41 protein-coding genes, 3 tRNA genes and 3 rRNA genes are annotated in these 51,646 nt (G+C 38.9%); 39 read left to right on the top strand and 8 right to left on the bottom strand.

The genetic code is table 11. The features are described from left to right. Nucleotides 1–10: 10 nt before the first annotated feature. The 10 genes from CAO17_RS17690 to CAO17_RS21160 all read left to right on the top strand — a co-directional run bounded on the left by CAO17_RS17690 (nt 11) and on the right by CAO17_RS21160 (nt 10,412). Nucleotides 11–1,575: ribosomal RNA gene (locus CAO17_RS17690) — 16S ribosomal RNA — on the top strand. A 285-nt stretch (nt 1,576–1,860) separates the two neighbouring features. After that, nucleotides 1,861–4,756, top strand: a 23S ribosomal RNA gene (locus tag CAO17_RS21465). The 16S and 23S rRNA genes sit together here, the layout of an rRNA operon. A gap of 2,353 nt (nt 4,757–7,109) precedes the next feature. Further along, nucleotides 7,110–7,224, top strand: a 5S ribosomal RNA gene (rrf, locus tag CAO17_RS17700). A 104-nt stretch (nt 7,225–7,328) separates the two neighbouring features. Continuing rightward, nucleotides 7,329–7,403, top strand: a tRNA-Glu gene (locus tag CAO17_RS17705). A gap of 9 nt (nt 7,404–7,412) precedes the next feature. After that, a tRNA-Val gene (locus CAO17_RS17710) sits at nt 7,413–7,488 on the top strand. A 22-nt stretch (nt 7,489–7,510) separates the two neighbouring features. Further along, a tRNA-Asp gene (locus tag CAO17_RS17715) sits at nt 7,511–7,587 on the top strand. 453 nt (nt 7,588–8,040) lie between these two features. Next, the gene (locus tag CAO17_RS17720; protein WP_085993889.1) at nt 8,041–8,385 is read left to right on the top strand and encodes an ArsR/SmtB family transcription factor; all 345 of its coding nucleotides are present in this window, start codon (nt 8,041–8,043) and stop codon (nt 8,383–8,385) included. A gap of 22 nt (nt 8,386–8,407) precedes the next feature. Beyond that, nucleotides 8,408–9,706 carry an arsenic transporter gene (locus tag CAO17_RS17725; RefSeq protein ID WP_085993890.1) on the top strand — a complete coding sequence of 433 codons (1,299 nt, stop codon included), beginning with the start codon at nt 8,408–8,410 and terminating at the stop codon, nt 9,704–9,706. A gap of 26 nt (nt 9,707–9,732) precedes the next feature. Further along, nucleotides 9,733–10,152, top strand: coding sequence for an arsenate reductase (thioredoxin) (gene arsC / locus CAO17_RS17730; RefSeq protein ID WP_085993891.1), 420 nt, complete (start codon nt 9,733–9,735; stop codon nt 10,150–10,152). A gap of 107 nt (nt 10,153–10,259) precedes the next feature. Further along, nucleotides 10,260–10,412: a hypothetical protein gene (locus tag CAO17_RS21160; protein ID WP_179151981.1), complete on the top strand. Its 153-nt coding sequence runs from the start codon at nt 10,260–10,262 to the stop codon at nt 10,410–10,412. 127 nt (nt 10,413–10,539) lie between these two features. On the opposite strand, the gene CAO17_RS17735 is transcribed toward CAO17_RS21160, so the two are convergent. Continuing rightward, nucleotides 10,540–11,217: an adenine nucleotide alpha hydrolase family protein gene (locus CAO17_RS17735; protein WP_085993892.1), complete on the bottom strand. Its 678-nt coding sequence runs from the start codon at nt 11,215–11,217 to the stop codon at nt 10,540–10,542. A 556-nt stretch (nt 11,218–11,773) separates the two neighbouring features. Between CAO17_RS17735 and CAO17_RS17740 the strand changes: the two genes are divergently transcribed. Genes CAO17_RS17740 through CAO17_RS17770 form a run of 7 tightly spaced genes read left to right on the top strand, consistent with a single transcriptional unit; the run spans nt 11,774 to nt 17,582 of the window. Next, entirely contained in the window at nt 11,774–14,176 is a 2,403-nt protein-coding gene (locus CAO17_RS17740; RefSeq protein ID WP_179151982.1) for a Na+/H+ antiporter subunit A, read from the top strand. Continuing rightward, nucleotides 14,163–14,585 carry a Na(+)/H(+) antiporter subunit B gene (locus tag CAO17_RS17745; protein ID WP_085993894.1) on the top strand — a complete coding sequence of 141 codons (423 nt, stop codon included), beginning with the start codon at nt 14,163–14,165 and terminating at the stop codon, nt 14,583–14,585. Before CAO17_RS17740 ends, CAO17_RS17745 begins: the two co-directional genes overlap by 14 nt. A 3-nt stretch (nt 14,586–14,588) precedes the next feature. Further along, a complete protein-coding gene (locus tag CAO17_RS17750) occupies nt 14,589–14,930 on the top strand; it encodes a Na(+)/H(+) antiporter subunit C (RefSeq protein WP_085993895.1) in 342 nt (113 codons plus the stop codon). Continuing rightward, on the top strand, nt 14,923–16,401 hold the full coding sequence (locus tag CAO17_RS17755) for a Na+/H+ antiporter subunit D (RefSeq protein ID WP_085993896.1): 1,479 nt from the start codon (nt 14,923–14,925) through the stop codon (nt 16,399–16,401). Before CAO17_RS17750 ends, CAO17_RS17755 begins: the two co-directional genes overlap by 8 nt. Nucleotides 16,402–16,448: 47 nt before the next feature. Beyond that, nucleotides 16,449–16,931 (top strand): Na+/H+ antiporter subunit E, encoded by a 483-nt coding sequence (locus CAO17_RS17760; RefSeq protein ID WP_085993897.1) that lies wholly within the window; start codon nt 16,449–16,451, stop codon nt 16,929–16,931. Further along, nucleotides 16,931–17,215, top strand: a complete 285-nt coding sequence (locus CAO17_RS17765) for a Na(+)/H(+) antiporter subunit F1 (RefSeq protein WP_085993898.1) — start codon at nt 16,931–16,933, stop codon at nt 17,213–17,215. Before CAO17_RS17760 ends, CAO17_RS17765 begins: the two co-directional genes overlap by 1 nt. Then, a complete protein-coding gene (locus CAO17_RS17770; RefSeq protein WP_085993899.1) occupies nt 17,193–17,582 on the top strand; it encodes a Na+/H+ antiporter subunit G in 390 nt (129 codons plus the stop codon). Before CAO17_RS17765 ends, CAO17_RS17770 begins: the two co-directional genes overlap by 23 nt. A gap of 21 nt (nt 17,583–17,603) precedes the next feature. On the opposite strand, the gene CAO17_RS17775 is transcribed toward CAO17_RS17770, so the two are convergent. Together CAO17_RS17775 and CAO17_RS17780 are read right to left on the bottom strand one after the other, a co-directional pair. Further along, entirely contained in the window at nt 17,604–18,296 is a 693-nt protein-coding gene (locus CAO17_RS17775) for an LrgB family protein (RefSeq protein WP_342744217.1), read from the bottom strand. Further along, entirely contained in the window at nt 18,283–18,660 is a 378-nt protein-coding gene (locus CAO17_RS17780; protein WP_085993900.1) for a CidA/LrgA family protein, read from the bottom strand. The genes CAO17_RS17775 and CAO17_RS17780 overlap by 14 nt, the downstream gene beginning before the upstream one ends. Nucleotides 18,661–19,014: 354 nt before the next feature. On the opposite strand from CAO17_RS17780, the gene CAO17_RS17785 reads away from it, so the two are divergent. From CAO17_RS17785 to pstB, 4 genes are all read left to right on the top strand, one after another. After that, nucleotides 19,015–20,016 carry a PstS family phosphate ABC transporter substrate-binding protein gene (locus CAO17_RS17785; protein WP_085993901.1) on the top strand — a complete coding sequence of 334 codons (1,002 nt, stop codon included), beginning with the start codon at nt 19,015–19,017 and terminating at the stop codon, nt 20,014–20,016. A gap of 98 nt (nt 20,017–20,114) precedes the next feature. Beyond that, nucleotides 20,115–21,071, top strand: a complete 957-nt coding sequence (gene pstC / locus CAO17_RS17790) for a phosphate ABC transporter permease subunit PstC (protein ID WP_085993902.1) — start codon at nt 20,115–20,117, stop codon at nt 21,069–21,071. Then, nucleotides 21,071–21,958, top strand: a complete 888-nt coding sequence (pstA, locus tag CAO17_RS17795) for a phosphate ABC transporter permease PstA (RefSeq protein WP_085993903.1) — start codon at nt 21,071–21,073, stop codon at nt 21,956–21,958. The genes pstC and pstA overlap by 1 nt, the downstream gene beginning before the upstream one ends. Nucleotides 21,959–21,998: 40 nt before the next feature. Continuing rightward, complete coding sequence (gene pstB, locus CAO17_RS17800; protein ID WP_245831866.1) at nt 21,999–22,841, top strand: phosphate ABC transporter ATP-binding protein PstB; 843 nt, start codon at nt 21,999–22,001, stop codon at nt 22,839–22,841. 146 nt (nt 22,842–22,987) lie between these two features. Here the strand turns inward: pstB and CAO17_RS17805 are convergent, their stop codons facing one another. Continuing rightward, nucleotides 22,988–23,512 (bottom strand): GtrA family protein, encoded by a 525-nt coding sequence (locus CAO17_RS17805; protein ID WP_085993904.1) that lies wholly within the window; start codon nt 23,510–23,512, stop codon nt 22,988–22,990. Nucleotides 23,513–24,017: 505 nt separating this feature from the next. On the opposite strand from CAO17_RS17805, the gene CAO17_RS17810 reads away from it, so the two are divergent. From CAO17_RS17810 to argH, 3 genes are all read left to right on the top strand, one after another. Continuing rightward, nucleotides 24,018–24,665 carry an SDR family oxidoreductase gene (locus CAO17_RS17810; protein ID WP_085993905.1) on the top strand — a complete coding sequence of 216 codons (648 nt, stop codon included), beginning with the start codon at nt 24,018–24,020 and terminating at the stop codon, nt 24,663–24,665. 270 nt (nt 24,666–24,935) lie between these two features. Further along, nucleotides 24,936–26,192, top strand: a complete 1,257-nt coding sequence (locus tag CAO17_RS17815; RefSeq protein WP_085993906.1) for an argininosuccinate synthase — start codon at nt 24,936–24,938, stop codon at nt 26,190–26,192. Continuing rightward, entirely contained in the window at nt 26,189–27,616 is a 1,428-nt protein-coding gene (argH, locus tag CAO17_RS17820) for an argininosuccinate lyase (protein WP_085993907.1), read from the top strand. The genes CAO17_RS17815 and argH overlap by 4 nt, the downstream gene beginning before the upstream one ends. A gap of 415 nt (nt 27,617–28,031) precedes the next feature. On the opposite strand, the gene CAO17_RS17825 is transcribed toward argH, so the two are convergent. Continuing rightward, nucleotides 28,032–29,093, bottom strand: a complete 1,062-nt coding sequence (locus CAO17_RS17825) for an NAD(P)/FAD-dependent oxidoreductase (protein WP_085993908.1) — start codon at nt 29,091–29,093, stop codon at nt 28,032–28,034. A 248-nt stretch (nt 29,094–29,341) separates the two neighbouring features. On the opposite strand from CAO17_RS17825, the gene CAO17_RS17830 reads away from it, so the two are divergent. Both CAO17_RS17830 and scpC read left to right on the top strand, forming a co-directional pair. After that, entirely contained in the window at nt 29,342–29,986 is a 645-nt protein-coding gene (locus CAO17_RS17830) for a LytTR family DNA-binding domain-containing protein (protein ID WP_085993909.1), read from the top strand. Nucleotides 29,987–30,143: 157 nt separating this feature from the next. After that, entirely contained in the window at nt 30,144–31,655 is a 1,512-nt protein-coding gene (gene scpC / locus CAO17_RS17835; protein WP_085993910.1) for a succinyl-CoA:acetate CoA-transferase ScpC, read from the top strand. A 462-nt stretch (nt 31,656–32,117) separates the two neighbouring features. Here scpC and CAO17_RS17840 read toward each other — a convergent pair whose 3' ends face one another. Further along, nucleotides 32,118–33,344 (bottom strand): MFS transporter, encoded by a 1,227-nt coding sequence (locus CAO17_RS17840; RefSeq protein WP_085993911.1) that lies wholly within the window; start codon nt 33,342–33,344, stop codon nt 32,118–32,120. A gap of 369 nt (nt 33,345–33,713) precedes the next feature. Here CAO17_RS17840 and CAO17_RS17845 point away from each other — a divergent pair, with 369 nt between their 5' ends. After that, the gene (locus tag CAO17_RS17845; protein WP_085993912.1) at nt 33,714–35,639 is read left to right on the top strand and encodes an ATP-dependent DNA helicase; all 1,926 of its coding nucleotides are present in this window, start codon (nt 33,714–33,716) and stop codon (nt 35,637–35,639) included. 90 nt (nt 35,640–35,729) lie between these two features. On the opposite strand, the gene CAO17_RS17850 is transcribed toward CAO17_RS17845, so the two are convergent. After that, on the bottom strand, nt 35,730–36,344 hold the full coding sequence (locus CAO17_RS17850; protein WP_085993913.1) for an NUDIX hydrolase: 615 nt from the start codon (nt 36,342–36,344) through the stop codon (nt 35,730–35,732). Between the two features lie 248 nt (nt 36,345–36,592). On the opposite strand from CAO17_RS17850, the gene CAO17_RS17855 reads away from it, so the two are divergent. The 5 genes from CAO17_RS17855 (at nt 36,593) to CAO17_RS17875 (ending at nt 41,215) form a co-directional block, all read left to right on the top strand. Continuing rightward, entirely contained in the window at nt 36,593–37,273 is a 681-nt protein-coding gene (locus CAO17_RS17855; protein ID WP_085993914.1) for a phosphoribosylaminoimidazolesuccinocarboxamide synthase, read from the top strand. A 218-nt stretch (nt 37,274–37,491) separates the two neighbouring features. Continuing rightward, nucleotides 37,492–38,544: a Delta(5) desaturase DesA gene (gene desA / locus CAO17_RS17860; protein WP_085993915.1), complete on the top strand. Its 1,053-nt coding sequence runs from the start codon at nt 37,492–37,494 to the stop codon at nt 38,542–38,544. A 117-nt stretch (nt 38,545–38,661) separates the two neighbouring features. Next, nucleotides 38,662–39,795, top strand: coding sequence for a sensor histidine kinase (locus CAO17_RS17865; protein WP_085993916.1), 1,134 nt, complete (start codon nt 38,662–38,664; stop codon nt 39,793–39,795). Then, complete coding sequence (locus CAO17_RS17870) at nt 39,792–40,391, top strand: response regulator transcription factor (protein WP_085993917.1); 600 nt, start codon at nt 39,792–39,794, stop codon at nt 40,389–40,391. Before CAO17_RS17865 ends, CAO17_RS17870 begins: the two co-directional genes overlap by 4 nt. A gap of 35 nt (nt 40,392–40,426) precedes the next feature. Further along, nucleotides 40,427–41,215 (top strand): carbon-nitrogen family hydrolase, encoded by a 789-nt coding sequence (locus tag CAO17_RS17875; protein ID WP_085993918.1) that lies wholly within the window; start codon nt 40,427–40,429, stop codon nt 41,213–41,215. A 62-nt stretch (nt 41,216–41,277) separates the two neighbouring features. On the opposite strand, the gene CAO17_RS17880 is transcribed toward CAO17_RS17875, so the two are convergent. Further along, on the bottom strand, nt 41,278–42,303 hold the full coding sequence (locus CAO17_RS17880; protein ID WP_085993919.1) for an LLM class flavin-dependent oxidoreductase: 1,026 nt from the start codon (nt 42,301–42,303) through the stop codon (nt 41,278–41,280). A 241-nt stretch (nt 42,304–42,544) separates the two neighbouring features. Between CAO17_RS17880 and rlmN the strand changes: the two genes are divergently transcribed. The 7 genes from rlmN (at nt 42,545) to CAO17_RS17915 (ending at nt 51,577) form a co-directional block, all read left to right on the top strand. After that, on the top strand, nt 42,545–43,612 hold the full coding sequence (gene rlmN / locus CAO17_RS17885; RefSeq protein ID WP_085993920.1) for a dual-specificity RNA methyltransferase RlmN: 1,068 nt from the start codon (nt 42,545–42,547) through the stop codon (nt 43,610–43,612). Nucleotides 43,613–43,821: 209 nt separating this feature from the next. Beyond that, nucleotides 43,822–45,867, top strand: coding sequence for a catalase (locus CAO17_RS17890; RefSeq protein WP_085994558.1), 2,046 nt, complete (start codon nt 43,822–43,824; stop codon nt 45,865–45,867). A 1,683-nt stretch (nt 45,868–47,550) separates the two neighbouring features. Next, complete coding sequence (locus CAO17_RS17895) at nt 47,551–48,726, top strand: ParM/StbA family protein (protein WP_085993921.1); 1,176 nt, start codon at nt 47,551–47,553, stop codon at nt 48,724–48,726. A gap of 11 nt (nt 48,727–48,737) precedes the next feature. Next, a complete protein-coding gene (locus tag CAO17_RS17900; protein ID WP_085993922.1) occupies nt 48,738–49,322 on the top strand; it encodes a hypothetical protein in 585 nt (194 codons plus the stop codon). 189 nt (nt 49,323–49,511) lie between these two features. Continuing rightward, nucleotides 49,512–50,048: an RNA polymerase sigma factor gene (locus CAO17_RS17905; protein WP_085993923.1), complete on the top strand. Its 537-nt coding sequence runs from the start codon at nt 49,512–49,514 to the stop codon at nt 50,046–50,048. Further along, nucleotides 50,032–50,805: a hypothetical protein gene (locus CAO17_RS17910; RefSeq protein ID WP_245831867.1), complete on the top strand. Its 774-nt coding sequence runs from the start codon at nt 50,032–50,034 to the stop codon at nt 50,803–50,805. The genes CAO17_RS17905 and CAO17_RS17910 overlap by 17 nt, the downstream gene beginning before the upstream one ends. Nucleotides 50,806–50,935: 130 nt before the next feature. After that, the gene (locus tag CAO17_RS17915) at nt 50,936–51,577 is read left to right on the top strand and encodes a DUF421 domain-containing protein (protein ID WP_085993925.1); all 642 of its coding nucleotides are present in this window, start codon (nt 50,936–50,938) and stop codon (nt 51,575–51,577) included. Nucleotides 51,578–51,646: the final 69 nt, after the last annotated feature.

A 51,646-nucleotide genomic window follows, 5' to 3' on the forward strand; every position in this document is an offset into this window, starting at 1 on the left:
TATACAAACTTTTTTGGAGAGTTTGATCTTGGCTCAGGACGAACGCTGGCGGCGTGCCTAATACATGCAAGTCGAGCGCGGGAAGCTAACTGATCCCCTTCGGGGGTGACGTTAGTGGAACGAGCGGCGGACGGGTGAGTAACACGTGGGCAACCTGCCTGTAAGATTGGGATAACTTGCGGAAACGTGAGCTAATACCGGATAATACTTTTCATCGCATGATGGAGAGTTTGAAAGACGGCTTCGGCTGTCACTTACAGATGGGCCCGCGGCGCATTAGTTAGTTGGTGAGGTAAAGGCTCACCAAGGCGACGATGCGTAGCCGACCTGAGAGGGTGATCGGCCACACTGGGACTGAGACACGGCCCAGACTCCTACGGGAGGCAGCAGTAGGGAATCTTCCGCAATGGACGAAAGTCTGACGGAGCAACGCCGCGTGAGTGAAGAAGGTTTTCGGATCGTAAAACTCTGTTGTTAGGGAAGAACAAGTATGATAGTAACTGATCATACCTTGACGGTACCTAACCAGAAAGCCACGGCTAACTACGTGCCAGCAGCCGCGGTAATACGTAGGTGGCAAGCGTTGTCCGGATTTATTGGGCGTAAAGCGCTCGCAGGCGGTCTTTTAAGTCTGATGTGAAATCTTGCGGCTTAACCGTGAGCGGTCATTGGAAACTGGAGGACTTGAGTACAGAAGAGGAGAGTGGAATTCCACGTGTAGCGGTGAAATGCGTAGAGATGTGGAGGAACACCAGTGGCGAAGGCGACTCTCTGGTCTGTAACTGACGCTGAGGAGCGAAAGCGTGGGTAGCGAACAGGATTAGATACCCTGGTAGTCCACGCCGTAAACGATGAGTGCTAGGTGTTAGAGGGTTTCCGCCCTTTAGTGCTGAAGTTAACGCATTAAGCACTCCGCCTGGGGAGTACGGCCGCAAGGCTGAAACTCAAAAGAATTGACGGGGACCCGCACAAGCGGTGGAGCATGTGGTTTAATTCGAAGCAACGCGAAGAACCTTACCAGGTCTTGACATCCTCTGACACTCCTAGAGATAGGATTTTCCCTTCGGGGACAGAGTGACAGGTGGTGCATGGTTGTCGTCAGCTCGTGTCGTGAGATGTTGGGTTAAGTCCCGCAACGAGCGCAACCCTTGATCTTAGTTGCCAGCATTCAGTTGGGCACTCTAAGGTGACTGCCGGTGACAAACCGGAGGAAGGTGGGGATGACGTCAAATCATCATGCCCCTTATGACCTGGGCTACACACGTGCTACAATGGATGGTACAAAGGGAAGCGAAACCGTGAGGTCAAGCAAATCCCATAAAACCATTCTCAGTTCGGATTGTAGGCTGCAACTCGCCTACATGAAGCCGGAATCGCTAGTAATCGCGGATCAGCATGCCGCGGTGAATACGTTCCCGGGTCTTGTACACACCGCCCGTCACACCACGAGAGTTGGTAACACCCGAAGTCGGTGAGGTAACCTTTTGGAGCCAGCCGCCGAAGGTGGGACCAATGATTGGGGTGAAGTCGTAACAAGGTAGCCGTATCGGAAGGTGCGGCTGGATCACCTCCTTTCTAAGGAAATGAAAAGCGTAAGCGACTGATTGCAGGAGCTGAAGCTGAATTATTACGGAACACCTTTCACAAGGTGAATATAAGGCATAATGGATTGTTTGGTTCAGTTTTGAGGGATCAATTCCTTCGTTTATATATGTACCTTGAAAACTAGATAAGAATGACAAGACATCAATCAAAAGGCTGAAGCAACTGATTATAGGAGCTGAAGCTAGATTATTTTTAGTAAAGCAAGGCTAATTTTATTAGCACGCTTATTCATTGTAACTTTAGTTAAGTGAATAAGGGCGCACGGTGGATGCCTTGGCACTAGGAGCTGATGAAGGACGGGACTAACACCGATATGCTTCGGGGAGCTGTAAGTAAGCATTGATCCGGAGATTTCCGAATGGGGAAACCCACTGTTCGTAATGGAACAGGACTTGTGTCTGAATACATAGGGCACAAGAGGCATACCTGGGGAACTGAAACATCTCAGTACCCAGAGGAAGAGAAAGCAAATGCGATTTCCCAAGTAGCGGCGAGCGAAACGGAAACAGCCCAAACCAGAGAGCTTGCTCTCTGGGGTTGTAGGACACTCCACATGGAGTTACAAAGGAATTCTTTAGACGAATCCATCTGGAAAGATGAGCCAAAGAGGGTAACAGCCCTGTAGTCAAAAAGAGAATTCTCTCCGGAGTGTATCCTGAGTACGGCGGAACACGTGGAATTCCGTCGGAATCCGGGAGGACCATCTCCCAAGGCTAAATACTCCCTAGTGACCGATAGTGAACCAGTACCGTGAGGGAAAGGTGAAAAGTACCCCGGAAGGGGAGTGAAAGAGTACCTGAAACCGTGTGCCTACAAGTAGTCGAAGCGCATTTACGCGTGACGGCGTACCTTTTGTAGAATGGACCGGCGAGTTACGATCGTATGCAAGGTTAAGTGGAAGACACGAAGCCGCAGCGAAAGCGAGTCTAAACAGGGCGAATGAGTATGCGGTCGTAGACCCGAAACCGTGTGATCTACCCATGTCCAGGGTGAAGGTCAGGTAACACTGACAGGAGGCCCGAACCCACGTATGTTGAAAAATGCGGGGATGAGGTGTGGGTAGGGGTGAAATGCCAATCGAACACGGAGATAGCTGGTTCTCTCCGAAATAGCTTTAGGGCTAGCCTCAAAGATTTGAGTACTGGAGGTAGAGCACTGATTGGACTAGGGGCCCTCATCGGGTTACCGAATTCAGTCAAACTCCGAATGCCAGCTACTTAGACTTGGGAGTCAGACTATGGGTGATAAGGTTCATAGTCGAAAGGGAAACAGCCCAGACCACCAGCTAAGGTCCCAAAGTATACGTTAAGTGGAAAAGGATGTGGAGTTGCTTAGACAACCAGGATGTTGGCTTAGAAGCAGCCATCATTTAAAGAGTGCGTAATAGCTCACTGGTCGAGTGACTCTGCGCCGAAAATGTACCGGGGCTAAACGTATCACCGAAGCTGTGGATTGTCTTTTAGACAATGGTAGGAGAGCGTTCTAAGTGCTGTGAAGTCAGACCGTGAGGACTGGTGGAGCGCTTAGAAGTGAGAATGCCGGTATGAGTAGCGAAAAAAGAGTGAGAATCTCTTTCACCGAATGCCTAAGGTTTCCTGAGGAAGGCTCGTCCTCTCAGGGTTAGTCGGGACCTAAGCCGAGGCCGAAAGGCGTAGGCGATGGACAACAGGCAGATATTCCTGTACCACCTCGTGATCGTTATGAGTGATGGGGGGACGCAGTAGGATAAGGAATGCGCACCGATGGACGTGTGCGCCCAAGCAGTGAGAAAGTCAGATAGGCAAATCCGTCTGGCCATTTCAAGCTGTGATGGGGAGGCAACTATAGCCGAAGTTCCGGATTTCACACTGCCGAGAAAAGCCTCTAGCCAGATCACAGGTGCCCGTACCGCAAACCGACACAGGTAGGCGAGGAGAGAATCCTAAGGTGAGCGGGAGAACTCTCGTTAAGGAACTCGGCAAAATGACCCCGTAACTTAGGGAGAAGGGGTGCTCTATAGAGATAGAGCCGCAGTGAATAGGCCCAAGCGACTGTTTAGCAAAAACACAGGTCTCTGCGAAGCCGAAAGGCGAAGTATAGGGGCTGACACCTGCCCGGTGCTGGAAGGTTAAGGGGAAGAGTTAGGACCTTTGGTCCGAAGCTTAGAACCGAAGCCCCAGTAAACGGCGGCCGTAACTATAACGGTCCTAAGGTAGCGAAATTCCTTGTCGGGTAAGTTCCGACCCGCACGAAAGGTGCAACGACTTGGGCACTGTCTCAACGAGAGACCCGGTGAAATTATACTATGCGTGAAGATGCGCATTACCCGCGACAGGACGGAAAGACCCCGTGGAGCTTTACTGTAGCCTGATATTGAATGTCTGTGCAGCTTGTACAGGATAGGTGGGAGCCTCAGAAGCGTGAGCGCCAGCTTACGTGGAGGCATCCGTGGGATACCACCCTGGCTGTATGGACCTTCTAACCCAGGACCGTGATCCGGTTCGGAGACAGTGTCAGGCGGGCAGTTTGACTGGGGCGGTCGCCTCCCAAAAGGTAACGGAGGCGCCCAAAGGTTCCCTCAGAATGGTTGGAAATCATTCGCAGAGTGTAAAGGCAGAAGGGAGCTTGACTGCGAGACCTACAAGTCGAGCAGGGACGAAAGTCGGGCTTAGTGATCCGGTGGTTCCGCATGGAAGGGCCATCGCTCAACGGATAAAAGCTACCCCGGGGATAACAGGCTTATCTCCCCCAAGAGTTCACATCGACGGGGAGGTTTGGCACCTCGATGTCGGCTCATCGCATCCTGGGGCTGTAGTCGGTCCCAAGGGTTGGGCTGTTCGCCCATTAAAGCGGTACGCGAGCTGGGTTCAGAACGTCGTGAGACAGTTCGGTCCCTATCCGTCGTGGGCGCCGGAAGTTTGAGAGGAGCTGTCCTTAGTACGAGAGGACCGGGATGGACATACCGCTGGTGTACCAGTTGTTCCGCCAGGAGCATAGCTGGGTAGCTACGTATGGTAAGGATAAGTGCTGAAAGCATCTAAGCATGAAGCCCCCCTCAAGATGAGACTTCCCATCACTTCTAAGTGAGTAAGATCCCTCAGGGACTATGAGGTAGATAGGTTCGAGGTGGAAGCGTGGTGACACGTGGAGCTGACGAATACTAATCGATCGAGGACTTAACTAANGGAAGACACGAAGCCGCAGCGAAAGCGAGTCTAAACAGGGCGAATGAGTATGCGGTCGTAGACCCGAAACCGTGTGATCTACCCATGTCCAGGGTGAAGGTCAGGTAACACTGACAGGAGGCCCGAACCCACGTATGTTGAAAAATGCGGGGATGAGGTGTGGGTAGGGGTGAAATGCCAATCGAACACGGAGATAGCTGGTTCTCTCCGAAATAGCTTTAGGGCTAGCCTCAAGGAAAGAGTACTGGAGGTAGAGCACTGATTGGACTAGGGGCCCTCATCGGGTTACCGAATTCAGTCAAACTCCGAATGCCAGCTACTTAGACTTGGGAGTCAGACTATGGGTGATAAGGTTCATAGTCGAAAGGGAAACAGCCCAGACCACCAGCTAAGGTCCCAAAGTATACGTTAAGTGGAAAAGGATGTGGAGTTGCTTAGACAACCAGGATGTTGGCTTAGAAGCAGCCATCATTTAAAGAGTGCGTAATAGCTCACTGGTCGAGTGACTCTGCGCCGAAAATGTACCGGGGCTAAACGTATCACCGAAGCTGTGGATTGTCTTTTAGACAATGGTAGGAGAGCGTTCTAAGTGCTGTGAAGTCAGACCGTGAGGACTGGTGGAGCGCTTAGAAGTGAGAATGCCGGTATGAGTAGCGAAAAAAGAGTGAGAATCTCTTTCACCGAATGCCTAAGGTTTCCTGAGGAAGGCTCGTCCTCTCAGGGTTAGTCGGGACCTAAGCCGAGGCCGAAAGGCGTAGGCGATGGACAACAGGCAGATATTCCTGTACCACCTCGTGATCGTTATGAGTGATGGGGGGACGCAGTAGGATAAGGAATGCGCACCGATGGACGTGTGCGCCCAAGCAGTGAGAAAGTCAGATAGGCAAATCCGTCTGGCCATTTCAAGCTGTGATGGGGAGGCAACTATAGCCGAAGTTCCGGATTTCACACTGCCGAGAAAAGCCTCTAGCCAGATCACAGGTGCCCGTACCGCAAACCGACACAGGTAGGCGAGGAGAGAATCCTAAGGTGAGCGGGAGAACTCTCGTTAAGGAACTCGGCAAAATGACCCCGTAACTTAGGGAGAAGGGGTGCTCTATAGAGATAGAGCCGCAGTGAATAGGCCCAAGCGACTGTTTAGCAAAAACACAGGTCTCTGCGAAGCCGAAAGGCGAAGTATAGGGGCTGACACCTGCCCGGTGCTGGAAGGTTAAGGGGAAGAGTTAGGACCTTTGGTCCGAAGCTTAGAACCGAAGCCCCAGTAAACGGCGGCCGTAACTATAACGGTCCTAAGGTAGCGAAATTCCTTGTCGGGTAAGTTCCGACCCGCACGAAAGGTGCAACGACTTGGGCACTGTCTCAACGAGAGACCCGGTGAAATTATACTATGCGTGAAGATGCGCATTACCCGCGACAGGACGGAAAGACCCCGTGGAGCTTTACTGTAGCCTGATATTGAATGTCTGTGCAGCTTGTACAGGATAGGTGGGAGCCTCAGAAGCGTGAGCGCCAGCTTACGTGGAGGCATCCGTGGGATACCACCCTGGCTGTATGGACCTTCTAACCCAGGACCGTGATCCGGTTCGGAGACAGTGTCAGGCGGGCAGTTTGACTGGGGCGGTCGCCTCCCAAAAGGTAACGGAGGCGCCCAAAGGTTCCCTCAGAATGGTTGGAAATCATTCGCAGAGTGTAAAGGCAGAAGGGAGCTTGACTGCGAGACCTACAAGTCGAGCAGGGACGAAAGTCGGGCTTAGTGATCCGGTGGTTCCGCATGGAAGGGCCATCGCTCAACGGATAAAAGCTACCCCGGGGATAACAGGCTTATCTCCCCCAAGAGTTCACATCGACGGGGAGGTTTGGCACCTCGATGTCGGCTCATCGCATCCTGGGGCTGTAGTCGGTCCCAAGGGTTGGGCTGTTCGCCCATTAAAGCGGTACGCGAGCTGGGTTCAGAACGTCGTGAGACAGTTCGGTCCCTATCCGTCGTGGGCGCTGGAAGTTTGAGAGGAGCTGTCCTTAGTACGAGAGGACCGGGATGGACATACCGCTGGTGTACCAGTTGTTCCGCCAGGAGCATAGCTGGGTAGCTACGTATGGTAAGGATAAGTGCTGAAAGCATCTAAGCATGAAGCCCCCCTCAAGATGAGACTTCCCATCACTTCTAAGTGAGTAAGATCCCTCAGGGACTATGAGGTAGATAGGTTCGAGGTGGAAGCGTGGTGACACGTGAAGCTGACGAATACTAATCGATCGAGGACTTAACTAAATTTTATATATGTCTTAAGTAATTCTTATCTAGTTTTGAAGGTACATAGCCTTATTTAAAAATTATTTAATTTGTCTAGTGGTAATAGCAGAGAGGTCACACCTGTTCCCATGCCGAACACAGTAGTTAAGCTCTCTAGCGCCGATGGTAGTTGGGGCTAACTCCCGCAAGAGTAGGACACTGCTAGACAATATATTTATATTTGGATTACTCCACATTAGCTTAACGGTTATGGTATAGACTGTTAATCGGTAGTAGCCTATTGTGGGGTTATTTTTTTGTGGAAAATAATTGGCCCGTTGGTCAAGTGGTTAAGACACCGCCCTTTCACGGCGGTAACACGGGTTCGAATCCCGTACGGGTCACCACTATTATATGGAGGATTAGCTCAGCTGGGAGAGCACCTGCCTTACAAGCAGGGGGTCACAGGTTCAAGTCCTGTATCCTCCACCATAGACTACTTTAACGAAATAATGGTCCGGTAGTTCAGTTGGTTAGAATGCCTGCCTGTCACGCAGGAGGTCGCGGGTTCGAGTCCCGTCCGGACCGCCATTAGTAAATAATTTAAATTAGCATTTACATATAATTTCTACTACCGGCTTATTGCTAAGCTAAGAGAGCACTTTTGTTGTAGTTTAGTAGAGTCTATATTTTGTAAAAAGATTACAGTTAGGGAGGATACGAACTGTAATCTTTTTTATTACGGAAAATATAATATTTATCGTAGTTTCAGGGGCATTAATACATACCGATGGAAGATACACTTTATGGTTGTGGGTTAATTTTTAACTAGAAACAGATAAATGGTATTGGTTTCTATTGAATATATAAGCAAATAGTTATATGATTATCGAGTGATTAACTGGCTGTAAGGCCCCTTAACGAGAAGAATTCGAGATACGCCAAGAAGTATAAACGGGAATCGGGCAGCTGGTAAACTCATGATTCGGTCATCTAAAATCAGTGAAATTTGACTTTATAAATTGGTAAGGAAGGGGGCATTCAATGCTAGAAACAATCGTTGACATAGAAAAGGCAGGAGCTATCTTAAAATTACTCGGAGATAAGACAAGGCTAACAATGATGAAGATATTAGATAGTCAGTCCTGTTGTGTTTGTGAGTTTGTTGAAATTTTTGAAATGAGTCAGCCATCTATTAGCCAACATTTGAGAAAACTGAGGGACATTAGACTGGTTCAAGAAGAACGAAAAGGACAATGGATTTTTTATCATATTAATAAAGAGCATGAATATTATCCGTTAGTTCAGAGGATTTTAGAACTATTACCAGATCAACGTGCAAAGTTAAAGGAATTAGAAGCAAAAGGCACACGTATTACCTGTAAGTAGTTCAGATTTGGAGGTATTGATTTTGACCGTTACATCACTTTTAGCATTCATTATTTTCTTAGCTACACTGATACTTGTCATTTGGCAACCAAGAGGATTGTCTATTGGCTGGTCAGCTATAGGTGGAGCTATTTTGGCATTACTAGTTGGAGTTGTTGATTTTGGTGATGTTATGGAAGTCACTCAAATCGTTTGGAATGCAACTCTCGCATTCGTTGCTATCATTATTATTTCATTAATCTTAGATGAAATTGGTTTATTTGAGTGGGCTGCACTACATATGGCTCGTGTTGCAAAAGGTAATGGGGTCAGGATGTTTGTCTATATTAGTATTTTAGGTTCCATTGTTGCAGCATTTTTTGCAAATGATGGGGCAGCACTTATTTTGACGCCTATTGTCCTAGCCATGGTAAGGAATTTGAATTTTTCAGAAAAGACGATTTTCCCTTTTATTATGGCAAGTGGATTTATTGCTGATACCACTTCATTGCCACTAGTTGTTAGTAACTTAGTTAATATCGTATCAGCTGACTTTTTTGGAATAGGCTTTGTTGAATATGCATCGATAATGATTATTCCAAATATATTCTCTCTTATCGCAACTATTACGGTATTATTGATTTACTTTAGAAAAAGTATACCGAAAAACTACGATATGTCTAAATTAGATAAACCAGAACAAGCCATAAAGGATTATAAGATGTTTCGAATATCTTGGTTCGTGTTAGTTATACTATTGATTGGCTATTTAGGAAGTGAGTTCATTAAAGTTCCGGTATCCTTTGTTGCAGGGGCAGTTGCTATTTTCCTTTTAGTGATTGCAAGGAAAAGTAAAGCAGTCAACACGAAAGCCGTTGTTAAGGGCGCGCCATGGAATATTGTGTTTTTCTCCATTGGGATGTATGTTGTCGTTTATGGATTGGGGAATGCAGGTTTAACATCATTATTAGCAACTTTAATTGAGACAGCTGCTGAGCAAGGATTGTTTGTTGCTACCATTTCAATGGGATTCATTGCAGCTATTCTGTCTTCTGTGATGAACAACATGCCAACCGTTATGATTGACGCACTGGCAATCTTAGAAACTAATACTTCAGGAATCCTAAGGGAAGCACTTGTGTATGCCAATGTGATTGGTTCAGACCTAGGACCGAAAATTACACCGATAGGTTCTCTTGCTACATTAGTGTGGCTTCATGTTCTATCACAAAAGGGAGTTAGGATTTCCTGGGGAACTTATTTTAAAACAGGGATAGTTCTTACCATCCCTATATTGTTTATCACACTTTTAGGTCTGTATATTACATTAAGGATGTATTAACTATACCTATGAAAGGAATTATAATTATGGCTAAAAAATCAATTTACTTTTTATGTACGGGGAACTCTTGTAGGAGCCAAATGGCAGAAGGATGGGCGAAGAAATATTTGGGAGACGAATGGGAAGTTCGTAGTGCAGGGATTGAGGCGCATGGACTGAACCCCAATGCAGTAAAGGCGATGAATGAAGTTGGCATTGATATTTCTAAGCAATCATCAGAAAAAATAGATACTGATTTTCTGAATAAAGCCGATTTGGCAGTTACGCTATGTGGAGATGCTAAAGATCGTTGTCCAATGACACCCCCACAGGTGAAACGGGAACATTGGGGATTTGATGATCCTGCAAAGGCGGAAGGAACAGAAGAAGAGGTATGGACTGTGTTCCAACGGGTACGTGATGAAATCGGGGAAAGAATGAAGCGATTTGCCGAGACTGGAGAGTAATGATCAAAGGGCTGACTTTTCATAAAGTTGGTCTTTTTTACGTGTTAAATAAGGTATAAAAAAGCCTCATCTTCAAAAACTAATTCTAAAGGAATAGGAGGTAAACAATGGCCAATAGAAATCAGTCGAAAAAGAATAATCAATTTAAAGAAAACAGGAACCATGGAGAAACGAGAAATGGAAGAAAGAGCCAGTATAAAAATTCAAATCCACATGGAAATGCAACACCAAATGAATACCTAAACAGTGAGGATTTATAAAGAGGGTTTTTCATCATATCTAAAAAGTCAGTGTAGCCCATGTTAAGGGATTGCACTGACTTTTTAGTCCGTATTACCTAATAAAGCATAATCTACTCCCATTCTTCACCTTGGGAATAGCCTTTGGTTACTTCTTAACATTTGGTGGTTCTTTCATTTTTCCAGTTACTTTATCGTCTGTGACATGCACTTGACATGTTTTTCCACGGTTATTGACAAACTTAAAAATCCCATTGTTAAAATCTGTTCCAATTTCTTTATAAAATATACCTTCATAAAGATTATCTTTTGATCGTGTAAAACGTAATCGATAGGTGTCACCGTCTTTTTGTAAAAATCCACGGACTCCCTTTTCATATGAAGTATCATCTTCACCTTTCAGTGTACGGTCAATGGATACAATATGAATATCGATGAACGTCAATTCTCGTAATAATACATTTACAAAAGAGCCCTTCGTAATTTCTTCCCACCTGTTTTGAGGGCTTTGGCCAATGATAATTTGAGTAATATTAAGGTTATGGGCGACTTCCTTAATAGCTTTGACGGAGGAACGACTTTCATTATCGCGAATGAGAAACTCATCTACATCTAAATCATCACATAATTCCTTCCACCGCTCAATATATCCCGATTTCTCAGCATCAAATTCATCATAAGGTTTTTGATCAACCGTTAATACATATAATGGGCAATCCATTATTTGGGCAAGTTTATGACCACGTTTAATTAATCGTTCACCATTAGGACCATAGTAAACACACACAAGAATACTTTCGTCCATACGACCTTTTATTTTTTTCATGACGGCAATTTCACCTCTTAAATTTCAATCCATGAATAATAGTATTTTATCAATTAAAACTGTATTAGTTTAACACGTTATTTAACTTCCGTGAACCCTCAAATTTTAACAAAAGTGTAAGTCCGTTTCTGTTAATGGATTATGTGTAATATTTTTTATCTTTTTACCTTTAAATAGTATTTGTTAATTATATGTTTCTATAATCATAAGTGATTTATAAAATAAATACAATATTTGTGGTTTTGAATAATGCTACAAATGTGCATTGTTAAAAATACTGCGTTATAATTAGGAGTGTTGATAAAAAATATAGTTTGTCTTTTCAATAAATCCTTTAAAACTTTTTATCATTATCTCCGTGTAACTGCAAGGATAGATTCTGCGGTTAGTTTTTTGAAAAACCCCTTCAAATTTTACATTCATAAAAGTGAATTTTTTAACCATAATAATACTTAATTACTATATATGCAATACATTCTTAGATGTTATAGCGTAGGAAGTTATTGGCATTTTTATCATAATAGAATCAGACGGTTTTGAAATGGAGGATCCGATTTTGATCACTGTGAATTTAGCAATCATTATTCCCTTTTTAGCTGCTATATTAGTCCCCTTTTTACATAAAACAATAAAAAGGATTCATATTGGGTGGTTTGTATTCATTATTTCATCAGCACTGTTTATCTTTCTTATCCGATACATTCCCAATATAGCTAATGGGGATACATACCTTTACACGATTCGATGGATTCCATCGTACAACATTAATTTCACCACTTACTTAGATGGCTTGAGTTTAATCTTTGCCCTATTAATTACCGGTATAGGTGCACTTGTGACCATTTACTCCATCAATTATTTGTCCAGTGATGAAAACCTCAGCCATTTTTACTCATACTTATTATTGTTTATGGGTGCAATGCTTGGTGTTGTATTTTCAGACAATATCATGATTTTATATGTGTTTTGGGAATTAACAAGTATTTCCTCCTTCTTATTAATTGCTTTTTGGTATCATCGGAAAAGATCAAGAGAAGGTGCGCAAAAATCTTTGTTAATTACGGTTAGTGGTGGCTTTGCAATGCTTGTTGGTTTTATTATGCTTTTTGTAATGACGGAAACGATGAGTGTTCGGGAAATTATTGCAACAGTGCCAAACTTTAACGAGCATCCACTCTTCATTCCAGCTTTGATATTGATTTTACTTGGTGCATTTACCAAATCCGTACAATTTCCTTTCCATATTTGGCTACCAACTGCAATGGAGGCACCGACTCCTGTTAGTGCTTATTTACACTCAGCTACAATGGTGAAAGCAGGGATTTATTTAGTTGCTAGGTTTACTCCTGTTTTTGGTGGAGAACTAACATGGTTTTGGCTCGTTACTGGAATAGGTTTATTGACAATGTTTTGGGGGTCATTTAATGCCATTAGGCAAACGGATCTTAAAGCACTTTTGGCCTATTCAACAATTAGTCAGCTTGGCATGATCATGAGTATGTTTGGTATGAGTTCAGCTGCATTGCAAAATGGTTATTCCCTTGATTCTGTCGTTTATACACAAGCAGCATTCGCTGCATTATTCCATTTAATGAATCATTCCACATTTAAAGGTGCATTATTTATGGTTGTAGGTATTGTTGACCATGAATTAGGAACACGTGACATACGAAGACTAGGTGGATTAGCCACGTTGATGCCTATCACCTTTACCATAGCTATAATAGGAAGTTTTTCTATGGCGGGCCTCCCACCGTTTAATGGTTTCTTGAGTAAGGAGATGTTTTTTACAGCAGCATTAAATATAAGTAATCTCCAATTTTCTTCAGAAACATGGATGAATTTGATTCCAATCGTTGCTTGGGTAGCTAGTATATTTACGTTTGTTTATTGCATGATTTTTGTTTTCAAAACGTTTCTTGGTAACTATCAGGAAGAAAAATTGGAGCATCCTGCATATGAAGCACCTTTTGGTATGCTTATATCTCCTGCAATTCTAGGGGCGCTCGTTATATTGATTTTCTTCTTTCCAAATGTACTTGGCGAATATGTACTTACACCTGCTATGTATAGTATTTTTCCATATATGAATGGGGAACTTGGTCTACATATAAACCAATGGCATGGATTTAATACTGAATTAATGCTAACAATAGGAGTTATTATTTTAGGTACACTCTTATATATTTCCCTCCGTCACTGGAAAAAAATATACCGGCTCCTACCAGAAAAATGGTCGTTTAACACGTTGTATGGAAATGTTTTAGAGAAGACAGAAAGTATATCAAACGCAGTTACTAATTCCTATATGACTGGGTATCTTCGGGACTATATGGTTTATATTTATCTTTTCTTTATCATTGCAGTAGGTGGAACATTATTCCGTACTCAGTCGTTTTTATTTAATATCGAGGGCAACTCTGAAATTACGGGATTTGAATTGCTAATTACATTAGCAATGATGATTGCTGCTGTTGCTATTCTATTAGCGAAGTCACGCTTAACAGCTATAATATTGAATAGTGTAATAGGATACGGTATTGCTATTCTATTTGTAATATTTCGTGCTCCAGATTTAGCATTAACTCAAACCATTATAGAGACTGTTACTACGGTCTTATTTTTGGCTGCTTATTATTTTCTACCAGAGTGGAAAAAGGAAGAAAGTAAAAAGCGTTCCAAAGGGGTAAATGCTATTATTTCTGTTGCTGTCGGAGTGATCTTCACAACGATTGCATTAGCTGTTCAAAACGGAAAGTTATTTGAAAGTATCTCTTATTTCTATGAGAATTCCTATGAACTTGCTGGTGGTAATAATATTGTGAATGCAATTCTTGGAGATTTTAGAGCGTTTGATACAATGCTCGAGGTTGTTGTGCTACTCATTGCAGGTCTCGGTGTTTATACTTTTATCAAATTGAAGGCAAGAAAGGGGGATAAACCCCTTGAAGACAAATAATGTAATTTTAAGAGCAGTTGTAAAAGTAGTTGTATTTATTATCCTAACATTGGCTGTATATTTATTCCTTACTGGGCACCACAGTCCTGGTGGTGGGTTCAGTGGTGGCCTAGTTTTGGCATCGGCTTTTGTTTTATTATTTATCTCCTTTGATATTGAAACAATTCGACAGGCAATACCCTTCGATTTTAAAAGGGTCGCAGCATTAGGAGCATTTATTTCCGTTTTAACAGGTTTTGGGTCGTTTATATTTGGTGAGCCATTTTTATCGCAATCCTTTGCTTACTTTGACCTTCCCTTTTTTGGAGAAACGGAACTTACTACTGTGACTATATTTGAAGCGGGAATTGCTCTTGTTGTCGTAGGTGTAGTTGTAACAATCATTTTAAGTATAGTTGAGGATGTGTAATCTATGGAAACTATCATCACCATCCTGACAGGTGTTTTGGTAACGGTGGCCACATATTTAATACTCTCTAGGAGTGTGCTTCGGGTTATATTAGGAACGGCTGTTCTTTCACATGCAGCCCACTTACTAATTATGACGATGGGAAGAGGGCTTAAGAATGGTACGGTCCCAGTTTTAGGAGAAAAAGGGACCACATTTGTCGATGCACTTCCTCAAGCACTTATTTTAACTTCTATTGTCATCAGTTTTGCTGTGACAGCCATATTATTAGTTCTGGCTTATCGTACATACCGTGAAACAGGAACAGATAATCTATTTGAATTGAGAGGTTTTAAAGATGAATAATATGATTGTCTTACCAATGGCTATTCCTGTTTTAGCAGGTATCCTTTTCATTTTCTTTCGTAACAACATTTATTTACAAAGATGGATTAGCCTATTCGTGATGGTCGCTAACATAGGAATCGTTGCTTACTTATTAAATCGAGTCCAAACAGAAGGTGTTTTGAGATTGGACTTTGGGGGCTGGGAGCCTCCATTTGGCATATTATTTGTTGCAGATTCCTTCTCACTTATTCTTGTGATGACAACTAGTATCGTTGCAGCGATTTGCTTATTATATTCCTTTTCGTCCATTGGAAAAGCCCGTGAAAATATGTTCTTTTATTCCTTTGTGAACTTTTTAGTTGCGGGTGTGAATGGATCATTCTTAACAGGAGACTTGTTTAATCTATATGTTTGTTTTGAGATTATGTTGCTTGCATCTTATGTTCTTATTGCACTAGGAGGCAAAAAAGCGCAATTAAGAGAATCCATCAAATATGTGATAATTAATGTATTATCATCTTGGTTTTTCCTTGTTGCAATTGCTTTTCTATACGGTTCAGTTGGAACACTAAATATGGCACATATTTCAGAGCGGATTTCTGAGTCGGGACAAACCCCGCTGTTAACAGTTATTAGCATTGTATTTCTAACCGTTTTTGCCCTAAAAGCAGGACTATTACTTTACTTTTGGCTTCCAGGTTCATATAGTGTTGCTCCAACGGCAGTTGCAGCTCTGTTTGGAGGACTTTTAACAAAGGTTGGAATCTATGCTATGTTTCGTGTATTTACGTTATTCTTTTATCATGAACCGTCCATCACGCATACATTTATTGGGGTATTGGCAGCATTAACCTTGATAGGCGGAAGTATTGGAGCAGTTGCCTACAAAGATATAAGGTTAATTGTGACGTATAATGTAGTGATTGCTGTTGGCTTTATTCTAGTAGGGCTAGCTGTTGCAACGCCGGAAGCAATGGAAGGGTCTATCTACTACCTTATACATGACATGATTGTAAAATCACTATTGTTCTTATTGGCCGGTACGATGATTACAGTGACTGGTACCACTAAAATCGACGAGATGAGTGGTTTGATACGAAATTATCCTCTAATGGGCTGGATGTTCTTTATTGTAATGTTATCTTTAGCAGGTATTCCACCATTAAGCGGCTTCATTGGAAAAGTATTGGTAGGCGAAGGAGCAGTAAATGCAGGATCTTATATTTTACTAGCATTGGCTTTCCTATCAAGTATCTTTGTTCTCTATTCTCTTCTTCGTGTTTTTCTTCAATGCTTTTGGGGAGAAACCATCATTAGTACAGAAGATGAAGTACCGGTGAAAAAAGGCTGGATGATTCCGTGCGCTATACTGACTATAGCTACGATTGGAATAGGTTTAGGCGCAGAATCACTTTATTTATATGTTAGTGATGCAGCTAATACATTATTAAACCCGCAAATTTATATTGATGCTGTTCTATATGAGTAATTCGAGATATGCTAATCCTTAAAGTACATTTTTAGGAGGTACTTATCATGCCCGCCCAGTTTATCATGAATTTAGCCATCGCATTCTTGTGGACCTTTTTCCAAGATGAAGACCAGTTTTATGTTACAACATTTGTTACTGGTTACCTTGTTGGACTAGGTATTATTTATTTAATGCATCGTTTTTTTGGGGAACGTTTTTATTTAGGACGATTGTTTGCTTTCATCAAATTGATTTTCATATTTATTTCAGAGCTAATGCAATCTAGTGTTCAAGTTCTAGCGAAGATAGTAAGCCCTAAAATGAATATTAATCCAGGAATAATAAGATATGAAACAGAGTTAAGAGGAGAATGGGAGGTTCCCCTACTAGCCCTTCTTTTGATTTTAACACCTGGATCTGTTGTTATTGAGGTTACACCTGAAGGAGATGCATTTTATATTCACGCCATTGATGTTAAGGAATCACGAGAGAATTTAATTAAATCATTAGGTAAATTTGAAAGAGCGATTATGGAGGTGACTAGGTAATGATAGATGCCATGCTATATGCAGCACTTACATTATTTGGTGTTGCCATCGTCATAACATTATATCGTATTGTTGTCGGACCAAGTTTACCCGACAGGATTATTGCCTTGGACATGATAGGAGTAAATCTTATCACAGCCATTGCTATTATCTCGGTTATCTTGGGTACAAAGGCCTTCCTTGATGTTATCCTTATTTTGGGAATTTTGGCGTTTATTAGTACGATCGCTTTCTCTAAATATATTGAGAGGGGCGTTATTATTGATCGTAAACGAGATGATTGAATTTATAGCAGCGTTATTTATTTTAATCGGTTCTATATTGGCTGTTATTAGTGCGATAGGAGTAATCCGTTTTCCTGATGTATATTCACGCTCACATGCCGCAACCAAATCTTCAACACTGGCTGTATTAATAACCTTATCTGGAGTCTTTGTATACTTCTGGATAACAGAATCTTTCTTTAGTGTTCGGATCATTTTAGGAATTCTTTTTGTGTTTTTAACTTCCCCTGTATCGGGACACTTAATATCACGAGCGGCATATAGAGGAAAGGTGAAAATGACAAAACAAACGTATGAAGATGAATTGATGGTTGCCATACGGAAGAGAAATGCGGATAAAGATTATGAAGGCGGAAATCATTCCTGATTTCCGCCTTCATTTGCTTCACTATAATAGGTTAATTAATATAGGGGTAATAATGGAAACGACTACTGCACTAATAATCATGGCAATGGAGCTAATGGAACCTTCAATATCGCTATTTTCTAGGGCGGTTGCGGTTCCGATAGCGTGAGAAGCACTACCTAATCCTATGCCTTTGCCAACATAATGATTGATTTTGGATAGCCTAAAAATATATTCACTTAATACACCACCAAAAATACCTGCAATCATAACAAATACGGCGGCTAGAGATGTGATTCCTCCAACTGACTCGGTTATGGCCATCGAAACAGGGGTAGTAACGGATTTGGAGCTGATTGTATAAATAACCTCCGATTCAAAACCTGCCCATTTAGCAAGTAATATACCTGAGGTAACCCCAACAAATGCCCCGATTAATGTTCCGCTAATGATGGGAATAACCAGTTTTTTTAATAAATGTCTTTCTTTATATAAAGGATATGCTAGGGCAACAACTGCAGGTCCAAGTAGTTCACTAATCCAACCCCCACCAGTCATATACGTTTCATATGAAATACGAAATAGGCTTAACAGAAGGATAATAACTACCGTTGATATAAGAATGGGGAGTGTGAATGGATTATCCATTTTTTTATGAACCTTTACAGTACCAATATAAATAAGTAGTGTAGCAATAATTATAATAACCTCAATGAAAAAGTTAATCATGTTCATGCTTGATTTCCTTTCTTCTAGCCATGGATTGGCTTATTAATCCAGAGCTAATCATTACTAAGAGAGTACTAAAAATAACAATGACGACGAGAAGGAAACCTTTACCTTTAAATAATTCAAAGTAATTGATAATCCCTACAGTAACGGGGATGAAAAATAAGGTAAGGTGTTTATTCATAAATACTAACCCATCCTCCAACCACGATACTTTTACGATATTGGTAAAAAGGAATAGAAAGAGCAGAACCATTCCTATAACACTACCGGGAATGAATAGATTAAAAGTTTGCTGGATAAAGTTCCCTAATTGATAGAAACAATATAAGATTGCAACATGCAACGTAATTTTAATGAATTTCAACACTACGTACACCTCTAAGTTTATTAATAAATTCTAGTATAGCAATAAAAAAACACAAAAAGAAGAAGTTTAGTAGATAGAATATGACGTTTCCTAGGAAATAATAAAGGTTTCAAAATAAAGATAGAAAATACACTTCATAAAAGTAGTTCATACTTCCCAATTTGTTGACAGAAAAAACAATTATTCATGGTCGTTTGACATTTTTCTTTATAAATTCCTAAGACAAAATAATCAAATTTACAAAATCTTAACATGCACATCATACTCCCTTTACATTGAACCACTATACTATGAATTGTAACGGGGAAAACTCGTTAATAAATTTAAAGTTCATATTCGGGGAGGACTTGTAGGATGAATTTCAAAAAGTATCTGATGTTACTAGTCGTAGCTATGATTGCTGTCGTACTTGTAGCATGTGGTGGGGGAACAGAAGAGGGTAGTACAGAAGGCTCAGAAGATAATACTTCAGGTGAACAAGCAGATGGAGAGACGGAAGAAGCTTCAGAAGAACTTGAAGGAAGTGTTGTAATTGATGGATCTGGTACAGTTTATCCGTTAATGGCAAGATTAGCTGAAGAATATATGATTAATGAACAACCAAATGTATCTGTTGAAGTAAGTCGTGCAGGAACAAGTGCTGGTTTTCAAAAATTCCTAGCAGAAGATGGTACAGATTTCAATGATGCATCTCGTCAAATTAAAGAAGAAGAACAAGCAAAAGCAGATGAGTTAGGTATTGAAGTAATGGAATTAAAAGTTGCATTAGACGGTTTAACTATTGTTGTTAACCCTGAAAATGATTGGGCAACAGAATTAACAGAAGATCAAGTAAAAGGAATTTTCTTAGGTGAATATACAAAATGGTCTGATATTAATCCAGAATGGCCTGACGAAAAAATTCAAACGTATGGTCCAAATGAAAACCATGGTACGTATGAATTCTTCTATGAAACTATCTTAGAAGAACAAGATTTAGTTAGTGACATCAACCTTCAACAAGAATATTCAACACTTGTTACATTAGTAGCTGAAGATAAGAATGCGATTGGTTTCTTCGGATTTGGTTACTATGACAGTAACAAAGACCAAGTACAAGCTGTAGAAATCGACTTTGGTGAAGGACCAGTGGTTCCATCTCTAGAAACTATCGATGAAGAAGGTCCTTATGCTAATTTCACTCGTCCAGTATTCACTTACTTAAATGTAAATAATGCAAAAGAAAAAGCCCAAGTTTTTGATTATGCAACGTATGTACTTGAAAACATGAATGATTTTGCAGGAGAATCTGGTTTCGCACCAATTCCTGAGGAAGAAGCTCAGGCACAACTAGAAGAGCTTCAATCTATTCAATAATATGGAAACAATGAAACTTTGAAACTTTCATAAGATGAGGGCCCCGAAGCTCTCATCTTATGTTTGGGTTATAAGTCTCGGAAGGAGTCACAAGGATAATGCTAAATAGCAACGAAGCAAAGCATGAGAAAACAGTAAACGTCAGTGAAATGATAGCACAGAATAAGAAGAAAAAAAGTATATCCAATATAACAGAAAAACTGATTCCTACCATCTTATTTCTTCTGGCATCCATTACTATTTTAACAACCTTAGGTATTCTATTTACGTTATTAAGTGAAGCTATTGAGTTCTTCAAACGAGTACCCATTTGGGAGTTCTTCACTGGTACAGTTTTAAAACCATTAAGTCAAACCCCGGAGTTTGGTATATTGCCTCTAATCACTGGAACACTTTTTTCAACGGTTATTGCAATGCTAGTTGCAGGGCCAATTGGTCTCATGTCCGCGATTTATTTAAGTGAGTATGCATCAGATAGTGTAAGGAAAGTATTAAAGCCATTATTAGAAATTTTAGCTGGTATTCCGACGATTGTTTATGGATTTTTTGCGTTTACATTTGTTACACCTCTTATTCGTTCGATTTGGCCTGAAGTGGGTGCGACTAACATTTTAAGTCCTGGGCTTGTCATGGGGGTTATGATTATTCCAATGATAGCATCACTTTCGGAGGATGCTATGAATTCTGTACCAAATGCAATGAGGGAAGGCTCACTTGCGATGGGAGCAACGAAATTGGAAACAACCTTTAAAGTAGTCATTCCAGCAGCGTTTTCTGGAATTATTGCATCCTTTGTCCTTGGTATTTCCCGTGCAATTGGAGAAACAATGATTGTAACGATTGCTAGTGGAAGCTCTAAAAACTTTACGTTTGACATTACACAATCAATGCAAACCATGACTGCATATATTGTTGAAGTCTCTGGTGGGGAAGCCCCTGCTGGATCGACGATATATTATAGTTTATATGCTGTTGCATTAACACTATTTGTTTTTACGTTAATCATGAATTTACTTGCGCGTTACATCTCTCGTAAGTTTAGGGAGGAATATTAATGATTAAACAAGTCGATGCTACACAACTAAAACGCAGAATGAATGCTCGCATTCGGAAAAATTTAATCTGGAGATCTATTTTCCTCCTATCTACTTTATTTGGCTTACTTGTCCTCGCCGTTTTAATTATAAGAGTAGTTTCACAAGGTGCTAGCTGGATTGATTTAGACTTCCTAACTGGAAGACTTTCTACAAGTGCTGAGCGTGCGGGAATTATGGGTGCACTGCTTGGTACGGTTTGGGTCATGCTTGTTGTTATCCCTGTTACATTAATTATTGGGGTAGGGACGGCAATATATTTAGAATTGTATGCGAAGAAGGGTAAATTTCAAACCTTTATTGAAACCAATATCTCTAATTTAGCAGGAGTACCCTCTATCGTGTATGGTCTCTTAGGTTTAACGGTATTTGTTCGTTTAATGGACTTTGGAAATGTTGTATTAGCCGGTGGATTAACATTGTCACTTCTCGTATTGCCTATCCTAATCGTGTCGGCTCAAGAGGCATTACGGGCAGTTCCAGCTCATCTTTCTGAAGCATCGTATGGGCTAGGGGCTACAAAATGGCAAACCATTAGAAGAGTGATTTTACCTGCAGCATTACCAAGTATTTTAACGGGATCAATTTTGGCATTGTCACGTGCTATTGGGGAGACAGCTCCATTAACTGTGTTAGGAATACCTGCATTACTTATTCCTTTCCCGAATGGTTTGTTTGACACATTCACAGTATTACCAATGCAAATCTATTATTGGACATTGGATTCTTCGTTGGTAGCAGAATATGCAAATCTAGCTGCTGCAACTATCGTAGTTCTATTATTATTATTATTCATCTTAAATTCAGTAGCGGTGTTTATTCGAAACAAATTTCAACAGCGTTATTAAATAAAATTTTTAGAAGGCATAATTATTAAGGAGTGGAAAAATGAATACTCTTATAAATGATAAAATGGGTGCACAGCTTCAAACGAATACAACTGGAAAGACAATAAGTGCTACAAGTGTGGAAGCGAGTAGTGTCGTTTATGATACAGTGGATTTAAATCTATGGTATTCAGATACCCATGCATTAAAGAATATTAATTTAGATATTCATGAGAAGGAAGTTACAGCGATTATCGGCCCATCTGGTTGTGGTAAGTCAACCTATATAAAAACTCTAAATCGCATGGTGGAATTAGTACCAGGTGTTCGAACAACTGGAAGTATTTCTTATAAAGGGAAGAACATCTTAGATAAATCCTTTAAGGTTGAGGATTTACGGACACAGGTAGGAATGGTTTTTCAAAAGCCAAATCCTTTTCCAAAGTCCATCTATGAAAACATTGCATATGGGCCTAAAATTCATGGGATTCGTAATAAGAAGATCTTAGATGAAATTGTGGAGAGAAGCTTGCGTGGAGCATATATTTGGGATGAAGTAAAGGATCGTTTGAATGAAAATGCATATGGACTTTCAGGTGGACAACAGCAGCGTCTTTGTATTGCGAGAGCTCTTGCTGTTCAACCAGATGTTATTTTAATGGACGAGCCAACTTCTGCATTGGATCCTAAATCGACATTAAAAATTGAAGAATTGGTTCAGGAATTGAAAAACGAATTTTCCATTATTATTGTAACGCACAATATGCAACAAGCTGCCAGAATTTCAGATAGAACAGCCTTTTTCCTAGATGGAGAGGTTGTGGAATACAATAACACAGACTCTATCTTCACGAATCCGAATGATAGTCGAACAGAAGATTATATATCAGGAAGATTTGGTTAAATTAGGGTGATGAAGACCGGATGAGTATGAAAGGTTGGAAAATATAAGCTAATACCATCTAAAATAGAGTAAAAAATGTTTTTCATTCAAGCAAAAAGTCCACCAAAAAATGGTGGGCTTTTTGCTTGAGCATTCTGATACTATTGTTATTTATAAGAATCTAGCTTAGCTTTTTTACTTTGTCTGATGGAAGGATGATGTCTTCTCAAATTGACCTTGTTGATATTTAGTTTTTTTCTGTTTTTTTGGAACACAAAATAACGCATAAAGATAAAGCTTGCTGCAGAGGAAATTACCATGGCAGCACCTTTTGCAATGTTTTGCTCTGCAATAGTTGGGACAGGTAAAATTCCCAATATAAAGGAGCCTCCTACGAAAACAATATTACTAATAATTAAACTAACCACAGCCTGTATGAGAAAGTAAACGGCTTCTTTTTTATTTTTCGTGGAAGTTTTACGGAAGGTCCAATTGGAATTCCATAGGTAGCTATTTGTTATGGCAAGGATGTATGCAATCGTATTAAATAATAATAAAAATAAGCTATTTTCTGTTGGCCAAAGAAATAAAAGTAAGTTTAATGAGCCAATATCAATTAACGCATTGAGACCGCCAATGAGGCTGAATTGGATAATTTGTATGATTAGCTCGCGATTTTTTAGTTGTGGCATTATCCATAGCACCTAAATTCTAAATAAAGTAATGGAAAACTAAAACGCTTTTAGTAGTATTATTTTGTCTTTTTGTAAAGAATTTATTACCCCACTAAAGCCATCCTTTTTAAGTTTATCATATCTGGTTAAGTATAACGAGATGACGAAGAAAATTTTACCTTTTTTCAACATTGTCAAAGTAATAATCATAGACAATTAAATACTGATATCCACATTGGGTGAAGGACAAGAGAGTTGATTGATGCATATCATTTATAGAATGGCAAGTAACCTGCTGGGGATGATTAGAGGATGAATACCTTTGCGGAAATACATTAGGCGCACTAAAGGTGCTGTGCATTTTCTTGCTGGTACAACACACAAAAAATACAAATTACCAAAACAGTCTTAATCAATGTCTTTCCTACTTATCGCTATTATCATTCAAGGCAATAATTTTGCTAATTCCCCCCCTTTTTGGAACAATAAAAGATATGGAGAATAGGAAAGGGGTTTTGGACAGGTGAAGGTGTTTTTAATTGGTGCGAATGGGCAAATTGGGAAGCATTTGGTAAAATTGCTTCAGGATAGTCAAAAACATACATTAAAGGCAATGGTACGGAGTGAAGAACAAGCTGCTGCGTTAAAAGAGTCTGGTGTGGATGCGGTTGTTGCAAATTTAGAAGGTAGTGTGGATGAACTAGCAGCTGCTATGAATGGTTGTGATGCTGTTATTTTCTCTGCTGGTTCTGGTGGAAAGACTGGTCCAGATAAAACATTGCTTGTCGACTTAGATGGTGCTGTAAAATCAATGGAAGCAGCAGAAAAGGTTGGAGCTAATCGTTATGTTATCGTAAGTGCCGTTCAAGCACATAACCGTGATAGCTGGAAGGATAGCCCAATCAAACCATATATGGTAGCTAAACACTATGCGGATCGCATGCTAACTGCAAGTAATCTAAATTACACGATTGTTCGACCTGGTGGGTTATTAAATGAACCCGGTACGGAAAATGTAAAAGTCGCAGAAGATTTAGAAGCAGGTACAATTCCTCGTGAAGATGTTGCTAAAACAGTTATAGCTACATTAGACAATGAGAACACGTTTAAACGCTCATTTGATTTAATGTCTGGGGAAAGTGTAATTGATAAAGCGTTAAAAAGTTTATAATTAGAAGTAAAATGAGCTCTTTCATGATGGAGAGCTCATTTTTTTAGTATCTGATCGGATATATGCGTCTATTTTGTTGACAAAAGCTGGTAATAATAGGTTGCATTGTAATCTCCATAAAAGCCTCTATCATAGAATGGACGTTATATTAATTTACCTTTAAAGGCTAAAATAGAAAAAATAAATAAAAAATTTAAAAAAACACTTGAATTATTATGCATAATGATGCATAATAATTCATTAATAGGACATATTCGAGAGGGGAAATCATTGATGAAGGATAAAATTGTTTTAGCATATTCAGGTGGACTTGATACTTCTGTAGCAATTAAATGGTTACAAGATAAATATAATTACGATGTTATTGCAGTAGCGCTTGATGTTGGGGAAGGAAAAGACCTTGACTTCGTAAAGAAAAAGGCAATTGATGTTGGTGCAATTAAATCATATGTAATAGATGCCAAAAATCTATATTCAGAGGAATTTGTATTACCGGCATTACAAGCTAATTTATTATATGAAGGAAAATATCCATTAATTTCAGCATTATCACGTCCGTTGATTTCTAAAATTCTAGTGGATATTGCGGAAGAAGAAGGTGCGGTTGCTGTTGCACACGGATGTACAGGTAAAGGAAATGACCAGGTTCGTTTCGATGTTTCCTTTACAGCCTTAAATCCTAATCTTAAAATCGTTGCTCCTGTACGTGAGTGGGCAATGTCCCGTGAGGAAGAAATTGAATATGCAAAAGATCATGGAATTCCAATTCCAATTGATTTAGATAATCCATTCAGTATTGACCAAAATCTATGGGGACGTAGTAATGAATGTGGTGTGTTAGAAGACCCTTGGGCAGAACCACCAAAAGAAGCATATGAATTAACACAGGATCCAGTGGATGCTCCAGATGAGCCACAGGTTGTTCAAATTACCTTTGAAAAAGGAAAACCTGTATCACTTGATGGAAAAGCACTTCCACTAGACGAGTTAATTTTAGAGTTAAATGAAATTGCTGGTAAGCATGGGGTTGGACGTATTGACCACGTGGAGAACCGTTTAGTAGGTATCAAATCTCGTGAAATTTATGAAGCTCCTGCTGCAATGACGTTGATTTCTGCACACCAAGAGATAGAGGCGTTAACTCTACCAAGAGAGGTTGCAGAATTTAAGCCAGTTGTCGAGCAAAAGTTTGCACAGGCTGTTTATTATGGCCAGTGGTATTCTCCATTGACTGCAGCACTTCAGGCGTTTGTAAAAGAAACGCAACAACATGTGAATGGTACAGTGAAAGTGAAACTTTATAAAGGTCAGGCACAAGTAATTGGACGTGAATCCGCTAATTCACTTTATGACTTTGATCTTGCAACGTATAACAAAGAAGATTCGTTTGATCATGAAGCAGCATTAGGATTTATCAAACTATGGGGATTACCAACAAAAGTTCATTCATCCGTGAATAAAACTCAAGCAACATTCAAATCTACGGAAAAAGTAAAATTAGAAGTAAAGGATGCTGTTAAATCGTGAAACTATGGGGCGGACGATTTACTAAACCAACAAATGAACTAGTAGATGAATACACTGCATCGATTTACTTTGATAAAAAACTAGCAAAATACGATATTCAGGGAAGTCTCGCCCATGTAGAAATGTTAAAGGTCTGTGAGATTATTCCAGCAGAAGATGCGGATAAAATTGCGGAAGGTTTAAGGAATGTAGCCAAGAAAATTGAAAGTGGAGAAGCAGAATTATCAGCGGAAAATGAAGATATTCATATGAACGTTGAAAAGCTTTTGTTGGAGGAAGTTGGGCCAGTAGGTGGGAAACTACATACTGGACGTAGTAGAAATGACCAGGTTGCATTAGACATGCGGCTTTACCTAAGAGAGGCTCTCGTTGATTTAACAGAGCTTCTTGTAAAGGTTCAGCAATCCCTATTAAATCAAGCAAAAGCAAATTTAGATACGGTTATGCCAGGTTACACTCATCTGCAGCGGGCACAGCCTGTATTATTTGGACATCATATGATGGCATATGTATTCATGTTCCAACGTGATGTGGAACGTTTAACGGGAAGCTTTAAACGAGTAAATAAATCACCACTAGGTGCGGGGGCATTAGCTGGCACAACTTTTCCGATTGATCGAGAATTAGTAGCGGATCAATTAGGGTTTGAAGGAATTAGCGAAAACAGTTTAGATGCTGTAAGTGATCGTGATTTTGTTGTAGAATTTTTAGCCAATGCATCCCTTATTTCTACGCATTTATCTAGACTTTGCGAGGAGATTGTGCAATGGTCGAGTGCCGAATTTAGTTTTGTGGAATTGGATGATGCCTTTTCAACCGGAAGTAGCATGATGCCACAGAAAAAGAACCCAGATGTAGCAGAACTGGTTCGTGGAAAAACTGGACGTGTGTATGGACATTTAATGGGCATGCTGACAACTTTAAAGGGATTACCACTAGCCTATAATAAAGATATGCAAGAAGATAAAGAAGGTATGTTTGATACGGTAGAGACCATAAAAGGTGCCTTAGCACTGTTTGCACCAATGATTGAAACGATGCAAGTAAAGAAAGAGAATATGTATAATGCAGTACGTGAAGACTTTTCTAATGCAACAGATTTAGCGGATTACCTTGTAGGAAAAGGAATGCCTTTTAGGGAATCACATGCTGTTGTTGGTCAAGTTGTTCTACATTGCATTAAACATAATAAGTATTTACTGGATGTAACTGTTGAGGAATTTCAATCATTTACTGAGCTAATAGAGGACGACATCTTTGATGCACTAACTCCAGAAACGGTTGTAAATGCTAGAAACGTAGCAGGAGGTACAGCCAAAAATAGGGTAGAAGAACAGATAGAAACAGCAGTTGGATTTATGAATGCTACAGAGGATTGGATAGAGCATCAAGGGAATTTAATAAATGGGAATCTGAATAATTGAGAAGTGATAGATAAGGCTCACGGATTCGTCCGGGGGCTTTTTTATGTAAGATAATGTGCTGTGTTGTGAGACTTATCTAATTGGATAGTAACGAGGGTTTCAGAAGAACCAGAGCAGAGCAAAAATGAAACTTACGCAAAGTTTGAACAGAAATCTCATCCTTTTGCACCTCCAGCACGTATTCAGTTATAAGTATACTGAAAATTTATTAAGTTACTGCAAGAGGATGATGAAGGTATTGTAAATAATGGCGACTGGATAGGGACGCTGGTAAGTATAGAGGAACGTGGGTAAGGGAGAAGACTATGGATCGACGGATGTGCTCTCTTTAAATGGAACACGCATTAATTAAAAAAAGGAACGCGGAATGATATTTTGCGCGGTCCCTTTAAGAATGATCGTACGATATTTGTTTTTAGTGACGTTTGCTTAACCAAAGCACCCCTGATTTAGCTAACCTAGGTAGAAATCCTATCATCGGATATTTCATCATATTACCGAATCCATCACTTTTACCTAAGGACCCTAATGTTCCTTTTAGCTTAATTTCTTTAGGTTTTTTCGGCTGCTTATCATGAAGGACTGACAATAATATTTCAGCAATTTGTTCTCCCTGTTGCATGGCAAGCTGAGCACTAGGTGAGTGCTCGGAAGAAACACAGTCCCCCAACACATAAATGTTCGGTTGTTCTGGAACTTGATAGTATGCATTTGTGATAATCTTTTGGTGGCGATCTTTTTTAAATGGCAGTTCTCTAATTAAATAATTAGGTTGAACACCAGCTGTCCAGATCGTAACATCATTCAGATAACAAACCCCATTATTACACACGCCATCTTTTTCCACATATTCTACATTGGAATGGTGAATGACATCTACATTATTAGCTACAAACCATTTTTCAACATATTCCTGAATTTTGGAATCGAATGCTTTGAGCACAGTTGGACCACGGTCTAGCAGTCTGATATTTAAGTCTGGTCTACTTTCTCTAATTTCTGACGCAACTTCAATGCCGCTAAGTCCTGCTCCAACAATGGATACTTTTCCATATGCTTTCAAGTTCGATACGGCTAGCCCTGCCTGACGTGCTTTAGCAAATGTTTGAACACTCTCTGTATATTCCTTGGCCCCTGGAATCCCGTGATAACTATCTTCACAACCAAGGCCGATAATTAAATAATCAAATGGAAGAATATCTTCTTCCTCTTTAAATTGAATTTGTTGTTTTTCTGTATCAATCTTCGTAATTTCCCGAAACAGATATGTGACACGTTCATCATCAGGAAACGCAACACGCACATCGGTTTCTGCGGAAGTGCTTGCAGCAATTGCGTAAAATTCTGTCTTAAGTGAACGAAATGGATTGCGGTCAACTACAATTATCTGAAGATCCTCTGGTAATTGGTAATTTAATATACCATTAAGTACCTTTATACCGCCATAACCCCCACCAAGAATGACAAGCCTTTTCATGTAAAATACCCCCATAATCCCATAATTAAAACACCATCAATATGATACCATTTATAGATTATCAGAAGTGGGGATGACTGTCACTCCCCGAAATTTGTCGAAGCTTTTATTTCTTGCTATACTAAATGGGAAAATTAGTATATACCGTTAAGGGAAATAGTATGTAGTATTCAACGTCCTAATTTGGCGTAAAAATAAAAGGATAGGGAGCTTTTAGAATGCACCTATACTTAAAAGGAGGGGACTTTATGCAGAATCTTTCTTTTCCTTCCCTTTTAGATGTGATGGGTGAGCTTTTTTCTGGTGAGATATCTATTGCTGTTGCTGATAGGTCGGAGTATATATATTACCGTAGAAGTAAGCGAATTGATCTCAAAATAAAACCAGGGGATCCTATTAAAGAAGGAACCATTGCCCATAAGGCGATAACAACAGGTCAAAAGGTCTCAGAATTTATCCATCGAAATATATACGGCATCCCGTATCATGGGATGGCTGTACCTTTCCATGATAATCATAAACTGGTAGGATGTGTTTTGGCAATATATCCGGCTTATACAGATGGAAAGTCTGTAGTTACCATTAAGAAAAGTGATGGCTGGGAACCCATACCTTTCCAAGAAATAAGGTTTTTAGAAACAAAGGACCGTAAAACGCATGTTTTTACAGAAGAGCATGTTGGAAGCCACTCTGACCCTCTACAGGAGTTTGAGTATATTTTACCGAGGAAATATTTTATACGGTGCCATCGCTCCTTCATTGTTAATGTGAATTATATCAAGCACATTTTTCCTGACATCCATTCTACTTTTATATTGGAGATGGATAGTGGTGCAAAGGTTCCTGTTAGCCAATCTTATTCCAGCTATTTTCGCAAGTTATTAGGTTTTTAAACAGAAGTGATAGCTAAAGAGCCAGAAATTTTCTGGATTAACCCACTTTTTGATGCAGTTAGACAATATTCTTGTCTTTCACTCCGAGTTTTCCGATAATTCCCGCTTATCGCTTATAATAAATAATATAAGTCTATGTATAAGGGGGATTTATTACATGGAGGAGAAAATAGAACTTTTAAAAGCCCCTCAGTTACGAGAACGTGTCGTTTCTGCTGAAGAGGCAGCATCATGGATTAAACATGGTATGACATTGGGCTTAAGTGGTTTTACTCGTGCAGGTGATGCGAAAGCGGTACCAACTGCACTCGTTAAAAGGGCAGAAGAGGGTGAGCAGTTTAAGGTAAACGTCTTTACTGGTGCATCCTTGGGTTCAGATATTGATAAAATGTTTGCAGAAGCTGGAATTGTTCATAAGCGACTTCCATTTCAAGCAGAGCCAATTATGAGAAAGAAGATTAATACAGGGGAACATTTATTTGTGGACCAGCACTTATCTCATACAGCTGAGATTCTTAGAGCGGATGTTATGGAAACAATTGATTTTGCAATTTTGGAAGCGATTTCTGTGACGGAGGACGGTTTATTAATACCTAGTACGTCTGTCGGGAACTCCCAAGCTTTTGCGGAATTTGCTGAGAATATTATTATTGAAGTCAATACAGCACAACCACAAACTTTAGAGGGGGTCCATGATTTATATAGCCCTAGTAAACAAGGGGAGCGTGAACCGATTCCACTAACAAAAGCAGATCAACGTATTGGGGAAATTGGTATTCCAATTGATTTAAATAAAGTAAAAGGGGTTGTATTTACACATCAAGTGGATTCAGCATCTACAATCGTTCAACCGGATGAAGAAACAAAAATGATGGCCAATCATCTATTAAATTTCTTACGAGAAGAAGTGAAGTCTGGTAGGTTAACAGAAAGCCTAATGCCACTACAATCTGGAATTGGCTCTGTTGCTAATGCAGTATTACATGGCATGATTGATTCAGAATTTAACGACCTTGTTGTATATTCAGAAGTACTTCAGGATGCGGTGTTTGATCTAATGGATGCAGGGAAAGTTAACTTTGCTTCCGCATGCTCTATCACGCTGTCAGAGGAAAAAATGAAGCAAGTGTTTAATAACTTTGAGAAATACCGCAATAAATTAGTTCTAAGACCACAAGAAATATCTAATCAGCCTGAAATTATCCGTCGACTCGGGATAATTGCTATTAACACGGCATTAGAATTTGATATTTATGGAAATGTCAATTCTACTCATGTTAGTGGAACGAAGATGATGAATGGTATTGGGGGATCTGGTGATTTTGCACGTAACTCTAGACTCGGAATCTTCGTAACGAAGTCGATTGCAAAAGATGGGGATATTTCTAGTATTGTTCCATTTGTTTCCCATGTGGATCATACTGAACATGATGTGGATGTAGTTGTTACAGAGCAGGGCTATGCTGACTTACGGGGATTAGCACCTAGAGAACGTGTACCACTCATCATCGAGAATTGTGCACATCCAATGTACCGTGAGCAGTTATGGGATTATTATAAAGAAGCACTTGAACGGGGTGGGCAGACTCCGCATGTGTTAGAAAAAGCATTCGCATGGCACACTAATTTTAAAGAACATGGTACCATGCGCCAAGTTGTGCGTCAGTAGGTCTAGTATAGTCTAAAAGGGGATGAACAGGACTTTGTGAAAATTTGTTAAAAAGAATATGCGGGGCAGCATACCATTAAAGGATAGGCGAAGAGGTGTTAACGAAATAACATATCGCCTTAGAATTTGGTAGAGCATAACGAATTAGATGTCTAAGTCGTTTGTCCGTTATGCTTTAACTCAAGTTCTTTTATAATCAAAAGGGGTTTAATATACGAGAAGGCCGATGTTCTCTTGGGGGAGGGAGCATCGGTTTTTTGTTTGGATGTTTTAAACGTCTAATCTAATGGTGCTGGAGCAGAGGATTTTATCCGAACGTTGGCATATAACCCCAATAGAAGGGAAATTGGCCCAACATCAGCCTTAAGGTGCGCCACATATTTTCGGAGCGGCTTTTCGTACCGATTATGTTCGGATTTGTATTGACAAATACTCTTGTTCCAGCCCCTATAAAAAATTAAATTACTGATACCATTCTCTAATTTTCCCATCAGTTGGTAGTAAATAGGTTAAGAAGCCTAATAAAGGCAACAATGAAATAGTGATCATTGTCGGTGTTAAGCCGAACCAGTCAATCAATGAGCCAAGTGCAACAGATCCAACCGCCCCCATTCCAAATGCTAACCCGACGATTAATCCAGACATAGTGCCTATTTTATTTGGGCTTAGTTCTTGAGCATAAACAACGGTAACAGAAAAGCTGGACATTAAAATAAGCCCAATAATAGCGAGTAAAATAATAGCGACGATGGGGCCAACATATGGCAGCAATAGAGCTAATGGTGCGGCTCCTATTAGTGAGAATAAAATAATATTCCTTTTTCCAAATCGGTCTGCTAATGGGCCACCCAAAAATGTTCCAACTGCCCCCATCGCTAGAAATGTAAATATGTATACTTGAGATGTTGAAATGGAAAGTTTATAGTTTTCAATTGCATAAAAGGCATAGAAGTTTGAAATAGCTGCAGCATACCAGGAACGTGCAAATACGATGAAAACAAGAACCGTTAAGGCAGCTTTAATGGATTTAGATAAATCCGGGTTCACTTTGGTGGCATGATTTGTTTTTTTCATACGTTGAAATGCCTTAATTTGAATATTATACCATTTGGCGATATAGGTTAGAAAACAAACGGCAATGGCAGCAATAATAGTAAACCAGATGGCTCCGAACTGCCCCAGTGGTACAAGAACCAATGCTGTTATAACAGGTGCTAAGGCTTGACCGGAGTTTCCCCCAACTTGGTAGATGGATTGGGCTAATCCTCGTTTATTTCCAGCTGCTAAGTATGCAACACGTGACCCTTCAGGATGAAAAGTAGCAGATCCAAATCCAATAAAAATAACACTAACAAGAATGAGCCAGAAATTAGGAGCTAAAGCTAATCCTAGCATTCCCAACATGCTGCTTGTAAGACCAATAGGCAATGCATATGGCATTGGACGTTTATCAGTATACATACCGATTACAGGCTGCATCACAGAAGCGACCATATTCAATGTAAATGTAATGAGCCCAAGCTGTGTGAATGTTAGCCCTAAGGAATTTTCCAAGATAGGAAACATAGCTGGGATAACCGCTTGTAGAGAATCGTTTAATAAATGGCATAATCCAATAATAAATAAAATAGAATAGACGGTTTGATTACTGGATTGAGCCTGTGTTTCATTCTTAAGGGCGTTTTCCAATACATTCCCTTCTTTCCCTATTTTTAAAAATATTTAAATAATACTATATCTCCCATTGTACAACTAGAAAAATAATTATCAATGATTTTTTACAATGGATTTAATCGTAAAATTAGTCAGTTTATTGCTTTGAATTTTTTAATAGGATGTGCAAAAGGGTAAATCAGTAGGAGAGCTGATAAACGTGGGGAATGCCGATAAACCAGGGGGAGAGCTGATAACCGAGAGGGAACACTGATAAATAGAGAAAGTCTACCTTAAGCGAGTGGACTTTCATATAATAGCTTTTACTATTCGTTTGATTACCACATTTTAATAAATCATGCTACGATTATAATTTAAGTCAACGAAATGGAAGAGGAGTTAATGATGACAAGAAGAAATTCACTGCCATTTACTGTTTCAAAAACGGAGAACTTTTTCGAACGATTAGGTGACTATGTCGGGGATGTTTTTTATGACATATTACCTGAACAAGGATATGAATTACGGGATGAGCAGATTTATATGGCATTCCAGTTGGAACAGGCGTTCAAAAATAAACGAACCATTTTTGCTGAAGCAGGGGTAGGTACTGGAAAAACCTTCGTCTACCTGCTATACGCATTATGTTACGCACGATATAAAGGAAGACCGGCGATTATTTCTTGTGCGGATGAAACATTGATTGAACAACTTGTCAAAAAGGATGGAGATATAGAAAAGCTTGAAAATGCATTAGATATTAAGATAGATGTTCGGCTAGCGAAATCCCGGGAACAATACGTTTGTGTTCGGAAATTGGATGCTTTGACGGATAAAACAAGTGATTCAGATATTTCAAAGGTATATGATGCTATACCTGATTTTGTTTTTCATCCAGGGAGTCAAGTGAAGAAATTTGAACGATATGGCGATCGGAAGGAATATCCCTGGGTTTCCAATGAAACATGGGAGAAAATAGCATGGGATCCACTGCAGCAGTGTTCCACATGTGAATGGCGCCATCGTAGCGGGCAAACATTAAATCGTGAATATTACCGACATGCTAGCGATATAATCGTTTGCTCTCATGATTTTTATATGGAACATATTTGGACAAAGGAATCACGGAAGCGAGAAGGTCAAATGCCTTTATTACCAGAGGCAAGCTCGGTTATTTTCGATGAGGGCCATTTGCTGGAATTTGCTGCACAAAAGGCTTTAACCTACCGATATAATCTCGATACGCTAACAAAAGTCTTAACAGGCTTTATGGGACAAGATGTGCGGGAAGAATCACTTCTGTTGGTAGAGGATATTTTGATGGTAAATGATGATTTATTTGATATCCTTACAGATGTATCTTGTGTTGTGGAGGGTTCAAACCGTCGGGAAATTACTTTAACAAAAGAAGTCATCCATTTAATTGAAAAGCTTTATGAAAAGGTGAATAAACTATTAGAGGAGCTTGTGTTTGATTCTGAATTATTTACGATAGATGGATACTACATAAAAATCATGGAAGAATACCTGGAATTTTATTTAAATGGGTTATCGATTCTGTTAAAAGACAATGAAGGGATATACTGGTTAGAGATGAGTGAGAATACGACGAGCCTTGTCATTATGCCACGCTTGGTGGAGGATGTTTTGAAGAAAGAGGTATTTTCTAAGGATATTCCATTTATCTTTTCTTCAGCTACTTTATCGCAAAACAGTAATTTTTCCTATATTGCTAATAGTCTAGGTATCGAAAAGTTTGATTCATTTTCTGTTGATTCCCCATTTCATTATGAAAAGCAAATGGAGATGATAGGGCATATCGATCAAGAGCAGAAGTGGACTAAAATGTCAGATATGCTCCGTGAAAATAATGGTCGCAGTCTAGTGTTATTTTCATCAAAAGAAGAAATGGAGCAATTCCGAGAAACGGTGATTCAAGAGGAATATTCATTTCCTATTCTTTTTGAAGGGGATCAAGAAATTAGTGAAACGGTAAGAAGGTTTCAATTGGATGAGGGGACTGTTTTATGTGCGTATCATTTGTGGGAAGGGTTGGATGTTCCTGGAGGGGCATTAACCCAAGTTATCCTGTCTTCTCTTCCATTTCCTCCAAACGACCCGGTTTTCAAGGCTAAGCGTAAACATGCTGATAATCCGGAAAGAGAAGTGGATTTACCATATATGTTATTAAGACTAAGACAGGGTATGGGACGCTTGATTCGTACGAGAGAGGACCATGGAAAAGTGCATATATGGCTGAGTGAAATGGAATTGGAACGGTATAAGGATGTTATATCTGAGGTACTTCCAGTTGAAATGAAAATGGAATAGATAATTCAATGAATCATAAAACGAGCATTCAAATGAAAATGCTCGTTTTATTCGTTTTTAACATAATCCAACAGAACTTGGGGAGTGGACTTATTTAATAAGTGTTAGGAAATGGTTTAGTATTTTTGCGGTTAATCCCCAGACAGCCCTGTCTTCATATTTGTAAAAGAGTTCGTTAATATGCCGCATTTGCCATTCATAGTTTTCCCCACCACTAATTAAATCGAATGGGAAGTTATCCTCTGGAACAACCTTAAAATGAACCTTGTACACCTCTGGTACAGTTTGAATGAGATAATCTAATGGAATGGTAAAGACTTCCCCTACCTCATCTTCGTTAGGAACAATAGCTTCTGGATGTTTGATATAACCAACATAAGGATAAATCATTCTCCCCATATCGGTAGCAACATAATCTAGTGGAATAACGTTTTCTATATCTGTCTCGCCAATTCCTAGTTCTTCTGATGTTTCTCGGATAGCACAGTGTTTGGGAGTTTTATCTTCGTTATCAATCCTTCCGCCCGGAAAACAGATATCACCTGGTTGTGTACGTAGCTTTATTGATCGTACCTCAAATAAAACATGTGTCTTGTTCTCGATTTCAACAAGCGGAAGCAGCACAGCTGATTTAAAATAATTTTCTTCTCCCAGAATGGAAGGTGTACGACCTTCTAATTTCTGAATGACGTCGGATATCTTCATTTTGCCACCTCCAATGGTCTAATGGTTACTGTCTATTATACAGAATATACGTTAAAAACATGATTGATATGATAGAATGATAGAGAATATAAGAACATATAGGAGAAATACGATTTATATACTTGGGCATAAGAAATAGATGTTTAAGTTAAAAAAGTCTAAAAATACCAGTGACATATAGCAAAACCTATGTAATAATAAAAAAAGATTACTATCAATGCTAACTTAGAGGTAAAGAGGTGCCTTAGTTGAAACATTTATACTCTGGTAAGACAAAAGATGTGTACGAATTAAAAGATGGGAATTACCTATTAAAATTTAAAGATGATGTTACAGGGGAAAACGGTGTATTTGACCCAGGAGCTAATTCAGTCGGACTATCTATTGAAGGAGCAGGTAAAGCTGGGTTGAAACTAACACAATTTTTCTTTGAAAAGCTTAAGGAAAAAGAAATCCCTACGCATTATGTAGATGCGAATATAGAACAGCAGGAAATGAAGGTTACTCCTGCAACAGTGTTTGGAGAGGGATTGGAAGTAATTTGTCGTTTCCGAGCGGTAGGAAGCTTTTTAAGACGCTATGGTAAATATGCAAAAGAAGGACAAGCACTTGATTCATTTGTTGAAGTAACATTGAAGGATGATGAGAGAAACGATCCACCTATTGGACGTGATGCTTTAGATATGCTAGGAATCCTAACGAAAGAAGAATATGAAGTCTTGGAAAACCTTACAAAGGAAATAGCTCAGGTAGTCAAAGATGAATTAGCGAAAAAAGATATCGAGCTATATGATATTAAATTAGAATTTGGTAGAAATAAGAATAACGAGATTATCTTAATTGATGAAATCTCCGGTGGAAATATGCGTGCGTATAAAAGTGAACAATACATTGAACCATTGGAATTAGAAAAGCTAATGTTAGATTAAAGGATGGTTTAATCATTATAGTTTGAAGGAAAACCGTAATTCAATAGAGTTACGGTTTTTTTGACGTAACAATTTGGAAAAATATGGTATGTACATCAAAAAATGGCCTTCTATGTGACAGTTGTCATGTTGAATTCTTGACGTTTATGACTTATATTTTTTGCCCATTCTTTTTAAACTAAATAGTAATTAGGTAAAGTACTATTTAGGAGGATAATATGAGTAAACAAAAACAAGCACAATTACGAAAAAGCGTTGCACCGTTTGCAACATCCGATACAAAAGTAAGTGTCATTCAAATCCTTAATTCCTTTCTGCCATTTTTCCTTCTTTGGTTCTTGGCATACCAAAGTCTATCCGTTTCCTTTTGGTTAAGCCTGCCTTTCTCTATAGCAGCAGCAGGGTTTGTCGTTCGAATCTTTATTATTTTCCATGACTGTACACATATGTCCTTTTTTAAAAGTGGTAAAGCCAATCGTGTATTAGGAACGATTTCGGGAATTATCACGCATTTTGCTTTTGAAAAATGGAAACGAGATCATGCGATTCACCATGCAACTAGTAGTAACTTAGATAAGAGGGGAACCGGTGATGTATGGGTAATGACGGTGGATGAGTATACAGAGGCATCTTTTTGGGGGAAACTTGCTTATCGATTGTACCGCAACCCATTCATCATGTTTGGATTAGGTCCACTTTATCTTTTCTTACTATCGAACCGTTTTAATCGTAAAGGAGCGAAACGTAAAGAGCGCCTCAATACTTATCTCATCAATGTATCCATTGTTGTCATTTATGCAATATTAATAGGGGCTATTGGGTGGCAAGCATTATTACTTATTCAACTTCCCATATTATTTGTTGCTGGCTCTTTAGGTATTTGGCTTTTTTATGTTCAGCATCAATTTGAGGATTCCTACTTTGAGAATGAGGAAAAGTGGGATTACGTGAAGGCGGCTGTTGATGGCAGCTCGTATTATAAACTTCCGAAAGTATTACAATGGTTGACAGGGAATATTGGATTCCATCATGTGCATCACTTAAGCCCAAGAGTTCCGAACTATCAGCTAGAAAAAGCACATGAATCGACACCGCCATTACAGAACGCAACAACCATTACATTGAAAACCAGCTTACAATCGATTCGCTTCCGTCTATACGACGAAGCAAGTCGTAGTTTTGTAAGCTTTAAAGAGTATAAAGCCATGCAAAAGCAAGAGAGATTAAATATAAAAATCAAAATGAGCGGAGCAAAATTTCAAGAAGAATAACAAGCAGAACCCTTCATCAGAATGTGAAGGGTTCTTTTATAGTACATCATAAAAACATCATAAAATCTGTTATACTTATTAAAAACGAACGCAATTAAATGGAATTGAGGTACAAATATGCAAAATTGGTATCAGCTTTTTCCGAAAAACACAGGACTTAGTTTATATGCATGGATTATTTTCTGTGTTCTCCCATTTTATTTTATATTCAGGACCGCTCAATGGGTGGAAATTTCAATTGGCCTTTTGATGGTTGGCATATTTTTTACTACTTATCGGCTGGCATTCATCAAAAAGGGATGGACCGTATATGTGTCTGTTGGAATCCAAATGGCTATTAGCATAGGAATGACCTTGTATTTTGGATATGCATATTTTTCCTTATTTCTAGCCTTTTTTATTGGAAATATTCAGCATAGAGCAGGATTTATTACGCTCTATATCGTACATCTAGTTACAACACTTGCAGCAGTTATAATTGGGTTTGCATTGCAAACATCAACTTTATTGACACAGTTACCCTTCATAATTGTCAGTATTATTGGTGTCATTCTTTTGCCGTTTAATATGTATAATCGAAATAAGCAGGAGATGCTTGAAAATAAATTACAAGATGCAAATGAACGAATCTCCGAATTATTAGTAGCAGAGGAACGTCAACGGATTGCACGTGATTTGCATGATACGCTAGGACAGAAGTTATCTTTGATCGGCTTGAAGAGTGATCTTGCAGGGAAGTTGATTGATCATGATTTGGATAATGCCAAAAGGGAAATAACGGACATCCACCATACGGCAAGGACAGCTTTGAAAGAGGTAAGGGAGATTGTTTCCACAATGAAAAATAATAAGTTAGAGGATGAGTTGGTTCATATTCAGCAAGTACTTCGGGCTGCGCAGATTGATGATTCTATTAGTGGAAGTCCACATTTATCAGATACTCCTTTATTAGTTGAAAATGTACTAAGTATGTGTTTAAAGGAAGCGGTAACGAATGTCGTCAAACATAGTGAGGCAACAGTTTGTAAAATATCCATTATACAGTCACAAAGTGAAATAACGATTACCGTATGGGATAATGGAATTGGAATGAAAAGGCATGAAAATTCGATTGGAAATGGGCTACGTGGTATGAGGGAAAGATTAGAATTTGTGAATGGGAATTTGGAAGTGGAAGCGTTAGAGGGCACGGTGGTTACTATTCAGGTGCCTAAAATAATCGGACAAACCAAACAGGAGGAGGTATTATGATTCGTATTGTCATTGCGGAAGATCAAGGAATGCTACTTGGTGCCCTTGGAGCTCTCCTCAATTTAGAACCAGATATGGAAGTTGTAGGCAAGGCAAAAAATGGTGAAGAAGCATTGAAGCTGGTTCATCAGCTTCAGCCAGATGTTTGTATTATGGATATTGAGATGCCCGTTAAAAGTGGATTAGATGCAGCAGAAGAATTGATTAAAGATCCTTGTAAAGTGATTATTTTAACAACATTTGCGCGGTCCGGTTATTTTGATCGTGCAAGAAAAGCAAAAATAAATGGTTATTTATTAAAAGATAGCCCTAGTGAGGAATTGGCTAATTCCATTCGAGTGATTATGGATGGAAGAAAAGTATATGCACCTGAGTTAGTTGATATGGCTTTTGAGGAGGAGAACCCTCTTACAGAAAGAGAAGAGCAAGTCATTAAATTAATTGCAGATGGGAAGAACACGAAAGAAATTGCTAATCAGTTATTCCTCACTACTGGTACCGTTCGCAATTATGTATCTGTTATATTGGATAAATTGAATGTCAGCAATCGAATTGAGGCCATCGCACGGTTTAAGGAAAAGGGATGGTTTAATTAACTTAAATGATAAAGTAAGGATGGGGAGGAATAGTTATGAAACATGCTATTTATCAGATGGATATTGTTGCTGGGAAGCCGGAGGAAAATAGAAATAAAGTAGAAGCATGGGTAAAGGAAACGGTTAAGCGGGAAAATCCAGATAGTGTGGTCCTTCCAGAAATGTGGACGACTGCCTATACCTTGCCGGAACTAGAACAACTTGCAGATAAGGACGGGGAACCTACGTCATCCTTTTTACAGGATTTAGCGAAGACCTATGAAATAAATATTATTGGTGGTTCTTTTGCCAATAAAAAAGATGGCGCCTTTTATAATACGAGTATTGTTGTTAATCGTAGTGGAGAAGTCGTTTACACCTATGACAAGGCCCATCTTGTACCAATGTTAGATGAACCCAAATATTTGACCGGTGGTAAAAAGAAGGCAGAGGTATTTGAACTAGATGGTGTAAAAATGGGAATCATCATCTGCTATGATTTACGTTTTCCTGAGCTAGCCAGAAGTTTAGCACTGGATGGTGCACAGATTTTATATGTTGTTGCGGAATGGCCAACCGTCAGAAAAGAGCATTGGAAAGCATTACAAATTGCTCGTGCAATTGAAAATCAATTTTATGTAGTTTCTTGTAATCAGATGGGAGAATATGATGGAGAAGACTTTGCCGGTACATCCATGGTGATTAATCCATGGGGGGATATTTTAAAAGTAGGGAGTGAAAACAAAGAGGAAACTGTCGTTGCATCCCTTTCTCTTGAAAAGGTCCCCCAAATTAGAAAAGACGTTCCGATATTCTCGAGCCGTAGACCGGAGTTATACACGTAGAGAATGTTAAGCTGATGGACAATGGGGTTACTTTTGTTCATCAGCTTTTTAGTGCTTTTTGGTTAATCCATTAATTCAGAAATGATTTCATAGGAACGCAGTCGATCTTCAAGATGATAGATTTGCGAACTGATGATAAGCTCATCTGCTTGGGTTACTTCTTGAATTTTCTCTAGCTTTCTTTTCACTGTTTCAGGTCCACCAACAATAGTGGTGTTCGGGTCTAGTGATTCCTCTACTGCTGCTTTTTCCAATGGTGTCCAAATTTCATCCATGTTTTCAACAGGTGGTTGCAATTTAGATGAAATCCCTTTACGTATATTTAAAAATTGCATTTGGTGTGAGGAAGCAATCATTTTAGCCTTTTCATCGGTATCAGCAGCAATAACGTTCACACCAACCATCGCATATGGTCTATCAAGCGCTTCAGAAGGCTTGAAATTGTCACGGTATAGTTTTAATGCATGTAATAGGTATTGAGGTGCAAAATGACTAGCAAAAGAAAAGTACAGTCCTTTTTCAGCGGAAAGTCTTGCACTGAAATCACTGGAACCTAGAAGCCAGATTGGAATATCAAGTCCTTGGCCAGGTATTGCCCGCACACGCGATGTAGGCTTATCTTTAAAGTAATCTTGTAATTCATTTACTTGCATTGGGAAATCCTCAGGTCCCATATGTAAAGTGCGTCTTAAGGCATATGAGGTTGCCTGGTCGGTTCCTGGTGCACGACCTAATCCAAGATCAATCCGTCCAGGGAATAGGGATTCCAATGTACCGAATTGTTCAGCAATGACAATCGTAGCATGGTTAGGTAACATAACCCCTCCAGACCCGATACGCATATAATTGGTCTTCTCTGCAATATGTCCGATCAGAACAGATGTTGCGGAACTTGCAATTCCTGGCATGTTGTGATGTTCTGCCAGCCAATAACGATTAAATCCCCATTTTTCAGCATGCTGTGCTAATTTTACACTTTCCTTGAATGAGTCACTAGCAGTACTTCCTTCGATAATAGGCGCTAAATCAAGTATGGATAAAGGAATACTGTTAAACCTTCTTGCTTTATCATGTGTATGTTTAGCCATTTTGGTCACTCCTTATAAAAGGTTCTTCTTAATAAGCAATAATAATGTGTTTGAAGACTGGAGTCCAATTTTTAGTTTTATATAGTAGTATTGTAATGGCAGTAAATCAATGGCAAGCATCTAATGAACATAATCCCTCTAATAAGACGTAAACTAAATACCACTATTTTCAATTTGATTCAAAACTTCACATAGAGTATGATATCTATTAGAGTGATTTGAAACGAAATGAGGGTTTATAATGAGTAAAACATCCATTTACGGGTTAACCTTTGGACAATTAGAGGATTGGCTTGTGGAACGTGGAGAAAAACGATTTAGAGCAAATCAAGTATGGGATTGGTTATACAAAAAGCGTGTAAATCATTTTGATGAGATGAGAAACGTAAATAAAGAGACGATTGCATTATTGGAAGATAACTTCGTCCTGCATACATTAGGTGAAGAAATTAAACAGGAATCCAAAGATGGAACGATTAAATTCCTATTTAAGCTTGAAGATGGTAATTTAATAGAGACTGTCTTGATGCGCTTTAATTATGGTTTATCTGTCTGTGTAACGACACAGGTAGGCTGTAATATTGGCTGTTCTTTCTGTGCTAGTGGACTTTTAAGAAAGAGCAGAGATTTAGACAGCGGTGAAATCGTTGAGCAAATTATGAATGTCCAAAAACACTTAGATAGTGTTGGCAAAGATGAACGTGTTAGCCATATCGTTGTGATGGGGATTGGTGAGCCATTAGATAACTACGAGAACCTTATGGATTTCCTTTATGTTGTAAATGATGATAAAGGTCTGAACATTGGTGCCCGACATATTACCGTGTCGACTAGTGGGCTTGCTCATAAAATTTATGATTTTGCAGATGAACCAATTAATGTGAATCTAGCTATATCTATACATGCACCAAACAATGAGCTACGTTCAAGCATTATGAAAATAAATAAGGCATTTCCATTAGAGAAACTAATGCCATCTATAAAGTACTATTTGGAGAAGAAAAACCGGCGTATTACGTATGAATATATCATGCTTCGGGATATCAATGATCATAAGGAAGAGGCGATACAGTTAGCTAACTTGCTTAAGGATCATCGTCACTTAGCCTATGTCAACTTAATTCCATATAATACAGTAGATGAACATATCCAATATCAGCGCAGTGAATCCTCCGCTATACAAGCATTCTTTGAAACGCTAAAAGAGCACGGGATAAATTGTGGCGTTCGTTGGGAAAATGGTGCAGACATTGATGCTGCTTGCGGACAATTAAGAAGTAAGCAAATGAAGAAAACAAAAGCCGTTTAATACGAGAAAACAGCGTTCCATTTGGGCGCTGTTTTTTTGATTATATCTGGCATTTTCTTCTTATTGTTATATCTTTGGACAAAGGTATAGTGCTTTTCAGTAATCTTTATTTGGAGGCCGATATGGTTAACACAGTAAAAAGATAGTAGGCATAAACATTCCTTTTTAGGAAAAATTATCTATATAAAAGGAAGGAAAGGAAAATGTTTATGCATGAGAAGGATCATATTAACGAGAAAAGCAAGCAAGAGCAGCTAAAATCCTTTAAGGTAGATGATTCGAAAAAGAATATGACGACGAACCAGGGGCTTAAAGTTTCGGAGGATGAGCTATCTTTAACAGCGGGAGAACGTGGCCCGACTCTTATGGAGGACTTTCATTTTCGTGAAAAGATGACACATTTTGACCATGAAAGAATTCCAGAAAGAGTAGTTCATGCAAGAGGATTTGCAGCACATGGTGTGTTTGAAACATATGAATCGATGAAGCAGTATACAAAGGCAAAGTTTTTATCTGAGGCAGGAAAGAAAACGCCGGTATTTACTCGTTTTTCAACGGTAGTAGGTAATCGGGGATCCGCTGATACGGTTCGAGATGTGCGGGGTTTTGCAACAAAGTTTTTTACGGAGGAAGGAAATTACGATTTAGTTGCCAATAATATGCCTGTATTTTTCATTCAAGATGGAATGAAGTTCCCCGATGTAGTTCATGCTCTTAAACCCGAACAGCATAATGACATCCCACAGGCATCTGGAGCACACGATACGTTTTGGGACTTTGTTGCCAACAATCAAGAATCAGCGCATCATGTTATGTGGTTGATGTCTGGCCGTGCTGTGCCTAGAAGTTATCGAATGATGGAGGGTTTTGGGGTTAATACGTTCCGATTTGTAAATGAACAAGGAGTATCCCACTTTGTTAAATTTCACTGGAAGCCAAAACTTGGTGCGCATTCTCTTGTTTGGGATGAGGCACAAAAAATAGCAGGGAAGGATCCGGATTATAATAGAAGGGATCTATATGATGCCATAGAGATGGGGAACTTCCCTGAGTGGGAATTAGGTGTACAAATCATCGAGGAAAAGGATGAGTTTGCCTTTGATTTTGATATTTTAGACCCAACAAAGATTTGGCCAGAAGAGGATGTACCAGTTAAACGGATTGGTAAGCTTACTCTCAATCAAAATGTCGATAATTTTTTTGCTGAGACGGAGCAAGTGGCCTTTCATCCAGGGCATGTTGTGCCAGGAATTGATTTTACGAATGACCCATTATTACAGGGTCGGTTATTTTCCTATACAGATACACAATTAATCCGTCTTGGTGGTCCGAACTTCCATGAGATTCCAATTAATCGCCCCGTTGTGCAGTTTTACAATAACCAAAGGGAAGGCTACCACCGTCAGACTATTAATAAAGGAAAGGTATCCTATCATAACAATTCTTTAGCAGGGAATACTCCGTCTCCTGTTAGCGAGGAGAAAGGTGGCTATTCACATTATCAGGAAAAAGTAGACGGAAAGAAAATACGTAAAAGAAGTGTAAGCTTTCAAGACCATTTCTCACAGGCAACATTGTTTTGGAATAGCATGAGTGGTCCTGAGAGACTGCATATTATTGATGCTTTTAGCTTCGAAGTAGGTAGTGTAAAGGATAAGGTGCTTAGGCAGCAAGTTGTAGATATGTTTGCGAATGTTGATATGGAACTAGCTACAGCCTTTGCTCAAAATATTGGGGCAACACCACCAAAAGGGGAGGGGACCTCTGTAACCAAAAGTTCTCCAGCTCTAAGTCAATTGAATACGGTAAAAACAGCCAAAACGCGCAAGGTTGGGATTATATTAGATAATGGATTTGAGGATAAGAAGATAAAAGATATACTACACGGATTGAATGCAGAGGGTGTAACATACGAAATCATTAGTGAAAAACAAGGGATAATTAAAGGATTAGGTGGAGAAGAACTAATGGTTGATCATACGTTTACAACTACAGATCCCGTGCTTTATGATGCTATCTACGTTGGTGGTGGTGCAGCATCAAGTAGGTTATTCCATAAAAAAACCACGTACTACCTAAAAGAAGCGTTTAAACATTATAAGCCAATTGGTGCAACAGATACAGGAGTAACTTTTCTAGAAGATAACAATTATATAGGGAGTCTAGGTGTGGTAGATGGCACAAATACATCCTTTGTAAAAGACTTTGTTCAAGCTATAGCTGAACATCGTCATTGGAATAGGCAAGTGATGTAGAATAAAAAGAGGGTGAGGGATCATTTCTTATCCTCTTTTTTTGATGTTTACAATAATGTACACGCGTGTACAAAAATGTAACGATTATGTACTTTTATGTATGCATGTATACAATGTTGTTTACATGTTGATTTTACGATGAATACATAGGTGTAAACATGTGTACATAAAAGAATACATGTATACGTAAAAGTATACATGTATTCATATGGTTGGGGAGGGCCTTGTCACATGATTAATCTGGCTGAAAGTCTCTTAACGAGAGGAATTTGAGAGAATTTGAGATACTAGAAGAATGATACATGCGGGCCGGGCAGCCAGTAAACTCTTGATTCGTTTATCTACCAACCAGTGTGGGATAAAAGAACCTCAATGATTGAAGGGTACTTTATTGTATAAGGTTAACGGGAATGAAGAGAGGAACATCTGTATCGTAATATTTGGTATTAGCTTTTTTTGTAGGTTGAAAGCTTGCATTTCCCAAATGTACAATAACACCTCTTAATGAAAAATATGGTTTTAGGGAATTGGCAAAAGGAGTTTAAAAATATTGTCTTTTATGCAAAGTGAAGATGAGTAGAAAACAGATAAATGGCCGCTATTGAAATAATTGATGCATATTCAGAAAGCGGCTTGTATTGTTGATCATATTTCTAAAATAGAGATCTTAATCACTCAAAGGTAGCACATTACAGACTACCAGGCTTATATATATGAAATCGCATCGTGAACTACATCATTCATGCTTAGGGCGATGCAAGATATTCGGATGAAAGATTTGTAGAACGGAGAAGAATAATAAAGATATAGAAGAGGTTTAATTAATCCTTTTTAGTGGAGTTTTGCAACTAGAAAATGTAATTGAAAGTTAATATAACTCTGCTGGAGAGCAATTAACAGCAATAGGTGAAACTTGCATCGGATGGTAGTACACACCATTCGATGTATTAGCACACTTGAATTTGTTTCACACAAATAACATGCATCAACTTGCAATGTTAGTGAAAATAAAATCAGTGACGTTTAATATGAAAAGGATTCAATGGTAGATAGGTAATATGGATGAAATAATTGGTATGATTTTATCGGAGGTTAAGGAGCAGTATTACTCACACCTCGAAAATGGAGGGAAAACGAATCCATTTAGACGGGGAGGATGAAAGCAGGGTGATTGTTATGGATCTTAATTCTCATATGCATGTTTCTCATTTTAAATATGTGAGTCAGTTCGTGTTAACAAAATGGAAGGAATGCAGGGACGGAATGACTTTCCTAACGTTTCAATAGTAAAGGGGTTAGGTGTAGTTGTTATTGTACAGGAATTTGTTCAAGCTAAAGCAGAACTTATGTAGGGGTAACTGAGAGTGAGGGGATGATTATCCTACTTTTTTTAATAGGAACGAGAATGATTTTTAATGTATACAATAAAGTTTACATGTATACAAAATTGTTGTAGTTGTATACGGTAAATGAATACATGTATATTAATATGTATACATATGGATTTTAAGGTGTTTTCATAAATGTATGCAAGTATACATAAAAGAATACTACTAAAGTTTGATTGTAATATGATGCAAAAACTATTATTCTAGTATAGGGAACACTTTTAATAGAATGAAAGCAGATGGAAAAATCATCCTAATAGAATGAAGGTTTATTTAAGAGAGGAGTTTTTTATACATGACAATATCAAGAGTGGCGGCCGTTGATGTAGGAAATGATGCTTTGAAAGGAATGTTCGGAAAGCTAGAAAATGAATTATACATTCCTAATATTATTGCACCAGATTTAGAAGACCGTCCTGTTATCGGTATAGAGGAATTAGATAAAAAGGAAGTGCTAGATAATATACATATTCGTATCCATTCACCAGCACTTGAAGAAAATAATGTAATTTATCGCGTTGGTAACTTAGCAGCAAAAACAACTAATTCTCAGGAACTAGATCCTGGTAGCAGCAAATCTGAAGAGGATCAAACATTAGTTATGTTATTTGCTGCATTGGCGTTAGATGCAGTTGATACATCAGATTTTAGACAAAGAAATGATGTAATTGAAGCGAATTATACACTTGGTACAGGTTTACCACTTCGTGAGGTGAAGGAAGGTAAGGATGTTGGTTATCGCTCTCAATTACTTGGTTCTGTACACCAAGTAGAATTTCTCGTTACCCCTAAACATCAAGGGAAAAAGGTTAACTTGAAATTTGATCAAGTAAAAGTATATCCAGAAGGCTTTGCTGCATATGTAAATCTCGTTATGGATAATGATTTAAAAGTAATTAATAAAGAATTAATGGATAAACAAATTCTGATTCAAGATATTGGTGGTTTATCTACAGATATTGCCGTAATTAAAAATCGTAATGTAGATGATGATAAGGCACAAGGATTTAACTTAGGGGTATCTGAGTCTTTAGAACAAATCCGTGAAGAAATACGATCTAAACATGGAGTGGAACTAGATAGCCGCCGTGATGTAGTAGATATTATTACTCGTAAAAATGACCGTAACCACATTATGGTAAAGGGTAGCAGAACGAATGTTCATGATATTACAGATCACATCCTATTAGAGCTTGCCAAAAAGGAGTACCGCTTCTTACGTAATGTATGGGCGAAGAACTCTCAATCCGAAATCTGCTATTTCATTGGTGGCGGATCTGCTGTCTTAAAAGATTATATTAAAGCTTTAAATAATAAATTAGATGGATTTAATATTGAGTTCTTTGAAGATGAACAGGAAAGTATTTGGATGATGTCTAATGCATATTATAAATTAATCAACCAATTTATTGCGTCTTCAAAGAAACCGCATGAGAAAAAGGAAGAAAAACCTGCTGCTCCAGCAAAATAAGGTGATATGAGGTGAAAAAAGGTATTGAACGGGGGCAATCTATTACATTTCGGATTCCTTCCGATACACCCGATTATCTATTAAAGCAATTATCAAAATTAAAAGAGACAGAGAAAAGGAATTTTTCAAGTACCATTGCTAGTTTTGTGCTAAAAGGTGTGAATGAGACGTTTGCAAAGGAACGTGAGGTAGTAACGATTCCACTACCAAAAAGGTTAACCAAAGAGCAAAAAAGCTGGTTAAAGCATGAACATTCAGAAGCAATGATAGGAACCATTCTGTATCAATTGCTAAGTGACCCAATGCGTGCTACGACATTATTATCTTCTTTAAATAGTAATTCTAGTGATATAAATGAAGTTCTATCGTTTGAAGAAGCATCTGTGACGACAGAATTCGAAACAGATAGCACAAAGGAAACAGAAACAAATCGTGAAGCTGCGTTTGAACCTGAATTGGAAACCAAGAAATTAGATGAAGGTTTAGATGATGTGGATATCGACATGCTAGATGTACATGCTGAAAGTGAAGAAGCAATTGAAGAGGAGGAGGAAGACGATCCACTTGGTGACTTTTTCTCCAGTATGAATAAGTAAAAAAATGAAACGGCCAAAAGACAATGAATCTTTTGGGCCGTTTTTTTGTATGCTAATTTTATAAAATAAATGGAACGAAAAGAAGTCGCCCATTTTACAAAAACCCTCAAAAAATAATGTTTCCATAAAACTTTTTTAACCGTGCAAAGGTATTTATATAGAAAGCAACAAAAGAAGGGGGGATACCCGTTGCAGGATAGAAAAACAGTTAAGCTTATTAAGAAGGTGAAAAAAGGGAATCAGCAGTCCTTTAAACAACTTTATGATTTGTATGCTGATTATTCGTTAAGAACAGCATATGGAATTACAGGGAATATAAGTGATGCAGCAGATATTGTTCAAGAGACATTTATAAAAGTGTATCGCCATATCGACTCCTATGACAGTGAAAAACCGTTTAAACCGTGGTTTTATCGTATTTTAATAAATGAGAGCAGACGTCTATTGAAAAAGAGGTCTAAAGATGCAATTAGTGTCGAATCAGAACAAATGCTGGATTCTCTACATGGGCATGAAACGAATCAGCTGGATTTAGATAGTCTCCATGATGCTATTGAACAACTGGATGCTAAACATCGAACAATCATCATACTAAAGTATTTGAATGGATTTAAAGAAAAGGAAATCGCTGAAATATTCGATATGAATGTAAATACGGTTAAATCAAGGTTATATCAGGCAAGGCAACGGCTGAAGGAAATTTTAGGAGGTGGCAAGCTTGAGTAAACAACCATTTGATGAAGAACTGAAAAAGCAGCTCAGGCGACAGACGAAAACAGCTGTTCAAGAAAAAGAGGCCGTATGGAATAACATTAATAATCAATTATTTTCGTCCTCGAAACAAAGGCAGAAACAAAAGCGAATACAAGGATGGATGGTTGGTGTCGGTTCAATAGCTATCGCATTCGTTTTATTTGTTGGGATATTTATAGATAGTGGGATGGAAAAAGGGCAAGCTATGTTTCAAAGCCTGAGAGAGATATTTATGGAAGAGAAGGACGTGGAAATAGAGGTAGAAGGCCATAAAGAAGATACGAATGTTCAATTGGAAGTTAATGAGGAGCTTCGTTATATCATTTATATTGATGAAGAAAGATATAAAATGGTTAAAGGTGAGGAAGTAGATCGTATTGAGACGATGGAGCCGTTACCTGAGAGATATCCTGAGGTCTATATGGAGATCTTTCAAGAAGCGAACACAACTACAGAGGAAGTTATGGCCCGCTTAAAACAAGATATTGAAAAAGACCCTGAAATGGAAGTAAGGGAAATAAAAAGTGTTTCAGAACCAATTGAAGCACAGACAATACGAAGTATCGGGAAAGAACATTTCAATTGGGATACCCCGATTAATCAGTACTATGTCACAGATGAAATAGATGGTAGGGTGTTTGTGATTAAACAGGTTTATTTCCTAGAAGCAGCAGAAGGACATGGTGCCCGCTTCCACCATATGTTGAAGAGTTTTGAAGTCATAAAATAGGTCCCCAAGAACGTTGGAGACCTTCTTTTATTTTTATTCATTGAATGATAAATAATCTCTTTTTTTAAGATGTTTCTAAGTATAAGAATACGTTCGCATGTAAAACTAGGGGGAAAGAGGAGGTCATTCAATGGATTGGGATTTACTATGGAAAGCGGTCATTATTGTTATCGGTGGGACCTTTCTTCTTCGGTTTGCTGGAAGGAAATCCATCTCACAAATGACGCTTACGCAAACAGTGATTATGATTGGGATTGGTTCCTTATTAATCCAACCAATAGCTGGTGAGAATGTTTGGACTACTTTATTGGTAGGGTTATGTTTAGTATTAACGTTAATAACCATGGAGTTTGTACAAATTAAAGGGGATTTTTTGGAAAATCTAATCACAGGGAAGTCTAAGGTTCTGATAGAAAATGGACAGATACAAGAAAAGAATCTTAAAAAACTACGAATAACTGTAGATCAATTGGAAATGAATCTAAGACAACAAAGCATACAAAGGATTGAAGATGTTCAATGGGCGACATTGGAAGCAAATGGTCGAGTAGCAATAGCTTTAAAAGAGGATGCACAGCCTGTAACGAAAAAGGAATTTAAGCAGTTGACTCATCTCATGCAGCAATATTTAAACCAACTTAACGAGAATAAGGAGAAAGGGAAAGTCGAACAATTAAATAGTCCTACCATTCCAGAAGAACACCAGGAAACTCTTTTTGCAGAAATTCAACGGAAAGGCCATAAAAATAAACCGCCAAGTCGCTTACAATGATTGGCGGCTTTTTTTAATGGTTTTTAAATAAGAAAAACCGCCAAAACATATGTAATGGCGGTTGGGGGG

This window comes from Oceanobacillus senegalensis (assembly GCF_900176885.1).
Classification (GTDB): domain Bacteria; phylum Bacillota; class Bacilli; order Bacillales; family Amphibacillaceae; genus Oceanobacillus; species Oceanobacillus senegalensis.

Coding starts and splice junctions, on each gene's coding strand:
- CAO17_RS17720 (WP_085993889.1), top strand. CDS start 8,041: ATGCTAGAAACAATCGTTGACATAGAAAAGGCAGGAGCTATCTTAAAA.
- arsC (WP_085993891.1), top strand. CDS start 9,733: ATGGCTAAAAAATCAATTTACTTTTTATGTACGGGGAACTCTTGTAGG.
- CAO17_RS21160 (WP_179151981.1), top strand. CDS start 10,260: ATGGCCAATAGAAATCAGTCGAAAAAGAATAATCAATTTAAAGAAAAC.
- CAO17_RS17735 (WP_085993892.1), bottom strand. CDS start 11,217: ATGAAAAAAATAAAAGGTCGTATGGACGAAAGTATTCTTGTGTGTGTT.
- CAO17_RS17750 (WP_085993895.1), top strand. CDS start 14,589: ATGGAAACTATCATCACCATCCTGACAGGTGTTTTGGTAACGGTGGCC.
- CAO17_RS17755 (WP_085993896.1), top strand. CDS start 14,923: ATGAATAATATGATTGTCTTACCAATGGCTATTCCTGTTTTAGCAGGT.
- CAO17_RS17760 (WP_085993897.1), top strand. CDS start 16,449: ATGCCCGCCCAGTTTATCATGAATTTAGCCATCGCATTCTTGTGGACC.
- CAO17_RS17765 (WP_085993898.1), top strand. CDS start 16,931: ATGATAGATGCCATGCTATATGCAGCACTTACATTATTTGGTGTTGCC.
- CAO17_RS17775 (WP_342744217.1), bottom strand. CDS start 18,296: ATGAACATGATTAACTTTTTCATTGAGGTTATTATAATTATTGCTACA.
- CAO17_RS17785 (WP_085993901.1), top strand. CDS start 19,015: ATGAATTTCAAAAAGTATCTGATGTTACTAGTCGTAGCTATGATTGCT.
- pstC (WP_085993902.1), top strand. CDS start 20,115: ATGCTAAATAGCAACGAAGCAAAGCATGAGAAAACAGTAAACGTCAGT.
- pstA (WP_085993903.1), top strand. CDS start 21,071: ATGATTAAACAAGTCGATGCTACACAACTAAAACGCAGAATGAATGCT.
- pstB (WP_245831866.1), top strand. CDS start 21,999: ATGAATACTCTTATAAATGATAAAATGGGTGCACAGCTTCAAACGAAT.
- CAO17_RS17805 (WP_085993904.1), bottom strand. CDS start 23,512: ATGCCACAACTAAAAAATCGCGAGCTAATCATACAAATTATCCAATTC.
- CAO17_RS17825 (WP_085993908.1), bottom strand. CDS start 29,093: ATGAAAAGGCTTGTCATTCTTGGTGGGGGTTATGGCGGTATAAAGGTA.
- CAO17_RS17830 (WP_085993909.1), top strand. CDS start 29,342: ATGCAGAATCTTTCTTTTCCTTCCCTTTTAGATGTGATGGGTGAGCTT.
- scpC (WP_085993910.1), top strand. CDS start 30,144: ATGGAGGAGAAAATAGAACTTTTAAAAGCCCCTCAGTTACGAGAACGT.
- CAO17_RS17845 (WP_085993912.1), top strand. CDS start 33,714: ATGACAAGAAGAAATTCACTGCCATTTACTGTTTCAAAAACGGAGAAC.
- CAO17_RS17850 (WP_085993913.1), bottom strand. CDS start 36,344: ATGAAGATATCCGACGTCATTCAGAAATTAGAAGGTCGTACACCTTCC.
- desA (WP_085993915.1), top strand. CDS start 37,492: ATGAGTAAACAAAAACAAGCACAATTACGAAAAAGCGTTGCACCGTTT.
- CAO17_RS17865 (WP_085993916.1), top strand. CDS start 38,662: ATGCAAAATTGGTATCAGCTTTTTCCGAAAAACACAGGACTTAGTTTA.
- CAO17_RS17870 (WP_085993917.1), top strand. CDS start 39,792: ATGATTCGTATTGTCATTGCGGAAGATCAAGGAATGCTACTTGGTGCC.
- CAO17_RS17875 (WP_085993918.1), top strand. CDS start 40,427: ATGAAACATGCTATTTATCAGATGGATATTGTTGCTGGGAAGCCGGAG.
- CAO17_RS17880 (WP_085993919.1), bottom strand. CDS start 42,303: ATGGCTAAACATACACATGATAAAGCAAGAAGGTTTAACAGTATTCCT.
- rlmN (WP_085993920.1), top strand. CDS start 42,545: ATGAGTAAAACATCCATTTACGGGTTAACCTTTGGACAATTAGAGGAT.
- CAO17_RS17890 (WP_085994558.1), top strand. CDS start 43,822: ATGCATGAGAAGGATCATATTAACGAGAAAAGCAAGCAAGAGCAGCTA.
- CAO17_RS17895 (WP_085993921.1), top strand. CDS start 47,551: ATGACAATATCAAGAGTGGCGGCCGTTGATGTAGGAAATGATGCTTTG.
- CAO17_RS17915 (WP_085993925.1), top strand. CDS start 50,936: ATGGATTGGGATTTACTATGGAAAGCGGTCATTATTGTTATCGGTGGG.